At 61.2% G+C, this 55,126-nt stretch carries 55 protein-coding genes and 1 riboswitch (2 of these 56 only partly in view); of the genes, 19 read left to right on the top strand and 36 right to left on the bottom strand.

Going from position 1 to position 55,126, the window contains the following annotated elements:
* The 4 genes from yegQ to HHJ17_RS00480 form a co-directional block, all read left to right on the top strand.
* On the top strand, nucleotides 1–552 hold the final stretch of the coding sequence (gene yegQ / locus HHJ17_RS00495) for a tRNA 5-hydroxyuridine modification protein YegQ (RefSeq protein ID WP_296500028.1). It extends 804 nt beyond the left edge of the window; 552 of the gene's 1,356 nt are visible here — the last part of the coding sequence; its start codon lies off the left edge, out of view; the stop codon is at nucleotides 550–552.
* 23 nt (nucleotides 553–575) lie between these two features.
* Entirely contained in the window at nucleotides 576–995 is a 420-nt protein-coding gene (gene arfB, locus HHJ17_RS00490; RefSeq protein ID WP_296504616.1) for an alternative ribosome rescue aminoacyl-tRNA hydrolase ArfB, read from the top strand.
* An 89-nt stretch (nucleotides 996–1,084) separates the two neighbouring features.
* Nucleotides 1,085–1,675 (top strand): NAD(P)H-dependent oxidoreductase, encoded by a 591-nt coding sequence (locus tag HHJ17_RS00485; protein ID WP_296500026.1) that lies wholly within the window; start codon nucleotides 1,085–1,087, stop codon nucleotides 1,673–1,675.
* 67 nt (nucleotides 1,676–1,742) lie between these two features.
* Nucleotides 1,743–3,335: an alkaline phosphatase D family protein gene (locus HHJ17_RS00480; RefSeq protein ID WP_296504613.1), complete on the top strand. Its 1,593-nt coding sequence runs from the start codon at nucleotides 1,743–1,745 to the stop codon at nucleotides 3,333–3,335.
* Between the two features lie 22 nt (nucleotides 3,336–3,357).
* On the opposite strand, the gene HHJ17_RS00475 is transcribed toward HHJ17_RS00480, so the two are convergent.
* Nucleotides 3,358–4,956 carry a GGDEF domain-containing protein gene (locus HHJ17_RS00475; RefSeq protein WP_296504612.1) on the bottom strand — a complete coding sequence of 533 codons (1,599 nt, stop codon included), beginning with the start codon at nucleotides 4,954–4,956 and terminating at the stop codon, nucleotides 3,358–3,360.
* A 213-nt stretch (nucleotides 4,957–5,169) separates the two neighbouring features.
* Nucleotides 5,170–5,263, bottom strand: a riboswitch (cyclic di-GMP riboswitch).
* Between the two features lie 185 nt (nucleotides 5,264–5,448).
* Between HHJ17_RS00475 and ylqF the strand changes: the two genes are divergently transcribed.
* Entirely contained in the window at nucleotides 5,449–6,408 is a 960-nt protein-coding gene (ylqF, locus tag HHJ17_RS00470) for a ribosome biogenesis GTPase YlqF (RefSeq protein WP_296504609.1), read from the top strand.
* Between the two features lie 3 nt (nucleotides 6,409–6,411).
* On the opposite strand, the gene HHJ17_RS00465 is transcribed toward ylqF, so the two are convergent.
* The gene (locus HHJ17_RS00465) at nucleotides 6,412–6,705 is read right to left on the bottom strand and encodes a 2Fe-2S iron-sulfur cluster binding domain-containing protein (protein WP_296504608.1); all 294 of its coding nucleotides are present in this window, start codon (nucleotides 6,703–6,705) and stop codon (nucleotides 6,412–6,414) included.
* A 99-nt stretch (nucleotides 6,706–6,804) separates the two neighbouring features.
* Between HHJ17_RS00465 and HHJ17_RS00460 the strand changes: the two genes are divergently transcribed.
* Complete coding sequence (locus HHJ17_RS00460; RefSeq protein ID WP_296504607.1) at nucleotides 6,805–7,740, top strand: DHHA1 domain-containing protein; 936 nt, start codon at nucleotides 6,805–6,807, stop codon at nucleotides 7,738–7,740.
* 3 nt (nucleotides 7,741–7,743) lie between these two features.
* On the opposite strand, the gene HHJ17_RS00455 is transcribed toward HHJ17_RS00460, so the two are convergent.
* Nucleotides 7,744–8,139, bottom strand: a complete 396-nt coding sequence (locus HHJ17_RS00455; protein ID WP_296500014.1) for a VOC family protein — start codon at nucleotides 8,137–8,139, stop codon at nucleotides 7,744–7,746.
* A 152-nt stretch (nucleotides 8,140–8,291) separates the two neighbouring features.
* Here HHJ17_RS00455 and HHJ17_RS00450 point away from each other — a divergent pair, with 152 nt between their 5' ends.
* On the top strand, nucleotides 8,292–10,490 hold the full coding sequence (locus HHJ17_RS00450; RefSeq protein ID WP_296504605.1) for an FUSC family membrane protein: 2,199 nt from the start codon (nucleotides 8,292–8,294) through the stop codon (nucleotides 10,488–10,490).
* A gap of 1 nt (nucleotide 10,491) precedes the next feature.
* On the opposite strand, the gene HHJ17_RS00445 is transcribed toward HHJ17_RS00450, so the two are convergent.
* From HHJ17_RS00445 to HHJ17_RS00390, 12 genes are all read right to left on the bottom strand, one after another.
* Nucleotides 10,492–11,115: a methyltransferase domain-containing protein gene (locus tag HHJ17_RS00445; protein ID WP_296500011.1), complete on the bottom strand. Its 624-nt coding sequence runs from the start codon at nucleotides 11,113–11,115 to the stop codon at nucleotides 10,492–10,494.
* Complete coding sequence (locus HHJ17_RS00440) at nucleotides 11,112–11,390, bottom strand: DUF427 domain-containing protein (RefSeq protein ID WP_296504603.1); 279 nt, start codon at nucleotides 11,388–11,390, stop codon at nucleotides 11,112–11,114. Before HHJ17_RS00440 ends, HHJ17_RS00445 begins: the two co-directional genes overlap by 4 nt.
* 114 nt (nucleotides 11,391–11,504) lie before the next feature.
* Nucleotides 11,505–12,827, bottom strand: coding sequence for a cation:proton antiporter (locus HHJ17_RS00435; RefSeq protein WP_296504602.1), 1,323 nt, complete (start codon nucleotides 12,825–12,827; stop codon nucleotides 11,505–11,507).
* 60 nt (nucleotides 12,828–12,887) lie between these two features.
* Nucleotides 12,888–14,720 carry a long-chain fatty acid--CoA ligase gene (locus tag HHJ17_RS00430; RefSeq protein WP_296504601.1) on the bottom strand — a complete coding sequence of 611 codons (1,833 nt, stop codon included), beginning with the start codon at nucleotides 14,718–14,720 and terminating at the stop codon, nucleotides 12,888–12,890.
* A 201-nt stretch (nucleotides 14,721–14,921) separates the two neighbouring features.
* The gene (locus HHJ17_RS00425; protein ID WP_296500004.1) at nucleotides 14,922–15,404 is read right to left on the bottom strand and encodes a TerB family tellurite resistance protein; all 483 of its coding nucleotides are present in this window, start codon (nucleotides 15,402–15,404) and stop codon (nucleotides 14,922–14,924) included.
* Nucleotides 15,405–15,463: 59 nt separating this feature from the next.
* Nucleotides 15,464–15,655 (bottom strand): 4-oxalocrotonate tautomerase, encoded by a 192-nt coding sequence (locus HHJ17_RS00420; RefSeq protein ID WP_296500002.1) that lies wholly within the window; start codon nucleotides 15,653–15,655, stop codon nucleotides 15,464–15,466.
* Nucleotides 15,656–15,739: 84 nt separating this feature from the next.
* Complete coding sequence (locus tag HHJ17_RS00415; RefSeq protein ID WP_296500001.1) at nucleotides 15,740–16,177, bottom strand: RcnB family protein; 438 nt, start codon at nucleotides 16,175–16,177, stop codon at nucleotides 15,740–15,742.
* A 181-nt stretch (nucleotides 16,178–16,358) separates the two neighbouring features.
* Entirely contained in the window at nucleotides 16,359–16,709 is a 351-nt protein-coding gene (locus HHJ17_RS00410) for a DUF86 domain-containing protein (RefSeq protein ID WP_296499999.1), read from the bottom strand.
* A complete protein-coding gene (locus HHJ17_RS00405; protein ID WP_296499997.1) occupies nucleotides 16,706–16,996 on the bottom strand; it encodes a nucleotidyltransferase family protein in 291 nt (96 codons plus the stop codon). Before HHJ17_RS00405 ends, HHJ17_RS00410 begins: the two co-directional genes overlap by 4 nt.
* Before the next feature lie 164 nt (nucleotides 16,997–17,160).
* Nucleotides 17,161–17,583, bottom strand: coding sequence for a DUF6691 family protein (locus HHJ17_RS00400; RefSeq protein ID WP_296499128.1), 423 nt, complete (start codon nucleotides 17,581–17,583; stop codon nucleotides 17,161–17,163).
* The gene (locus tag HHJ17_RS00395) at nucleotides 17,580–18,053 is read right to left on the bottom strand and encodes a YeeE/YedE thiosulfate transporter family protein (protein ID WP_296499130.1); all 474 of its coding nucleotides are present in this window, start codon (nucleotides 18,051–18,053) and stop codon (nucleotides 17,580–17,582) included. The genes HHJ17_RS00400 and HHJ17_RS00395 overlap by 4 nt, the downstream gene beginning before the upstream one ends.
* 82 nt (nucleotides 18,054–18,135) lie before the next feature.
* A complete protein-coding gene (locus HHJ17_RS00390) occupies nucleotides 18,136–19,002 on the bottom strand; it encodes a DMT family transporter (protein WP_296499132.1) in 867 nt (288 codons plus the stop codon).
* A 286-nt stretch (nucleotides 19,003–19,288) separates the two neighbouring features.
* Here HHJ17_RS00390 and HHJ17_RS00385 point away from each other — a divergent pair, with 286 nt between their 5' ends.
* From HHJ17_RS00385 to HHJ17_RS00375, 3 genes are all read left to right on the top strand, one after another.
* Nucleotides 19,289–20,233, top strand: coding sequence for a DUF533 domain-containing protein (locus tag HHJ17_RS00385; RefSeq protein WP_296499134.1), 945 nt, complete (start codon nucleotides 19,289–19,291; stop codon nucleotides 20,231–20,233).
* Nucleotides 20,234–20,277: 44 nt separating this feature from the next.
* Nucleotides 20,278–21,474 (top strand): sodium/glutamate symporter, encoded by a 1,197-nt coding sequence (gene gltS, locus HHJ17_RS00380; protein WP_296499136.1) that lies wholly within the window; start codon nucleotides 20,278–20,280, stop codon nucleotides 21,472–21,474.
* A 333-nt stretch (nucleotides 21,475–21,807) separates the two neighbouring features.
* Nucleotides 21,808–22,239, top strand: a complete 432-nt coding sequence (locus tag HHJ17_RS00375) for a cold-shock protein (protein WP_296499138.1) — start codon at nucleotides 21,808–21,810, stop codon at nucleotides 22,237–22,239.
* Here the strand turns inward: HHJ17_RS00375 and HHJ17_RS00370 are convergent.
* The 12 genes from HHJ17_RS00370 to HHJ17_RS00315 all read right to left on the bottom strand — a co-directional run bounded on the left by HHJ17_RS00370 (nucleotide 22,232) and on the right by HHJ17_RS00315 (nucleotide 32,049).
* Nucleotides 22,232–22,495 (bottom strand): oxidoreductase-like domain-containing protein, encoded by a 264-nt coding sequence (locus HHJ17_RS00370; RefSeq protein ID WP_296499146.1) that lies wholly within the window; start codon nucleotides 22,493–22,495, stop codon nucleotides 22,232–22,234. The genes HHJ17_RS00375 and HHJ17_RS00370 overlap by 8 nt on opposite strands.
* A gap of 48 nt (nucleotides 22,496–22,543) precedes the next feature.
* Nucleotides 22,544–22,792, bottom strand: coding sequence for a hypothetical protein (locus HHJ17_RS00365; protein WP_296499141.1), 249 nt, complete (start codon nucleotides 22,790–22,792; stop codon nucleotides 22,544–22,546).
* Nucleotides 22,793–22,802: 10 nt separating this feature from the next.
* The gene (locus HHJ17_RS00360; protein ID WP_296499143.1) at nucleotides 22,803–24,317 is read right to left on the bottom strand and encodes a hypothetical protein; all 1,515 of its coding nucleotides are present in this window, start codon (nucleotides 24,315–24,317) and stop codon (nucleotides 22,803–22,805) included.
* 191 nt (nucleotides 24,318–24,508) lie between these two features.
* Entirely contained in the window at nucleotides 24,509–24,760 is a 252-nt protein-coding gene (locus tag HHJ17_RS00355) for a type II toxin-antitoxin system RelE/ParE family toxin (protein ID WP_296502450.1), read from the bottom strand.
* Nucleotides 24,757–24,987: an addiction module protein gene (locus HHJ17_RS00350; protein WP_296502453.1), complete on the bottom strand. Its 231-nt coding sequence runs from the start codon at nucleotides 24,985–24,987 to the stop codon at nucleotides 24,757–24,759. The genes HHJ17_RS00355 and HHJ17_RS00350 overlap by 4 nt, the downstream gene beginning before the upstream one ends.
* A 196-nt stretch (nucleotides 24,988–25,183) precedes the next feature.
* Entirely contained in the window at nucleotides 25,184–25,417 is a 234-nt protein-coding gene (locus HHJ17_RS00345; RefSeq protein WP_296502456.1) for a nucleotidyltransferase domain-containing protein, read from the bottom strand.
* Nucleotides 25,418–25,558: 141 nt separating this feature from the next.
* A complete protein-coding gene (locus HHJ17_RS00340) occupies nucleotides 25,559–25,810 on the bottom strand; it encodes a DUF2442 domain-containing protein (protein ID WP_296504599.1) in 252 nt (83 codons plus the stop codon).
* A complete protein-coding gene (locus tag HHJ17_RS00335) occupies nucleotides 25,794–26,333 on the bottom strand; it encodes a DUF4160 domain-containing protein (RefSeq protein WP_296504597.1) in 540 nt (179 codons plus the stop codon). Before HHJ17_RS00335 ends, HHJ17_RS00340 begins: the two co-directional genes overlap by 17 nt.
* Before the next feature lie 69 nt (nucleotides 26,334–26,402).
* Nucleotides 26,403–29,237 (bottom strand): DNA methyltransferase, encoded by a 2,835-nt coding sequence (locus HHJ17_RS00330; RefSeq protein WP_296504595.1) that lies wholly within the window; start codon nucleotides 29,235–29,237, stop codon nucleotides 26,403–26,405.
* Between the two features lie 231 nt (nucleotides 29,238–29,468).
* Nucleotides 29,469–29,630, bottom strand: a complete 162-nt coding sequence (locus HHJ17_RS00325; protein ID WP_296504594.1) for a hypothetical protein — start codon at nucleotides 29,628–29,630, stop codon at nucleotides 29,469–29,471.
* Nucleotides 29,627–30,226: a zeta toxin family protein gene (locus HHJ17_RS00320; protein WP_296502473.1), complete on the bottom strand. Its 600-nt coding sequence runs from the start codon at nucleotides 30,224–30,226 to the stop codon at nucleotides 29,627–29,629. Before HHJ17_RS00320 ends, HHJ17_RS00325 begins: the two co-directional genes overlap by 4 nt.
* A complete protein-coding gene (locus tag HHJ17_RS00315; RefSeq protein ID WP_296504592.1) occupies nucleotides 30,223–32,049 on the bottom strand; it encodes a glutamine--tRNA ligase/YqeY domain fusion protein in 1,827 nt (608 codons plus the stop codon). Before HHJ17_RS00315 ends, HHJ17_RS00320 begins: the two co-directional genes overlap by 4 nt.
* 72 nt (nucleotides 32,050–32,121) lie before the next feature.
* On the opposite strand from HHJ17_RS00315, the gene HHJ17_RS00310 reads away from it, so the two are divergent.
* Nucleotides 32,122–33,207: a DUF2157 domain-containing protein gene (locus HHJ17_RS00310; RefSeq protein ID WP_296504590.1), complete on the top strand. Its 1,086-nt coding sequence runs from the start codon at nucleotides 32,122–32,124 to the stop codon at nucleotides 33,205–33,207.
* 17 nt (nucleotides 33,208–33,224) lie between these two features.
* Here HHJ17_RS00310 and HHJ17_RS00305 read toward each other — a convergent pair whose 3' ends face one another.
* The 4 genes from HHJ17_RS00305 to HHJ17_RS00290 are packed head-to-tail and all read right to left on the bottom strand — an operon-like array spanning nucleotide 33,225 to nucleotide 35,712.
* Nucleotides 33,225–34,088: a DUF296 domain-containing protein gene (locus tag HHJ17_RS00305; RefSeq protein ID WP_296504588.1), complete on the bottom strand. Its 864-nt coding sequence runs from the start codon at nucleotides 34,086–34,088 to the stop codon at nucleotides 33,225–33,227.
* Between the two features lie 8 nt (nucleotides 34,089–34,096).
* Complete coding sequence (locus tag HHJ17_RS00300) at nucleotides 34,097–34,888, bottom strand: SDR family NAD(P)-dependent oxidoreductase (protein WP_296504587.1); 792 nt, start codon at nucleotides 34,886–34,888, stop codon at nucleotides 34,097–34,099.
* 31 nt (nucleotides 34,889–34,919) lie between these two features.
* A complete protein-coding gene (locus tag HHJ17_RS00295; RefSeq protein ID WP_296504585.1) occupies nucleotides 34,920–35,318 on the bottom strand; it encodes a PPC domain-containing DNA-binding protein in 399 nt (132 codons plus the stop codon).
* Nucleotides 35,311–35,712: a hypothetical protein gene (locus HHJ17_RS00290; RefSeq protein ID WP_296504583.1), complete on the bottom strand. Its 402-nt coding sequence runs from the start codon at nucleotides 35,710–35,712 to the stop codon at nucleotides 35,311–35,313. Before HHJ17_RS00290 ends, HHJ17_RS00295 begins: the two co-directional genes overlap by 8 nt.
* Before the next feature lie 300 nt (nucleotides 35,713–36,012).
* Here HHJ17_RS00290 and HHJ17_RS00285 point away from each other — a divergent pair, with 300 nt between their 5' ends.
* Nucleotides 36,013–36,891, top strand: a complete 879-nt coding sequence (locus tag HHJ17_RS00285) for a LysR family transcriptional regulator (RefSeq protein WP_296502486.1) — start codon at nucleotides 36,013–36,015, stop codon at nucleotides 36,889–36,891.
* Nucleotides 36,892–36,902: 11 nt separating this feature from the next.
* Here the strand turns inward: HHJ17_RS00285 and HHJ17_RS00280 are convergent, their stop codons facing one another.
* On the bottom strand, nucleotides 36,903–37,715 hold the full coding sequence (locus tag HHJ17_RS00280) for an IclR family transcriptional regulator (protein WP_296502487.1): 813 nt from the start codon (nucleotides 37,713–37,715) through the stop codon (nucleotides 36,903–36,905).
* 198 nt (nucleotides 37,716–37,913) lie between these two features.
* On the opposite strand from HHJ17_RS00280, the gene HHJ17_RS00275 reads away from it, so the two are divergent.
* The 5 genes from HHJ17_RS00275 to HHJ17_RS00255 all read left to right on the top strand — a co-directional run bounded on the left by HHJ17_RS00275 (nucleotide 37,914) and on the right by HHJ17_RS00255 (nucleotide 44,263).
* Nucleotides 37,914–39,080 (top strand): acetyl-CoA acetyltransferase, encoded by a 1,167-nt coding sequence (locus tag HHJ17_RS00275; RefSeq protein WP_296502488.1) that lies wholly within the window; start codon nucleotides 37,914–37,916, stop codon nucleotides 39,078–39,080.
* Nucleotides 39,077–40,684, top strand: a complete 1,608-nt coding sequence (locus tag HHJ17_RS00270; RefSeq protein ID WP_296502490.1) for an acyl-CoA synthetase — start codon at nucleotides 39,077–39,079, stop codon at nucleotides 40,682–40,684. Before HHJ17_RS00275 ends, HHJ17_RS00270 begins: the two co-directional genes overlap by 4 nt.
* Before the next feature lie 79 nt (nucleotides 40,685–40,763).
* Nucleotides 40,764–41,774, top strand: a complete 1,011-nt coding sequence (locus HHJ17_RS00265) for a TRAP transporter substrate-binding protein (protein ID WP_296502492.1) — start codon at nucleotides 40,764–40,766, stop codon at nucleotides 41,772–41,774.
* A gap of 51 nt (nucleotides 41,775–41,825) precedes the next feature.
* A complete protein-coding gene (locus HHJ17_RS00260; protein WP_296502493.1) occupies nucleotides 41,826–43,682 on the top strand; it encodes a TRAP transporter large permease subunit in 1,857 nt (618 codons plus the stop codon).
* Between the two features lie 173 nt (nucleotides 43,683–43,855).
* Nucleotides 43,856–44,263, top strand: a complete 408-nt coding sequence (locus HHJ17_RS00255; RefSeq protein WP_296502495.1) for a hypothetical protein — start codon at nucleotides 43,856–43,858, stop codon at nucleotides 44,261–44,263.
* 32 nt (nucleotides 44,264–44,295) lie between these two features.
* Here HHJ17_RS00255 and HHJ17_RS00250 read toward each other — a convergent pair whose 3' ends face one another.
* The 4 genes from HHJ17_RS00250 to HHJ17_RS00235 are packed head-to-tail and all read right to left on the bottom strand — an operon-like array spanning nucleotide 44,296 to nucleotide 53,286.
* The gene (locus HHJ17_RS00250) at nucleotides 44,296–45,696 is read right to left on the bottom strand and encodes an efflux transporter outer membrane subunit (protein WP_296502498.1); all 1,401 of its coding nucleotides are present in this window, start codon (nucleotides 45,694–45,696) and stop codon (nucleotides 44,296–44,298) included.
* Between the two features lie 17 nt (nucleotides 45,697–45,713).
* A complete protein-coding gene (locus HHJ17_RS00245) occupies nucleotides 45,714–48,908 on the bottom strand; it encodes an efflux RND transporter permease subunit (protein ID WP_296502500.1) in 3,195 nt (1,064 codons plus the stop codon).
* Nucleotides 48,905–51,991: an efflux RND transporter permease subunit gene (locus HHJ17_RS00240; RefSeq protein ID WP_296504582.1), complete on the bottom strand. Its 3,087-nt coding sequence runs from the start codon at nucleotides 51,989–51,991 to the stop codon at nucleotides 48,905–48,907. The genes HHJ17_RS00245 and HHJ17_RS00240 overlap by 4 nt, the downstream gene beginning before the upstream one ends.
* Nucleotides 51,988–53,286, bottom strand: a complete 1,299-nt coding sequence (locus HHJ17_RS00235) for an efflux RND transporter periplasmic adaptor subunit (protein ID WP_296504885.1) — start codon at nucleotides 53,284–53,286, stop codon at nucleotides 51,988–51,990. The genes HHJ17_RS00240 and HHJ17_RS00235 overlap by 4 nt, the downstream gene beginning before the upstream one ends.
* 253 nt (nucleotides 53,287–53,539) lie before the next feature.
* On the opposite strand from HHJ17_RS00235, the gene HHJ17_RS00230 reads away from it, so the two are divergent.
* Complete coding sequence (locus HHJ17_RS00230; RefSeq protein WP_296502505.1) at nucleotides 53,540–54,373, top strand: undecaprenyl-diphosphate phosphatase; 834 nt, start codon at nucleotides 53,540–53,542, stop codon at nucleotides 54,371–54,373.
* A 41-nt stretch (nucleotides 54,374–54,414) separates the two neighbouring features.
* A protein-coding gene (locus HHJ17_RS00225) for an HD-GYP domain-containing protein (protein ID WP_296502508.1) crosses the window boundary here: on the top strand, nucleotides 54,415–55,126 show its 5' portion. The gene runs 584 nt beyond the window's last position; only the first 712 of its 1,296 coding nucleotides appear in the window; it begins with the start codon at nucleotides 54,415–54,417; its stop codon lies beyond the right edge, outside the window.

The following is a 55,126-nucleotide window of genomic DNA, read 5'->3' as shown; positions in this document are numbered from 1 at the left end:
GAGCACGTCCAGCGCCTGGTGGAAATCGGTGTCGATTCGCTCAAAATCGAGGGCCGCACCAAGAGCCCGTATTACGTGGCGCGCACGGCGCAGACCTACCGCCAGGCGATTGACGATGCCGTGGCCGGGCGTGAACTGGACCCGGCCTTGCTGGGGCAGTTGGAAGGCCTGGCCAACCGGGGCTACACCTCCGGCTTCTTCCAGCGCCATACTCCAGAGTCCACCCAAAATTACCTGCGCGGCTATTCCGAGTCCGGGCGCAGTCTGTATGTGGGCGATGTGCTGTCATTTGACGCCGCGCGTGGGTTGGCGGAAGTCAACGTCAGAAACAAATTTGCGGTGGGCGACTGGCTGGAAATCATCCACCCCCAAGGCAACCATAACGTGCAGCTCACGAGCATGGAAAACGGAGATGCCGCGCCGATGGATGTGGCGCCCGGCAGTGGCCATGTCGTCTGGTTGCCGCTGCCCGCCAGTGCGGTGGGCGCTTTTGTGGCGCGTTACGTGACGGACAAAGAGTTTGAAGGTACGCCCAATCAGGTTACCGCTTGAAGGCCTGAACGAGCGACTGTTCCATGGCTGAAGCCGCTGCACTGCCCCTGTTGGAAATCCGCGAGGAGGAGGTCGAGATCACGGCCATCCGGGCGCAGGGGGCGGGCGGGCAAAACGTCAACAAAGTGTCCAGCGCGATTCATTTGCGCTTTGACATTCCTGCTTCTTCGCTGCCAGACGATGTGAAAGAGCGCCTGTTGGCGCTGCATGACAGCCGCATTACCAAGGATGGCGTGCTGGTCATCAAGGCGCAGCAGCATCGCACACAGGAGATGAACAAACTGGACGCCTTTGTCCGTTTGCACGAACTGGTCAATAGCGTGGCGCGGCCCCCGAAGACCCGGCGTGCCACCAAGCCCAGCTATGGCTCGAAGCAAAGAGCGCGCGTGGCCAAAAGCCAGCGCTCCGAGACCAAGGCCTTGCGCGGCCGGGTCAAGGAGTGATCGGACGCGATCCGGTCGTTGAGCCACGTCAAAGCGACCGTTTGCTTGGGGCGTCAGTATTCAAGGTTTTGACCGAAGGAAAATGAATCATGGCTGCGCAACGTATTGTCCTCATTCAAGGTCACCCCGATGTGGTGAGCCGTCATCTGGGTCATGCGCTGGAAGATGCCTATGCGCAGGGCGCCGAGGCGGCCGGGCATGAGGTGCGGCGTATTCCCGTTGCGGAGCTTGATTTCCCGTTGCTGCGCAGCCAGCAAGCCTGGGAGGAGGGCACTCTGCCTGCCTCGCTGGTGCAGGCGCAGGCAGACATTGCCTGGGCCCAACATCTGGTACTGTTTTTTCCGCTGTGGCTGGGCGACATGCCCGCCTTGCTCAAAGGTTTTCTGGAGCAGGTGGCCCGTCCCGGCTTTGCATTCAAGGCAGACGCGAACAACACGTTTGGGAAAAAAGGGCTAACCGGGCGTTCGGCCCGGGTGGTGGTCACCATGGGGATGCCAGCGTTGATCTACCGCTGGTACTTTCGCGCCCACAGTGTGAAAAATCTGGAGCGCAACATCCTCGGCTTTGTCGGTATCTCACCGGTCAACGAAACCCTCATCGGCATGGTGGACAAGCTGGACGACGTTGGCGTCAAAAAGTGGACAGACAAGCTGCACAAGCTAGGCGCCGCTGCGCAATAGGGGGGTCATGAACCTGACATGTTGACTCCCAACAATGGGGCGATCCTTTACCTACTGGAGCGTCTTGATGGATCGTCGCAATTTTTTGAATTCAACTGCGGTGTTGGGCGGTGTCGCCGTTGCCGTGCCCGGGCTCGCGCTGGCGCAAACCGCGCCTGCGGTGATCACGCGCGACGCCATGCGGCCGCAGATGGCCCATGGCATCCAGAGCGGCGACCCCACCTCGGATGGCGCTGTCATCTGGACGCGCAGCGACCGGCCTGCGCGTCTTTGGCTGGAGTGGGCCACCACCGCCAGTTTTGCCAATGCCACCCGCGTGCGGGGCCCGTATTTGATGGAAGACAGCGACTTCACCGGGCGTGTGGATTTGACGGGCTTGCCCGCCGGGCAGGAGATTTTTTATCGCGTGGTGCTGCAGGACCTGCATAACGAACGCGTCTTGTCGGAGGCCATGCCGGGCCACTTGCGGCTGCCGGCTGCCGCGGGCAGCAGGGCGGTGCGCGATGTGCGTTTTACCTGGAGCGGCGACACCGCCGGCCAAGGCTGGGGCATCAATGAAGCCTGGGGCGGCATGAAAATCTATGAGCAGATGCGCCGCGTCAATCCCGATTTCTTTTTGCACAGCGGTGACACCATTTATGCCGACGGTCCAATTCAGGCGCAAGTCAAGCTGCCCGATGGCTCGATCTGGAACAACCTGGTGACGGAAGAAGTGAGCAAGGTCGCGGAGACGCTCAACGAATACCGCGGCCGCTATCGCTACAACCTGATGGACGCCAATGTGCGCCGCATGGCGGCGGACGTGCCGCAAATCTGGCAGTGGGATGACCACGAGGTGTGCAACAACTGGTCCGATGCCAAGGATCTGAGCGCCGACAAACGCTATACCGAAAAGAATGTGCCGTTGCTGGTGGCGCGCGCCACCAAGTCGTTTCTGGAATATGCGCCACTGCGCCGCACCGCCGATGTGGAGAGCGAGCGGGTCTATCGCCATCTGCCGCAGGGCCCGTTGCTGGACCTGTTTGTAGTGGACATGCGCAGCTACCGTGGCCCCAACAGCCACAACCTGCAAACCAGCGAGACCGAAGAAAGTGCCTTCATGGGTCGGCCGCAAATTGCCTGGCTGCTCGACGGCCTCAAACGCTCCAAATCGGTGTGGAAAGTAATCGCCGCGGACATGCCGATCAGCCTGCAGGTGGCCGACGGTCAGGATGGTGAGGGGCGCAACAAATGGGAAGCGGTGGCCAATGGCGACGATGGCGCGCCCCTGGGTCGCGAGCTTGAAATGGCCCGGCTGCTGCGCGAAATCAAACGTGCCGGCATCAAAAACGTGGTGTGGCTGACGGCCGATGTGCATTACACCGCCGCGCATTACTTTGACCCGGCCAAAGCCAAGTTCAGCGACTTTTCTCCGTTCTGGGAATTCGTGTCCGGCCCCTTGAATGCCGGCAGCTTTGGCCCCAATAAAACCGATGCCACCTTTGGTATGCAGGTGGTGTACCAAAAAGCGCCGCAGGAGCAGAACACCGCGCCCACGGCCGGCCTGCAGTTTTTTGGTCAGGTCGACATTGATGCCAAGAGCAAGGCCATGACGGTCACGCTCAAGGACCTCACGGGCGCTTCGCTCTACGCCAAGACGCTGGCGCCACAGCGGGCCTGAGTGGCCAAGAGGTCGGGGTGCGCTACTCGACCTCTTTTTTAGCTGAATACATGGCCAAGTCAGCGCGGTGCGTCAGGGTTTCAACGGAGTCTCCGGGCTGCGCCTGGGCAAAGCCGACGCTGATCGTCACCTGCAACCCGTCTTGAATGTCGGCCCAGTCGAAGTTTTGCACCGCCGCCCGGATCCGTTCGCAGACCTGTTCCACGTCCAATGCGTCGGCGTGTCCGAACGCCAGCACAAACTCGTCGCCGGCCAGGCGCGCCGGCATGTCCCCCTCGCGCAGGTGCGATTTGAGAATCTGCGCAATGCACTGAAGCACCTGATCCCCGATTTGATGTGAAAACCGGTCGTTGATCTGCTTGAACTGGTCAATGTCAATCAAGGCCACAAAGGGTGGCCGTCCCCGCGCCAAACCTTGGCTCAGCAATCCGGGGACAATCTCCGTGAAGCGGCGGCGGTTGGCCAGACCCGTCAACGGGTCTTCAAACGAGAGTTTCTCAAGGGTCTTGGAGGTCGCCTCGATGCGCTGGATCTCCTCGTGATTTTTGCGCACCTTGAGTTGCCAGGCGACCACTGCCGTGCGGCTCTTGAGGAAATCATTGCGCAGGCTCTGCTCGCGCATCCGCAGTGCGGTGAGTTCCTCCCGCGCCGCCTTCTCGTGTCCCTGCTCGGCCAGGATCTGGGAGGCGAGCAAGTGCCCAATGGCGACCATGGGTTCGTGCTCGGTTTCAATCGCCATTTCAAGCATCTTGCGGATGCGCTGCTCTGCACCAAGCCAGTCTTTGCGGGCCCAGGCGATCTCGGCGCGCAACCAGAACTCCAGAATGGCAAGCGAGGTGTTCCAGGGGAATCTGGCGGCCCAGGCCGCACAGATTTCGGCCTCGGCCTCGGCCGCTTCCAACTGTCCCCGCCAGCAGCTTTCAATGCCCGCCAGCAGCAGCCACATTGCTTGACTGACTATGTAGACCCCATGCAGGATGCCGGTTGACTTTTCCGCATCCAGCGGGTTTGTATTGACTTCTCGCAGTGCCTGCAAACGGTCCAGCACGGGGAGTTGTCCTGTGTAATAGCGCTCATAAAAGAGCCGGATAACTTCGGTGTTGCGCTGATTCAGCCAGGGTAGCAAAGCGTCTGAACCCAGTCCCTGGCGCTCCAGGATCGAGATGGCGGTGCTGAAGGCTTCATCCGCCTTGTCGTAGCTGCGGCCATAGGCATAGGCGAGGCCCAGGTAGTTGCAGGACAGCGCCAGCGCAGGTCCGGCTGGCAACAATTCACTCAAGTGCCGGCTTAACAACGCGGTTTCTACCGCTTCTTCGCTTCGGCCCAGCACGCTGTAGGTGTACGACACGATCGTGAGCGCTTCGGATTCGCCGGCCGCATCGCCGATCAACTGAAACAGATAGGCCGCACGTCGGCTGGACTGGTTGGCGCGCCTGAAGCGCGAAACCATGCGGTCACCATTGGCCAGACACAAGAGCGCCTGGGCTTCCAGCTGCAGGTTTTGTCTTTCCCGGGCCGCCGCGACAACGGACTTGGCCAATGCCTGGCAGGCGAGTGCATCGCCGACCCGAAGCTTTGCGTGCGCTTCGTCCAGCAAGGACTCAAAATTGTCCCTCGGCATTTCATGGACCTCGTTTCCCATAAACCCATTCTGATTGCCCGGCATACCTTCTTTGAGGTATTGACACCGAGATTTGTAATTGACAAACCAACGCCGCTCGACGAAACAAGCGCTGACAAAGCCACCAAAGTTGGATATTTGTCGCCCGCTTAATGTGCCCAATCAAAATGGCAACGCGAGGACTTCAGAGCCGGTCGTGATCTGAGTCATTACCGGTGCAACCCAGCCACCCTTCCAGTCACAAGGTGCCGGGATAGGGTCCGAAGCTTTGCGTCTGCAGCTTCCGCTGCATTTGCCAATGCAAAAAAGTGTAACAGTTTGTATTGAATCTGTGGAGGATTTTTGCCAACGGATTTTCGGCAGATCCAGCGGCAAGGCGCCATGGCAGGGGACAATACGACTGTTCACCACTGTATGGACCGCGTTGGCTTCGGCCAGGAGGGGTCGGCATGGGTGGACACCGTTTTGTCGGCACAAGGATCAATTTAAAACATGGCTATTCAGTGGTTCCCGGGTCATATGCATTTGACCAAAAAAGCCATCAGTGACCGCATCAAGAACATTGATGTCGTGATTGAGTTGCTCGACGCACGCCTGCCAGGGTCAAGTGCCAACCCCATGCTGGCTGAACTGACCCAGGGCCGGCCCACCTTGAAGGTGCTGAACAAACAGGATTTGGCCGACCCGGCCATCACGACACAGTGGCTGGCGCATTACAACAGCCAGCCCGGCACCCGGGCACTGGGACTGGATGCCAGCGTCTCCGCCCCCGCCAAGGCCCTGATCAAGGAGTGCTTTGCGCTGGCGCCCCATCGCGGCGGCAATGTCAAGCCGATGCGCGTGCTGATTTGCGGTATTCCCAATGTGGGCAAATCCACGCTGATCAACACCCTCACCGGTAAACGCGCAACCAAAACCGGCGATGAAGCCGGCATCACCAAGCTGGAACAGCGCATCTCGCTGGCGGACGATTTTTACCTTTACGACACGCCCGGCATGCTGTGGCCGCGCATCATCGTGGCCAAAAGCGGCTACAACCTGGCCGCCAGCGGTGCCATTGGCCGCAACGCCTTTAACGAAGAAGAGGTGGCGCTGGAACTGCTGGAGTACCTGAAAACCCATTACGCCCATCTGGTGGAAGCGCGCTTCAAGCTAGTCGCGGTGGCCGCCATGACCGACGAGGAGCTGCTGACTGCCATTGGCCGCAAACGGGGCGCCCTGCAGGGGGGCAATCGCGTCAACATGCAAAAAGCCGCCGAAATTGCCATTTACGACTTTCGGGCCGCCGTGATGGGGCGGATGACGTTGGAAACTCCGGAAGAATTTGCCCTGTGGCTGGTTGCCGGGCAAAAGCTGGATGCCGAGCGTCAGGTCAAGAAAGATGCGATTGAACTCGACCGCAAGATCCGGTTCAAGCAAATTCCACGTCCCAATTCACGCGATGTTTCTTGAGGGTTAAGTGCCGCGGCGCAGTACCAGGTCTGAACATGGAAAGGCAACACATGGCAGCGCGTAGCCCTCGGCTTTTTCTTCGGCACTCAGGCCCGGCCATTCGATGTCGTAACGGACCTCGCCGCGCACCAGTTGCGCAATGCAGGTGCGGCAGGTTCCGTTGCGGCAGGAGCTCGGCCAATCGATGCCGCCTTGCTCCAGCGAGACCAGCAGGGGCTGATGGGTCCAGGCATCAACCTGCTGACCATCAGCCTCCAGGCTGGCGATGAAAAATGGCGGGGCTTGCGTGATATCCATCCCTTTATTGTATGAGTCATTAAATCAGCCTATAGCGCTTGTCAGCGCTGTATTCATCGCTATAAAATAAATAGCATATTGCAGCAACTAACGTCCAACATGAAAACCATTCTTCCCCTGAGCTTGCTGATCAAGCCGGCTCAAAACGATCCGCAACCGCTTATTCTTTACCACGGTCGAAATTGTCCGGACGGCTTTGCGGCGGCCCTGGCGGCTTGGCTTTTTTACGAGGGCAAGGCGGAGTTTCTGGGGCTGGACCATGGCGACATCAAGTCGGTGGCCGACCTGCCCGCGCTGGACGGGCGTGCGGTCTACATTCTTGATTTCTCTTTTTCGCCGGAAATCATGCACGGCATTGAGGAACGTGCCGCCAAGCTGGTCATGCTCGACCACCACAAAAGCGCGGCCGACAAGCTGACCGGTTTTGCCTGTCGCTGTGGCGTGGTGCATTTCGACATGAAAAAGTCAGGCGCCCGGTTGGCCTGGGAATTTTTTCAATCCGAGCACCCCGTACCCGATCTGGTGCGCTTTGTGGAAGACCGCGACATCTGGGTCTGGCAATACCCCGAGAGTGCCGGTTTTCTGGCGGCGCTGGACATGGAGCCGTTCGAGTTTGCGCGCTGGCATCAGATCGCTACCTTTGATGCCCTGCAACTGGCCAGTTACGTGGAGCGGGGCCGGGCCATGGACGAGAAGTTCCGCAAGCTGGCCAGCGGCATTGCCGAGGGCGCGCAGCCCATTCTCTTCAATGGTGTGAGCGGGCTGATGGTCAATGCGCCGGGCGTCTTTCACAGCCTGATCGGCGAAACCCTCTGCAAAAAGAGTGGCACTTTTGCGCTGATGTGGAGCGTTGACAAGAGCGCCGTCGTCAAGGCGGGCCTGCGCTCGGAGAAGGGTTTTAATTGCATTCCGCTGGCCGAAAGCATGGGCGGTGGCGGCCACGCCCAAGCGTGTGGTTTCAAGATGGGCCTGGAGCGCCTGCCTGAACTGCTGCGCGGGCGCCTGGACGCCGCGCCAGCAGCGGTGCCAGCTTAACGCCTACTGCATGGAGTGCAGGCCGATGGTGTTGCCCTCGGTATCCTGCACAATGGCAATAAAACCATAGTGACCAATGCCCATTTTGGGCTGGCAAACGGTGCCGCCGTTGGCGGCGACCCGCGCGGCTTCCACCGCACAGTCGACGCATGAAAAATACACCAGCGTGCCGCCGCTCCCCGGCTTGGTGTGCGGGCTTTTGACCAGCGCCCCGGCCGCACCGGTGCCCTCCGTGCTCATGCTGAACATGCACATTTGCATGTCACCGCCCGGCGGGGTCGCCAAGTCTTCCATCGGGCGTTGCAACACCGCCTGGTAAAACGCCTTGGCCCGTGCCAAGTCGTCGACATAGAGTTCAAACCAGCCCACGGCGTTGGGCTGGACTGCGGTAGTTGCCATGATGAGCTCCTTCACTTGCCTGGCGCAGCGGTGCGCCAGCGTTCAACCAGTCTAGTCATCGATGTTGAACACGGCAAGGCCATTTGTTGCGTGCTATCGCGCTACGATGGGGCGCTGCTACGCTGTCCAACGCTTCAACCCACTGACCCACCATGCCGCTATTGAGTTCTTCCGAACGTCGTACCCGGGCCGCCTTGCGTGTCGCGCTCAGCCATTACGTGGCCAATGGTCTGTCAGCCGCCTTGGGCCTGCTGCTGATTTCGGGCGGGGTGCACCTGTTTTTTGGCGCGTTTGCGGCGGCCGCCGCCTCGGTCGGCATCATTGTTTGTATTCCGCCGGACCAGCCCGCGCCCAAGCGCGGCAAGTTCTGGCAACTGTTGCCGGCGGCGCTGATCGGCCTGCCGATTTTCTTTGGCGTGCAGATGCTGCACGCTGCGCCCATCAGCCTCGGTCTGCTGCTGGTGCCGGCAACTTTCATCGCTTTTCTGGCGGCGGCGTGGGGCAAGCGCGGCTTGCCGATCTCGATTTCGGTCATGTTCGCCATGATCTTCTCGATGGCGGTGCCGCAGCACGCGAACGGCGCCACCGTCCTGTCCACCTGCCTGTATTTCGCCCTCGGCGCGAGCTTGTACCTGCTCTGGGCCACGCTCGCCAACGCCGTGCTGAACGCGCGCTATCGGGAACAAATGCTGGCCGACACGCTGCTGTCGCTGGCCAGCCTCATGCGCACGCAGGCACAGCAGTTCTCCTCGGCGGCAAACGAGCCGGGTGGCCCGATGCCCCTGATTGGCCAGTTGCTGCGGCAGCAGGCCGCATTGGCCGACCAGTTGCAGGCGGCCCGCGACATCCTGCTGGAGTCGCCGCGCACGCCGCGCCGGCAGCGGCTGGCCGGCATGCTGATGCAAGTGCTGGAGATGCGGGACCATCTGCTGGCCTGCGAACTCGACCTTGATACGCTGAAGGCCCACCCCGGCCACGCGCCCGTGCTGGGCGCTTTGCGCGAGGTGCTGGAGGTGCTGGCCGACGAACTCGTGCAGTTGGCCGATGCCCTGCTGCGCGGTCGCATCCCAGCGCCGACGGTGAGCCACCGGCCGCAACTCGCCCGTCTGCAATGGGCCGACGACGGGACGACGACGCTGGACAACCTGGGCCCATCGCCGGCCTTGCTGGCGCGCGGGCTGGCCAGCCGCGTCGGTCACATCAATGACGAAACCTTGCACCTGATTGCGCTGGCGCGCGGGGAGGCCGAGCCGGACGTCGCCCTGGTGCGTACCACCTGGCAGATGTTTGTGAGCCCCACCGCGTGGTCATGGCGGCCCTTCGTCGCCATGTGGCAGTGGGACGCGCCGCCGTTGCGCCACGCCATTCGCGCCGCACTCGCCATTGGCACCGCCTATGCCATCTCACTCTGGCTGCCCTGGGGCACGCATGACTACTGGATTTTGCTGACCATCGTGGTGGTGCTGCGCGGCAGCCTGGCCCAGACGCTGGAGCGGCGCAATCACCGGGTTGCCGGCACGCTGATGGGCTGCATTTTGGCCGGCGCCCTGTTGTCGGCCCATGCCCCGCTCCTGGTGCTGCTGGTGACCTTGACGCTGGCGCAGGCCGTGGCCCATGCCTTTGCCATCAAGCGCTACCTGGTGACGGCGGTGGCCGCCACGGTGCTCGGGCTGCTGCAGGCGCACTTGCTCAAGGCCGGCGTCAGTCCCGCCTTCGATGTGCTGGAGCGGATGGCCGACACGCTGCTTGGCGTGGCCATTGCCTGGGCTTTCAGCTACGTGCTGCCGTCATGGGAGCGCACCCAGATTCCGGCGCTGGTGGCGCGCACCTTGGCGGCGCAGGCGCGCCATGCCCGCGTTGCGCTGGGCTTGGGTCAGTTGCAGGCGGTGGATAACGAGCCTGAACTGGAGTGGCGTCTGGCCCGCCGTGAGGCCTACGACAGTCTCTCGGCGCTGGTACAGGCGACGCAGCGATCCTTGTCGGAGCCGCGCGCCGTGCGCCCGCCGCTGGTGCCTTTGGGCCGGCTGCTGGCGCACAGTTACCAGTTGCTGGCACAACTGACGGCGGTCAAAACCATGTTGTTGTCACGTCGCGGTCGCCTGACGCCGGCGCAGATTCAAACGCCGTTGAGGGAAGCGGCCGCGACGATCGAAGCCACGCTAAGCGGCCGTCCGCCAGACATGGCCCCGGTTCTCCCTGATAGCGCCGATGGGCTGGGTCCGGTGGCGCTGCTCGATCCTTTTGAACACGACCTCAGTCCCTGGGTGCTGCGCCGGCTCGATCTGGCCGCCGGTATTGCCGTGCAATTGCGCGACGATGCCGACCAGGTGCTGCTGCCACCCGTTGCTTAACTCAAGCGGCGCGGGCCACGCCCCAGTAGTGAAAAGTCATGGGCCGCGGCCCGGGCAGGTAGCCGGTGTGCAGGTCGGGCAATTGAAAGCCGGCCGCCTGCAGCAGCGCCGGAATGTCGCGCCCCAGGTGGCAGCCGCCGGCCAGTTTGCCCCACAGCGGCTGCAGCCGCTCTTGCCAGCGCTGCACCGACGCATCCGGCGCGCGGCCATGTTCGCAATACAGCAACTGCCCGCCGGGCGCCAGCACGCGGCGCATCTCCCGGAGCGCGGCCAGCGGGTCGGGGATGGTGCACAGCGTGTAGGTGATCAGCACCGTGTCAAAGCTGGCGTCGGGCAGCGGAATATTTTCGGCCGACAGGCCGAGCAGCTCAACCTCCAGTCCGGCCTGCGCGATGCGTTCCCGCGCCAGCGGGTGCAATTCCAGCGCCGGGTCCAAGCCGACAATTTTCGTGACACGGCTCTTGTCGTAGTAGCGCATGTTCAGCCCGGTGCCAATGCCCACCTCCAGCACGCGGCCCTGCGCCAGCGGCACGATCAGCTGACGCTGCCGGCCCACCATCGGCAGGCCACAGGCAAAGTCCAGCGCGACGGGCAGGATGTGGCGGTCGTACCAGGAGCTGCTCATTCGATCGTCACACCTTTCCAGAAGGCCACCCGGCCGCGCACCATCTCGGCCTCGGTCTTGGGGTCGGGGTAATACCAGACGGCGTCCGTGTTGAGGTCGCCATTGACCATCAGCGAGTAATAGCTGGCCTGGCCCTTCCAGGCACAAGAACTCTTGTGGTTGCTGAAGGTGATGTACTCGCGCTTGAGGGCGCTTTCGGGAAAGTAGCGGTTACCTTCGACCAGCACGGTGTCGTCACTCTCGGCAATAACGGTGTTGTTCCAGATGGCTTTCATGAGGTGCTTTCAAAGTGAAATGGGTGGTGGTCCCCGTTTGTTAGGAATTTTAGGTATTTTAGGCTTCCAGCCCCCGTCTGGTCTGGAGGTATAGCTATAAAAAATATAGCTGTATCAGGGTATTGTTACCTGCTTGCTGCGCCGCCAGAAATACCGCATTAACGGTTTGACGCTGATGCCGTGCAGCACAATGGAGAGCGTCACCACGATCAGCGTCAGTTGTATCAATTGCATCGCCAGCGTGTCGGGCAGCCCGTGCTGGATGGCGTACATCAGGTAGTAAAGCGAGCCAATCCCGCGCACGCCGAACCAGCCGGTCATGCCACGTATCCGCCATGCGGTGGGCGTGCCCAGCAGGGCGACCAGGACACTGATCGGGCGCGCAATCAGGAACAAAAACAGGGCCAGCCCCACGGCCTCCCAGCTCCACGAGCTGAGAAACAGGGTGCCACCGACCAGCAGCACCAGGGTCAATTCCGACAGCCGCTCCAGATGTTCCTTGAAGACCAGCGATCCTTCGCTGACCGTTGGCACGGGCTCGGGAACCGGCTTGGCCTTTGCCGTTGTCGCGGTGCGGACGGTTTCCGGGAGCGTGCGTGCGTTAAGGGCCTCGCGCGCCGCCTGGGCCAGTTTCAACTCGGTTTGGCGAAGTGCGACGGCGGCGAAAAAAACGGCCAGAAACCCCCAGGCGTGCACCAACACCGCCAACCCATAAACGACGCCAATCAGCCCGAGGCCGAGGAAATCGTCCATCAGTTCATGTTGGTGCGGCGCGCGACGCAGCTTCCAGCCCAGCCGTGCCAGCGCCACCCCTGCGCCGCCGCCGATGGCAATGCCGGCCCCGGTGGCCCACAGCACATCCAGCGCGAGCCAGCGCAGGCCGCCATCGCCGAGTTCATGCAGACCCAGCAAGCCCATTCCCAGCATCACAAACGGGAAAGCGCTGCCGTCGTTCATGCCGGCCTCGCTGGTCAAGGTAAAGCGCAGCTGGTCAAGATCGCCGGGATGGCGACTTTGCACGTCGGTGGCCAGCACCGGGTCGGTCGGTGCCAGGATCGCGCCCAGCAGCACGCCAGCCCCCAGCGGCAGGCCCAGCACGTAATAGGCGAAGGCCGCGACCAGCGCCACGGTGAGGGTCATGGCAACGGTCGCCAGCAGGATCGGCGTGCGCCAGCGGCCATAGTTGAACGGGACCGGCATTTTGACGCCGGCCGCAAACAGGGAAATCAAGACGGCGACTTCCGTCAGCGTTTCCAGCAGCGCTGATTCCTTGAGCGGATTGAACTGAAATAGATTGAGCACGCTGGGGCCCACCAGCAGCCCCGCCGCCAGATAAACAATGGCGGCTGTGACCGGCAAGCGCTTGAGGAGGGTGGCGGTCAGGCCCCTGACCAGCATCAGCCCCCCGACGAGCAAAAACCATTGTGCGTTATTCATCGGTAAGGTTCGGATGCAGCGGTGTCCGTTTAGTTCAGGGTTATCGCGTGACGTGCCCCGCTAGCGCTGGTACAGCGCCGCCATCTGCGCGGCAAAGTGCGCCGCCAGGTTGTTGCGCTTGATTTTGAGCGTGGGCGTCATCAGGGTATTTTCCGGGGTCCAGGCCTCTCGCGTCAACCACACCGCCCGCGGCTGGGCATAGTACGGAAAACTGTGGGTCAGCGACTTGATGCGCGCCAGGGCGGCCTCGCGGGCGGTGCTGTCGGCCAGACTGGCCGGCAAGGCGGCGTCCAGCTGCAGGCTCTGTGCCAGCCGCTCCCATTCCGCGCGGTTCAGCACCACGATGCAGGCAATAAAGGGCCGGTTGTCGCCAAAGACATAAGCCTGTTCAAACAGCGGGTCGGCGGAAATCGCCAGTTCCAGGTCCGCCGGCGCAATCTTCTCGCCGGTGGAGGTGACGATGATTTCTTTGAGGCGACCGAGAATGCGGATGCGGCCGTTCTCGATGGCGGCCTGGTCGCCGGTGCAAAACCAGCCGTCCCGAAAAGCCCGCGCGGTTTCTTCCTCGCGCTTCCAGTAGCCGCGCATCACATTCGGCCCGCGCACCTGCAGCTCCAGGTTGTCGCCAATGCGCACTTCCACGCCCGCCAGGGGACGGCCGACGGTGGCCGGGTCGTTGTCCTGCGGCGCATTGGCCGCCACGATGGGCGAGGTTTCGGTCATGCCGTAGCCCTGCACAATCGGCAGCCCCAGCCCGAGAAAACAATGCGCGACCGGTTGTGACAAAGGCGCACCGCCGCTCACCGCCACCCGCAGCCGGCCGCCAAACCGCGCCAGCATCGGTCGCGCAACCAGCGGCTCCAGCAGCCGCCACGCTAGTCTGTCCAGCAGCTGCAGCCCGCCATGTTCGATTGGCAGGCCTTGCTGACGACAGAAACGCCGCCAGCCCACCGCCTCGGCCCAGGCGAACAGCTGCGATTTCAGCTTGGAGGTTGCCAGCATCTCCTGCAGTTTGCTGTGGACGCGCTCGTAAACGCGCGGCACCGAGATCAGGATCGTCGGGCGCACGGTTTTGAGGTCTTCCGCCAGCAAGGCCACCGAGCGCGCAAAAGCCACGCAGCAACCGGCCGCAATCGGCAGGTAGTAGCCGGCGGTGCGCTCGAAGGTGTGCGACAAGGGCAGGAACGACAACAGCACGTCATGCGCCGATGGCGCCACGCGGGCCAACGTGGCCGTCACGTTCGACATCACATTGGCGTGCGTCAGCATGACGCCCTTGGGTTTGCCGGTGGTGCCCGAGGTGTAGACCAAACCGGCGAGGTCTTGCTCTGCCGGTGCCGCGTGCCGCATGGCGTCGGTCGTTTGGGCCGTGTCCGCGGCCGGCAGCCACTCGTGCAAGGCCCGTACTGGCGGTGTGCTGCTCTCGGGGGCTGTGCTGGGCGCCGGCTGCGTGACCACCACCAGACGCAACGCTGGCAGCGGCAGCTGGACTGACGCAATGGCCTGCCACTGCGTGTCGGAGGTTGTGACCAGCAGCACGGCGTCGCTGTCGCTCAGGATGTAGGCAATGCTCGCCGGGTTGTCGAGGGCGTGCAGCGGCACCGGCACGCAGGCCAGCGCCAACGTGGCCTGATCGATGCAGACGGCATCCAGGCCGTTTGGCAGCAAGATGGCAATGCGTGCACCGCGCGGCAAGTCGAGCCGGGCCAGCGCCTCGGTCCAGCGTGCGACCCGCTCACCCGCTTCGGCCCAGCTGGTGCTGACCCAGCTGCTGGTCTCCAGGTTGAACTGTCGGTAAGCCTCGGCACGCGGCGTTGTGGCCACGCGCCAGGCAAAGAGCTGCGGCAGCGTGCGAACGCTGGCCGGCAAGGTGCGTTGGGGAGCGGTGTTCATGGCTCATGATAGCGGCTGGTCCCGGCAGGTGACCCGAACACACGCCTATGTCATTTTCAAACGTCGGAATTTATACGTTTTAGACCTCTAGCCCCCGTACCGCCTGCGCAAGTAGCTATAAAAATAATAGCGATTATTCACGCTTGACAGCGTAGTCTTGACTTGGGTCACCGACGTTAATGCGCCGAAAAAACCTCGCCGCTAGTGCAGGGTCGGATGGCTTGGACTTGAGTTTTCTTTGGCCCGCATCTTGGCCCCGATGTACTCGCCATGCGTCACATGCAGCAGGCCGGCAATCTTGCTGATCAGGTGGTTTTCGTTGGCATCCAGATGTGCATCGGCGTAGGCCACTTGCCACATGGATTCAACAATGAGGATTTTCTGCGCCTGCGTGAAGTGGTCATTGAGGATCGACGTAAAGGCATGGTAGTCAGAGGCACTGGAGGCGGTCTGCTCGGCCAGTGCCACCAGTCGGATCAGTTCGACCTCGTCAAGGGCAAACTTCTGGCGCAGCGCCGTGACCACCGCGTTGCGTTCGACCACCTCAATCGCGGGGTCGGCCCGCATGACCTCCACCAGCAAGACGGCCGTCGCCAGTTGGAGCGCGTTTTCAAGTTCAAGCGGTGAGGGGCTGGCAGCAGCCGCGGTGAAAGTATTGAACAGGTCTTTGAGGGTTCTCAGCATGGGCGGTTTCCGTGGATCAGAGGTCTTGATGGAGCTGTGCGCTGAGCATTAGTTCCCGCCTAGGCGCGGGGTTCGGTCCACAGCACGCCACCGGTGGCCCAGTTTTCGCGCTTGACGTCGGTGATCAAGATATCAACTGCATCGGGGCTCCCGCCCAGCACTTCGACCGTGACACGGGTGATTTCAGCCACCAGTTTTTTCTTCTGTTCCAGGGTGCGGCCTTCGAGCATTTCAATATGGTAGGTGGGCATGATGTTCTTGGGAAAGTGTTGTGGAGAAAGCCCAACATCATAGAGCCACCCCCGCAGAGCGGCGGGGGGTGGTGCGTCGCCGCGTTAGTGATTCAGCACGATGCTGGCGATCAGGCCGGTGGCAATCGCGACCATCACATAGTCCGACCCGACCTGCACCCATTGCTGGCCGCGCGGCGGGGCGCTCAGCCGGTAGGCGCGGTAGTCCGACACCACATACTGGCGGTTGCGGAATTCGCGCGGGATATGGCCACCACGCCGGAATTCCGGGCCGCGGGCGTTGTAGAAGCCCTGACGGTCATTGCGACGCATTTCAGCGCGGTCGAAGCGGCGATCTTCGCGCCGGTCCATGCGGCGCTCAAAACGCTGCAGGTCACGTTGGTCAATCTGGCGGGGACCGTGTTGCTGCATGCGCTGGGGTTCCTGGCCCTGACCGTGCCGGTCATAGCCCTGGGCGAACGAGAGGGTGCTGAACCCGAGGCTGGCGGCGGCAATGGCGCAAATAATGGCGGTGGATTTCATGGTGTGACTCCTTGTCATAAGTGAGCCTTCATGGTGTGCCCCCCATGTGTCGCGGCGGTAAACGGGGCGGGCATTTGTGCAAAGAAGCGTAGCGGGGTGTAGCAGCGGCGCCAGCCGGTTATGCCCAAAGCGCAGCCACCTTGCTTCTGGAGATGCGCTATCTAAACAGAATAAATTTGTTTCAAACCAAGGCCAGGATTTGACTTTTTAGCTTTGGCAGGTCTTGCTGGACAGTCTGCCAAACGATGGCATGGTCGACCGTGAAATAGCCGTGCGACAGTGCATTACGCATTTCGTAGGCAAAGCCCCAAGGCACGTTGGAGTGCTCAGCGGCGAAGATGGAGTGGTTTTTTGCAACGTTGTTGCACGCCTCGCCGATCACTTCCAAGTTGCGGATCACGGCATCGCGGGTTTTGCGGTCCGCCATGAAGGCATCCAAATCCATGCCCGCGGTGTAATCCTGAATGTTGTCGATGGCTTCAAGAATGTGTTGCAGGTAGTCGGCAATGCGCAGCGGGTCTGCGCGACTCATACAGGCCTTGCCTCGCGCAATACCTGGTCCCGAAACTTGGCGGGCAACCCGTTGGGCGTGAGCACATCCACCTCAAGTCCCAGCAGGTTTTTTAATTCAAACCGGATCGCGCCAATGTCCATCAGCGTGGTTTGGGCGGTGGGCTCCACCAGCAGGTCCAAGTCACTGCCCGAAACATCGTCGCCATGAAGCGCCGAACCAAACACCCGCACGCCGCTGACGTGGTGGCTTAGCGCAATCTCGCGAATGCGCGTGCGGTGCAAGGTAAGGGCTTCAGAAGGACGCATGGGGCCGAGTGTACTGTGAGCGGCTGTTCCCACCTACTACCGTGCCAAGTCGATATATTCTCTTGAATTTTAAGAATAAAGTGCCTCTAGCCCCCGTGAAATAAGCGCAAGAAGCTATAGAAAAAGTAGTATCTATCAGTCCGCCACTGTCACTGACGATCGCTTTACTTCGCCCGCAGTCCCTGTGCCAATGCGCCCAGCGCAATGCCGACCAGTGCCCACAGCAGGCTCCAGTTGCCTGCGCCCAGGCCGGCAATGGCCGGGCCGGGACACACGCCGCACAGGCCCCAGCCGACGCCGAACAGGGCGGCACCGACGAGGGTGTCGCGGTTCCAGACGCTAGGATGTACGTGGAAGTGGTCGTCCAGCAGGGGCCGGGCCAGCAGGCGCGGCGTCAGCTTGTAGGCCAGCACCACCACCAGCACCGCGCCGCCCATCACCAGCATCAGGCCAAAGTCCTGAAAGCGCAGAAAACTCAACACCACCTCGGGCCGGATCATGGTGGCGTACGACAGACCAAAGCCGAACAGCGCGCCCGCCAGCAGGGTGGCGAGCATCTTCGGCAACGCCATTTGTGCCGCCCTCATGCCAGCCACCTCGCCGCCAGATTGGCCGTCAGAAACGCGGTCGCCATGAAGGTCAGCACCGCCATCAGCGACGGCCATTGCAGCGAGCCCAGTCCGCAAATGCCGTGGCCCGACGTGCAGCCGTTGCCCAGGCGTGCGCCGTAGCCGACAAAAAATCCGCCTACCAGCAACTGCCAGACCGGCACCGCCGTGGCTTCGGGCTTGCCGCCGGCAAAGCCCAGCCACCACACCAGCGCGCCCAGGATCAAGCCCAACGCATACACCAGCCGCCAACTGCGCGAATCGACAAAGCGCGCCTGTTGAAAAAACGGCCGCTGCACCACGTAAGACCAGGTGCTGGAGAACACGGTGCTCATGCCGCCGATGCGGCCCGTCAGCACAAACAGCAAAGCCGCCCCCGCACCGATGAAGACCCCGCCCAACAGATAGTGCTGCCAGCCATGGGGAAAGAGAGAAAGAGAAAGGTTCATGGGGGTAGATTATCCGTGAATGGCCTTTTCACGGTTTAAGCGGAACGGGCTGGGCTGGGCGCGCTCTGCCGATCTGCCCGCGCTATTTCTTTTGCAAAATCACCAGCGCGATGCCGCCCAAAATGGCGCTCGACGCCAGCAACATGGCCGCGCTGACCGCTTCACCAATGAAGACGACACCGCCCAGCGCAGCCAGCACCGGCACGCTCAACTGCACCGTGGCCGCCTGGGTGGCTTTGAGTGCGGGCAACGCCCGGTACCAGATGGCATAACCCAATCCAGAAGCCAGCGCGCCCGACAAGACCGCCAGCCCGAGGCCGGTGCGGTCCAACGACAGGTGTTGGAGCGTGAGCAAACTCAAGCCCAGCGCCATCGGCACCGCCCGCATGAAGTTGCCGGCCGTCACCTGGGTCGGGTCGCTCACGCCCCGGTTTGTTTCTTGTTTGCCGCGCAGCGAATAAACGCCCCAGGCCACACCCGCGCTCAACATAAGCAGTGAGCTGCGCAAGCTGGGTGCCGCCAGCCCCGGCAGCATCAATGCCACCAGCCCCGCCAACGCGAGCGCCAACCCGACGATCTGCAGCGCGTGCATCCGTTCGCCCTGGACCACGCCATAGCCAATCATCGTGGCCTGCACCGCCCCAAACAGCAGCAGCGCGCCCGTGGCCGCCGGCATGCTGACATAGGCAAATGAAAACCCGGTCGCGTAGACGAACAGCGCACAGGCCGACAGCCAGTTGCCGCCAGCCCGTTCCCCTGCGGCTGAACCCGTGCCACGTCTTAGCCGCACGACCAACCACAGCATGCAGGCGCCAGACAACAGACGCACGGTGGTGAAACTGGCCGCGTCAATGCTGGTGTGCTTGAGCGCCATGCGGCACAGCAGCGAATTGCCGGCAAATGCCAGCATCGCCAGTGTGACCAAAATGACTAAACGGAGTGGGGACATGGGGCGGGCGGTGAAAGAAGGGGTGCTTTGGCGGGAGTTCTGCATGCGTTATACGCCAAAAGTGGCCTGAGCCCCCGCAGCATAAGCGCAAGAAGCTATACAAAACATAGCAAATATCAAGCCGCCGTCAGTTAAATCCACATCGCATCAAATGAGAACTGCACGGGTTTTTACGGGGTGTGTCCTGTGCAGTTTTATCATGACCGCGCCCCTCCCGCGTGGCGATGCACCGCGCTCGTTGACCGCGTCAAATTTTGTAATGCCTCCGCTTGAAAGAAAACCCCTCATGACCCCTGAACAGCAAGAAGCCCTCCTTTGCATCGCCCTGTTGGCGGCCTTTGCCGATGGCAGCAAAGCCGATGCGGAGCGCGAAGAAATCCGCCGTATTGCAGAGTCCCTGTCCAACGAATCCGGCGCTCCCAACCTGTCGCGGCTTTACCAGGACGTGCTGCTCAAGCGCGTCGGGCTGGAGGCGGCGGTGCACAAGCTGGCCGACCCCAGCCACCGCCAGCTGGCCTACGAAATGGCGGTATGCGTCTGCGATGCCGACGGCCAGCAGACCGATGCCGAGCGCCGTTTTCTGACCGACTTGCGGCGCCAACTGGCGATTGACCCGGCGCAGGCCCAGACCTTTGATGCGCAAGCCCAAGCCCTGGCCGTGATCAACCTGCCCGATGTTGCATTGCCAACGCCTGCCGCCACCCCGCCGGCCGCGAACGACGCGGAGCTGGACCGCTCCATCCTGAACCACGCCCTGGTCAACGGCGCGCTTGAATTGCTGCCGCAGTCGTGGGCTTCCATGGCCATCATTCCGCTGCAGGTCAAAATGGTTTACAGCATCGGCAAGGCCCACGGCGTCACGCTCGATCAGGGGCATGTGCGGGAATTTATCGCCGCCGCCGGTGTTGGCCTGACCTCGCAGTACCTGGAGCAATTTGGCCGCAAGCTGCTGGGTGGCCTGCTCGGCAAACTGGCAGGCAAAACCATCGGCCATGTCGGGAGCGCGGGCACCGGCATGGCGTTTTCGTTTGCCACCACCTATGCGCTGGGGCAAGTGGCCAAGCGCTACTACGCGGGCGACCGGGTCATGAGCACGGCGCTGCTGCGCGAAACCTTTCAGAGCCTGCTGGCCCCGGCCAAGCAACTGCAAACGCAGTACCTGCCCCAGATTCAGCAAAAGGCCTCCACACTGGATGCGGCCCAGGTCATGGCACTGGTGCGCGGCGGCTGAGGCGACGGCTTCCGCGTCAATAAAAGAATAAAGGAACCGTCGTTGTGATCACCATCCAGCTCGATATCGCCCAGACCGTCGGCATTGCCGCCGTGCTGCTGGTGGTGGGCGAATTCATTAAAAAACACGTCAGCCTGCTGGCGCGCTACTTCATCCCCGGCCCCATCATCGGCGGGATACTGTTTTCGCTGATCGCGCTGGTGGGTCACCAGACCGGCGTCTTCACGTTCCAGTTCTACGACAACATGCGCGCCTTTTTGCTGCTGGTGTTCTTCACCACCATCGGCTTTTCGGCCAGCTTTGAGTTGCTGAAAAAGGGTGGCGTGGGCGTGGCGCTGTTTCTGGCGGCGGCCGTCGGGCTGGTGCTGATCCAGAACACGCTGGGTGCGGCATTGGCCGTCGCCTTGGGCGTGCATCCGCTCATCGGGTTGGCGGCCGGGTCGATCGCGCTGACGGGCGGGCACGGCACTTCGGCCGCGTTCGGCCCGCTGCTGGAGCAGGCCGGCGCGGTCGGCGCGTTACCGGCCGCCATCGCCGCCGCCACCTATGGGCTGGTGGCGGGCTGCGTGATTGGCGGGCCCGTTGCCTCCCTGCTGATGCGGCGCAACGGCCTGCGCGGGCCTGGCGACAAGGCCGTCGGCGAGGTAACGCACATCCAGACCGCCCCGGAAACCGGCGAGACCAACAACCAGACCGTGATGTACGCCACCATCCTCGTCACCGTCGCCATTGGCGTCGGCACGCTGCTGGTGGACTGGCTCAAGAGCATGGGCATCACCCTGCCAGCGTATCTGGGCCCGATGCTGGTGGCGGCGCTGATTCGCAACCTGATCGACTGGCGCAACTGGCAGCTGCCGATGCGCCAGTTTGACGTGGTCGGCCATGTGTCACTGGCCTTCTTTCTGGCCATGGCGCTGATGTCGATGAAGCTCTGGGAGCTGGCGCAAGTGGCCGGCCCCTTGCTCATCATCCTGCTGGTGCAGACGGCGGTGATGTTCGCCTACGCCTACTGGGTCACTTTTCGCATCATGGGCCGTGACTACGACGCTGCCGTCATGGCGGCGGGCCACTGCGGCTTTGGCATGGGCGCAACGCCCAACGCCATGGCCAATATGCAGGCCTTTAGCAGCGTCAATGGCCCGTCGTTGAAAGCGTTTTTTGTCATCCCGATCGTGGGCTCGCTGTTCATCGACTTCTTTAACGCCGTCATCATCACGACCTACATGAATTACCTGAAGTAAGTCGCCCCCGCCGATGGGCGTACTGCCTTGTTGCCGCCTACCGCGAACTCACCCAGCTGGCAGAACTGGGTTTGCTGGAGAAAACCGGGCAGGGGCGGGGGACACGCTATCAGCTGGTGATTCAGATGATTTAGGCCTCTGGCCCCCGCAGAATATGCGCAGACAGCTATTAAATTAATAGCGATAGTCTGATGCCCATAAATGGCTGCCTGGCTGGGAAATTAGAATCCGACAACACCAAGAAACGGCACCCATGCCGGACACTAAATCGAGAGTCAACCATGACACAACACACTAACCAAATCAGTCACAAAACGGCCGTCGCCGCGCACCATGCAATTTAACGGCACGCTCAAAAAATGGAACGCCGAACGTGGTTTCGGCTTCATTGCCTTCACTGAAGGTGGCCCAGATGTCTTTGTTCACATTTCCGCGTTCCCGCGCGATGGGCGCCTGCCTGCTGCAGGGGATGAACTTTCATTCGAGATCGAGCCGGATCGCGACGGCCGAAAGCGGGCCGTGCGGGTGCAAAGCCAGGGTGACGCAGCGCCGCTTCGTGCCAACGCCGCTAAACCCGTGACACTGTCACGCACCCCGGCACCGCGCAAGTCAGGTCTTCGCGGTGGCTTGATTACGCTTTGCATCGTGGCCGCAGTAGGGTGGTTGGTGTACACCCGCTACGCCAGCAAATTGGTCCATGTCCCTGTGGCTCAAGAGCGCACTCCAGCCGCCATGGCGCCTGCCGATTTGCCGACGGCTAAGTAAGCCAGGTGAGGGCCATGGTTTTGGCGTCTTGCGCCCCATGGCCGCTCACTGGGGTGTGCCGCTGGCCCTGAATGGCAAGCAGCGCATCTTCCTGCCAGTAGGTTGCCGCGGCAAAAAAGCCCTCCCACACACAACCGTTGCAGCCCCGTCCACAGCAGGTGGTGGGTTCGGGTGGCGCAGGGCGAAGGGTCAAACCCAATTCTTGCGCGCGCTGCGTCAGCGTGACAAAGATTTGGGTGGCCGACTCACTGCTGATGACCGCTTGTGCCGGCAGGGGGAGTTCCAAGGGACAGCCCGTTAAAGCCTAGTGCTTGGTGAACTCGTAGGCGACATCTTCGCTCTCGACCATGTCCAAAATGTCGTTCAGCACATCATCGTCCTCGGTGCTGGCCCAGGTTTCTTCGGGGTCGGTGGCAAACAGGGGCTCGATGGCAATGTCCATGAATTGATTGTTCGGCAGCTTCAACACTTGCCCGCCTTCCGAGGTTTGGACCAGTTCCCAATCATCGGGGACGGACAGTTCGAGCTTGATGGTGACGTTGAGTTTTTTCATGGGATTCCTTTTAAGTGAGGCGAGAGGTTAACCGAAGCACGCCGCTATTTTTCGCCGCGATGATCGGCGCCATGCCGGTTTCACTGTTGCGGGTCAGCGGATGAACACCATCCGTCGTGTTGACTTCCTGGCAGCTCGTGCCGGCGAGATAGGCCGTGCCGGTTACATAGTTGCGCAACTGCACGGTGTACGGACCCGCGCCGGTTACCGATTCGACCACGCCAAAGTTTTTGTAATTAGCAGTGCCCGCCGCCAAAACCAGCGTTGCATGCACCGGTGGCGCGGCCTTCAGACTCAGGACCTTGGAGCCGCTTACAAAATCGGCCGCAAGCAGCGTCGCAAAGCTGGGAACCGCCCACAGACCCGAGTCATTGGCCGACTCAAATTGGCCGACCATGTCAATGTAATGATCTAAATTGGCATCGGACTTGGCCCGAATCCATTGGTTGTACGCAGCAAAATCAATCCGCACCTGATTGTCCAGCGTGGTCCAGCCGAGATTGGCGACCTTGGCCGTTGATTTGGCCAGCATTGTGGTCTGGATGATGGGCTTGTTGCCCATCGTTTTCAGGAACGCACCAAACGGCGGCCAGCCCGCGATGGCCGAGACCGCGCCGCCCGCGTTCGTCCCCATCGCGCTGATGATGGCGGTGAACGGGTAGCCCACATCCGCCATCATCTGCTTTCGAATGGCGAAGGTGCCCGCGGCGACCGCTGAATACGACACGCCATGAATCGCCAGATTGCAGTACGGCAACCGGGTCGAACTGCCGTTATCGGTCAAGCCACGCGCCAGGTAGCCCCACACGCCGTTGGCCGGCACGCCATATTGCGTGTCGTTGTTGCCGGCGGCGATGGAGTCGCCAATGATCAGTGGCACCGGCGGCTTGCCGGCCGTCGCCCAACCCTGCGCCACAATCATCTGTGGGGCCATACAGGTCGTGCCGGTGCTGGCCAAAAACGTGCCCGCACCCCGAAGGTAGGCGCTTTGATCCGTGGCCCCTTGGCGAACGCCATCGAGCGCCATCGTCGGATTGACGCGCATCGGAGAATTGCGCAAGAGTCCAGCGGCGACGTTGGTGGCGGTGATGATGCGGAATGTCGTGTTGGCCGGGATCACAAGGTTATTGGCATCCGTCCACACATAGCGGCCATTCGCCACCGTCCACGATGGGGCGCCGTCCACCGTGAGTGGCGTGCGAACGCCCGCGATTTCAATGCTGACGCCCTGGAACGGGAGGTCGTTGCCTAACGCGTGTTCGATGGTCGTGTTTTTGTCGGCGTAGACCGCCGCAAAGGCAAGCCGTGGCGAATGCACGGCATAGCCCGGCGAATAGTAGGTGACCGCGTCGCAGCAATAAACGCGGCCTGCATCGGACGCGACCGGGCTGCCAAATGACCCTTGCCGATGCGCGGCGAACATGTAGGGATCGGCATTGCCAGCCGACAAGGCCGATGGCCTGGCCGATGCAAGCCCAGGCCCCAAAGCGGCAGAAGCTATCAAGATATGACGGCGTGTGATCATGGCCCATTTTGGCCACTTCAGTCATTCCCTTGAGGTTGCGGGGAGACACGGTCACTTTTGTGCGTGGGGGCGACGCAGGTGTGTGGCTCACCTGAATCCTGCACGATCGGAAGAAGATCGAAGCCATTTAGGCCTCTAGCCCGCATGCAATAAGCGCAAGAAGCTATATAAATAGTAGCAATTCGCTAATTTTATTTACCTAAGGCATCGGCAACTGCCTGTGTGGCAGTGAGGCCCATGATCTTGAGCACCAGCCCGCGCAACTCTGCAGTAATCGATGCATCCGTGAGCGGGTGCCACGCTTGCGGAAACTGGGTGATCAGCTTGAATGTCTTGAGGGTTTCAACCAGAAGTGCTTCGCCTAAACCGGGTGCCTGATTCGCGTACCACTCTATGGCTTCGTCCAGTTCCTGCTGCGCTGCCTCCAGCAGCAGGATATTCATGTGGCGCTGGACGATTTGTACTTGGCCAACACTTCAGACAACGGCACGGCGCGAATTTCGCCGCGACGATAGGCCGCCAGACGGTCATCCGCTTCCTGTGCCCAAAGTGCATCCATGGCTGGATCGGGCTCGTCCAGGCTGTCCAGAATGTGCTCCACCAGCGCCATGCGCTCTACCGGTGGAAGTTGAACAGCTTGTTCAATCAAGGCTTTGGCGGATTGCGACATGACTGGCTCCAATGAAAAAAACGATTGCGACTGTTTGGAAATATACCGCCATGAGTGACTTGGGGTGATAAATGTCTGAGTCTATAAGCGTTTCAGGCCTCTAGCCCCCGTGCAATAAGCGCAAGAAGCTATCGTAACTATAGCGACTTCTTATCGCATCGCCGCCGCCATCGCCAAGCGCGACTTGCAGCGCGGATCACGCTGCATAGACTGCTTCGCGGTTGCGGTTGATGCTGGCCAGCACGTAGGGGTTGCGCACGGCACCTGGTTCTACCAAATCAACGCCACGGCCCAACAACTGTTCCAAATCGGCTTTGGCGCCGAAGAATGCTTCCAGACTGGGCGGCGCGTCGGGCGCGAACTCCACTAAAAAATCGGCGTCGCTGCTGGCGGCTATGCCTGAGCGGTGTTGGGCGATGGCAGGGTGCATGGGGAAATTTTAGGAGAGATTGGGCGGAACACGCCCATCGCATATGCCAAATTAGTCTCTAGCCCCGGTAGAACGTACGCAAGAAGCTATAAAAAATATAGCAACTATCAGTCAACTCAGTGATTTGCCCTGAGTGTTTTTTTAGGCCGGCAGATGCACGCCCCGCTTCGACAAGTCAGGCTGCCCGGCCAGCAGCCCGGCTACCGAAATGTCCTCATCCAACGCATCCCAATGCAAGCCGTTTTTGCTCAATTCCACTTGGGCCCGCTGTTCCGGTGCAGCCTCCAGCAAGCGGGGGAACCAGGCCAGCGGTGCGGCGATGGTGCGGCCATCTGACAGGCTTACCCACAGGGTGTCGTCGTCGAAGCGAACTGCTTTAGGCGAAGTGTTCATTCCAAGTCCTTTCAATAAGCTCTTTGTTGGCGGTGATTACATCCCGCAGTTCCCGCAAGGTGCGGGCATCGAATCCGTCGCTGTCACCCAAGTACACCGTAGGCATTAACCAAAATTTTGCCTCACCCTCAGCGCTTCGAACATGAATATGCATTGCCTCACGCGGGTTACCTTCGTTGGAATAGAAGAAGAACCGAAACGACTTGTAGCGGAATACGACTGGCATGGCTCGAAGTTTACAGCGGACAGCTATTTTTAGGTTGAAATGGCCTCTAGCCCCCGTGCAATATGCGCAAGCAGCTATCGTAACTGTAGCAACTTCTTGACGCATCGCCGCCGCCATCGGCAAGCGGGACTTGCAGCGTGGGTAGTTGCTGCAGCCCCAAAACGCGGCGCCGCCCTTGGTGGGTGTGCGCTCCAGCAGCTTGATGCCACAGCTCGCGCAGGTGGGGCGCCAGTACTCGCCTTCATGCGCCACGGCCAATAGCGCCTGCTGTTGCTCCGGCGTGCGCTTGGCAATCAAGGCCAGCAGGGCAGGGCCGTCCAGGGCGCTGATGCCATTGGCTTTGGCGAACTGCCGTGTTTAGCGCTGTCATGCTTTGGCCCTGCGCTTGGTTTTAACCGGTGCAGGGGGCAGCAGGCTGGTGTACTGCTGGTACAGCTCAAACAGAAACGCCACCCGCTCGGCGTCGCTTTTGTAGCTCCTTTTGCCGCCGCTGGCTTCATAGGCTTTGTCCACGGCGGCGTCCAGCTTTTGATGCGCTTTGAGCAGTTCGGGCGGCATGGTCAACGGGTCATACAGGTCGGCCAGCGTGGCGGGCTTGTCACCAGACTGGAACTTGACGCGCACGTCGAGCACCGTTTGTGCTGCAGTTTCGATAGCTGCTTGCGCTTTATCCACGGGGGCTGGAGGCTGATTTAGCTTGGAAGTCTGCGAGAGCTCAGGCCAGGGGAAATTGTTGTAGACGATCTGAGCAGAGTATTGATAGTCACTTTTCATGCGCCCGGCAGTTGCACGCATCCAAGCCATATGCATGACGGATTGAAGAACACCCAGTTCGAGTAATCCGGCTTGCGGCACGACCAGTACAGATGGATTGATGATGACGTTTGGCTCGAAAAATCCCAGGGGTACGTAGTCCCGACTCTCAGAACTGACTTTGGGAATCAGTAAGTAGGGCGTGGATGGTTGCCGATCTTCGCCAAACTCGGCGGGGGTTTTTGCCAGTGCTCGCGTAGGTGCTTTGACGCTTTTAAGGCGTTCCTGTTTGACCGCTTCAACCCGTTTGAGTACTTCGGGCATAGCGCGTAATTGAGCAGGTGCAATACCCTTGAGCCACAGGCAGAAGCGTTTGGAACCGTTCAAAAATTCTTCACCACCAATGTATTCGCGGATGTAGGGCCTGGCCTGCGGCTCCTTTGTGAGGAAGCCGGGAAGTTCAGTCTCATCTAGAACAAAGTGACCAAAATCGACGGCCTTGCTGCCAAACACGATCTCTGGCACAGGGCTGATGGGTCCTGAACGCTTGGTAATCAATACGGATGCCGTATCAGTCAGGTAAGGGGAAATGTTGGCCACAGGCATCGCATGTGGATCGCCCTTGATGTCGTCGTACTCATAAATCACCTTGCCGGGCCGGTCTTCCAGTCCGAAGCCAATGATGACGCAATGCACGGCAGCCTTGCCGCGCGCTTCGTTGGTCCAACTGAAAGTGCGATGGGCAAAGTGAATGTGAATGCCCTGCGCCAGCAACCAACCCCACAGCACGCCGACCTGTTCCCCTTGCGTGATGCTGTTGGTAGAGACAAAGGCGCAGCGGGTGTTCGTTGCGCTTGCCGCTGCCCCGCCATGAAGGTAATGCGCTGCCTTCACATACCAAGCCGCCACCAAGTCCAGAACCCCGGAGCCGTTGATGGGGGCGAAGACCGGCGCCAAGTCAGCTTTTTGAGCCGCCGATTGCTCCTTCTTTCCAACAAACGGCGGATTCCCCAGCACATAGCTGCACTGCTCTGCTGGCAAAACCTCATTCCAGTCCAGCTTGAGCGCATTGTCGTGCGCAATGTATGAACTGGTACGCAAGGGAATTCGGGCAAAGTAAAAGCCGAACTCTTCGCTCAAGCGCAAATTCATCTGGTGGTCCATCAGCCACAACGCCACCTGCGCGATCTGCGCGGGAAACTCCTCGATCTCAATGCCATAAAACTGATCAACGTCAACGTGGATAAGCCCGTGCACATCAACACCCATCTGCCCGTCCTTGATGCTGGCCCGCAGAACAGCCAGCTCCAGTTCGCGCATTTCCCGGTAACTGATCACCAAAAAATTGCCACATCCGCAGGCTGGGTCAAAAAACGTCAGCGTGCGCAGCTTTTTGTGAAACTCAAACAGCCGGTTCTTGTTGCTTTTGACTTTCTCGAATTCGGCCCACAGCTCGTCCAGAAACAGCGGTTTGATGAGCTTGAGTATGTTTTCCTCAGACGTGTAATGCGCGCCCAGGTTGCGGCGGGCTTTCTCGTCCATGATGCTCTGAAACAGACTGCCGAAAATGGCTGGGCTGATGGCCGACCAGTCCAGCGCGCAGGCATCCAACAAGGCCTCGCGCATGGCGCTGGTGAAATCGGCCATGGGCAGTGGCTCGGAAAACAGCTTGCCGTTGATATAGGGAAAGGCCGCGACTTGCTCGTCTAACGCTTTGCTGCGTTTGGCCTCATCGGTGTTGAGCACCTGAAACAGCTGGCCCAGCCGTGAACCCAAGTCGGTGCCGTCTTTGGCGGTGCGTTCCTCAATGAAGGTACGAAACGACTGTGCGGGCTGAAAAATGCCGGTGTCGTCGGCAAACAGACAAAACAGCAGGCGCACCAACAGCACCTCCAGCGGGTGCTCGGTGTAACCGCTGGCCTTCAAGGCATCGTGCAGTCGCCCCATGCGCTCGGCGGCCTTGATGTTGACGGGGTCTTGCGGCTTGATTTCCAGCGCTTTGTAACCCGCCACAAAACCAAACAGCCGAATGTGTTTGTGCAGGTCTTTGATGGCAAATTCAATCGTCTCGCCAGTGGTGAGCCGGTGGACCCGAAAGCGGGCAAAGTCGCACACGATGATGATCTGCGGCAAATCGCGCTCAAGGATGCCGGGAAAGTAAGACAGCGCCTGCGTCAGCGCGGCATCGAGATTTTTGCCGCGCGACTTTTGCTCCACCAGCAGCATGCCGGGCCAGAACAGATCAACAAAGCCGTCCGTTTTCGCTTTGAGCCCCGGCAGCTTTTTGACCGCGTGTTCAAAAGTGGCGACGCGTTTGTCGGTGATACCGAAGATTTCAAAGAAGTCAATCCAGAACGGTTTGCCCTGGCTGTCTTCATTGGCGGCGTCAGCCCAGGTGCGGCTGAAGGTCAACGCGCGGGATTTGATTTCGTTCCAGGATAGGGGCATGGGGGCAAGGTTTCTTGTGTTGGCGTCAGTCAGAACGGCTGACTGCCACTTCTATTTATACGTTTTAGGCCTCTAGCCCCCGTGGAATATGCGTAGATAGCTATATAAAAAATAGCGTTTATCCTGCTCTTGGCTGGTTCAGTCAATTCGATCCAGCCTCTGTTCACCACGAGTTAGACCGGGTTTGAGGCAGTGATCGTTCCCGGATGAGCTTTGCTTGGTAGCGAGCGTTCAGGCAACCGGGTTGCGCACAGCCGACCCTGCCCAGTTTTGGGTAGGCAACTTCAACCCTTGCGCAGCCAGTTGTTTTTTGGCCTGGCTGGACGCAAGCTTCAAGGCTTGAGTAATCTTGTCCTGCGTCGTTGCCGGGCGGGTAGCTGCGGCGCGTTTCATTGGGCGAGTTGTTTTAGATTCAGCCATTTTTCTGGTTCCTCCACATAAGTGCGATGTGCCGTGCCGTGGGCAATGGGCTTGAGTGTGCCTGAAGCATTGTCCAGAACTGTCCAGCGATCAGCCAGCGGCAGGTACAGTTCATATAGATTGTGCAGGCTCCGCTGAAAGCGACGTTCCACGTCGGCTTGCGGTATGTTGTGTCCGCCGAGTTTGACGCGGAGTGCCACCCGATTGACGGCCAGTTCTGCGCTGGGCAGGGCGACATAGAAAATCTGGACCAGATACCCCTGTGCTTTGCAGCGGCTTAAAAATAGGGCGAACGTTCGGCTGGACAGGGTGGACTCAAAAGCAAAGCTCATGCCGCTTTCCGCCAGTTCATGCAAACGCTTGAGCATGACTCGCCCCGCTTCAAACGAGACGGTTTCAGGCGAGTAGGCCGATAAACCTACCGCAATCTGGTCGGCATTTACAAATTCAAGAATACCCAGCGCTTGCTTGAGCAGGTACGGCGCGGCAGTTGATTTGCCCGCGCCATTGGGGCCGGCAATCACCACAACTGTGGGTTGCTTGGGCTTGCTGGCACGAGCGGGCTTCATTTGCCCCAACTATCCTTCAACCCCACCGCCAAATTAAACACCGGCTTCCCTGCCGCGTGATCCACCCGGTCCGCCACAAAATACCCGTGCCGTTCAAACTGGAACTTGTCATCCGTCTTCGCGCTGGCCAGTGACGGCTCCACAATCGCGGTCACCACTTTCAGGCTGTTCGGGTTCAAACATTCCAAGAAGTCTTTGCCGCCCGCGTCGGGCTGGGCGTCGCTGAACAGGCGGTCGTAGATGCGCACTTCAGCACTCACTCCGTCGGCCACGGCGACCCAGGTGATCACGCCTTTGACCTTGACGGCATCGCTGCCGGGCGTGCCGCTCTTGGTGTCGGGGATCAGGGTGGCGTGTACTTCGGTCACGCGGCCGTCGGCATCCTTCACCGCGCCGATGGTTTCAATGACGTGGCCGTATTTCAGGCGCACCTTGCTCGCCGCAATGGCTTGGCCGCTGGCGTTCACATGCGCGGGGAACAGGCGGAAGAAGCCTTTGGGTGGCGTCTCTTCATAGTCGGTGCGGTCAATCCACACTTCTTTGCCGATTTTGAAATGACGCGTGCCCAGCTCGGGGTGGTGCGGGTGAAGCGGGGCGCTGCAGTCGTCCAGCATGCCGGCGCCCATCACTTCGTCCCAATTGGTCAGCACCAGTTTCACCGGGTCCAGCACGGCCATGGCGCGGGTAGCGGATACGTCCAGCGTTTCGCGCAGGCAGCCTTCCAGCGTGCTGTAGTCAATCCAGCTGTCGCTCTTGGTGACGCCAATGCGTTCGGCAAACAGGTGAATCGCCTCCGGCGTGTAGCCCCGGCGGCGCAGGCCGACGAGGGTGGGCAGGCGCGGGTCGTCCCAGCCGCTCACCTTGTGGTCGTACACCAGTTGCGCCAGCTTGCGTTTGCTGGTGACGACATAGGTGAGGTTGAGGCGGGCAAACTCGTATTGGTGTGGCGGCGGGCTGGCGAGCAGGCCGCCTTCCGTCAGGCGCTCCATCAGCCAGTCATAAAACGGGCGCTGGTCTTCAAATTCGAGCGTGCAGATGCTGTGGGTGATGTTCTCCAGCGCGTCCTCAATCGGGTGGGCAAAGGTGTACATCGGGTAGATGCACCATTTGTCGCCGGTGTTGTGGTGCGTGGCGCGGCGAATGCGGTAGATGGCGGGGTCGCGCAGGTTGATGTTGGCCGAGGCCATGTCGATCCTGGCGCGCAGCACCATGGCGCCGTCGGCGTGTTGGCCGTCGCGCATTTCGCGGAAACGGGCCAGGTTCTCGGCCGGCGTGCGGCTGCGAAACGGGCTGTCGACACCGGGCTTGCTGAAGTCGCCGCGGTTGATGCGCATTTGCTCGGGCGTTTGTTCGTCCACGTAGGCGTGGCCGGCTTCGATCAAATGTTCGGCGGCGCGGTACATAAAGTCGAAGTAGTCGCTGGCCTGGTAGGGCGTGGCGTCCGGTGCGCCATTCCACTCAAAGCCGAGCCAGCGCACGGCGTCAATGATGCTGTTGACGTATTCGGTGTCTTCTTTTTCGGGGTTGGTGTCGTCAAAGCGCAGGTGGCAGACGCCGCCAAAGTCGCGCGCCAGGCCAAAGTTCAGGCAAATGCTTTTGGCGTGGCCGATGTGCAGGTAGCCATTGGGCTCAGGCGGAAAACGGGTGCGGATTTTGGCCGGGTCGGGCTCACCTTGGGCTTGGTGGGTCGCATCGCCCGGACTGCCCGCCCAGCGTCGCTGGGCATAGGTGCCAGCGGCCAGATCGTGCTCGATGATCTGGCGCAAAAAGTTGCTGGGCTTGTGGTCGGGGGTGGTGGCGTTGGTGGGTGTGGGTGAGCTCATGCGCTGGATTTTAGACGCCGAAGTGGGCTGAAGTACCATGGTCTCCCTTGGAGCCTACCCCTGGCACGCAACATGAACACAAACGATTTACCTGACAGTTCTCCCGCCACCGTCCCGGTGCAATGGGCTGATCTGGACACGGCGGTGCAGGCCGGCATTATTTCTACCGCGCAGGCGCAGCAACTGTGGTCACGCTGGGCGGCAGCGGGCTCGCGGGCGGTACACGGGCCGAGTTTTAGCTTCACCAACACCTTGTATTACTTTGGCGGCATGGTGGCGATTGGCGCCATGACGCTGTTCATGACGCTGGGCTGGCAGGCCTTTGGCGCCTGGGGCCTGTTGGCGATCTGCCTTGGGTATCTGGTGGCCTGCCTGAAGGTGGCCGACCAGCTGAAAGCCCGCCAATTGCCCATTCCGGCCGGCATTCTGGCCACGCTGGCGGTGTGCCTGGTGCCGCTGATCGTGTGGTGCGTGCAGCAGGGGCTGGGCCTGTGGCCACCGGGCGGGCCGGAGCGCTATTCGGGCTACCACTCGCACATCAACTGGCGCTGGATGACGCTCGAATTCACCACGCTGGCCGCCGGGGTGGTGATGCTGTGGCGCTACCGCCTGCCGTTTATGGTGATGCCGATTGCGGTGACGCTGTGGTACATGAGCATGGATGTGGCCAACGCTTTGATGCAGCGCGAGGGTTTTGACTGGAAGTTCACGCGCGATGTGTCTCTGATATTTGGCTTGGCCACTTGTGCCGTGGCGGTGTGGGTGGATGTGCGCAGCCGGCGGGCGTTGCTGGCATCAATGCGGCAGGACTATGCGTTTTGGCTGTACCTGTTTGGCGCCATCATGTTCTGGTTTGGTTTGAGCATGCGCGATTCCAGTTCGGAGTTGAACAAGTTTCTGTATGCGCTGATCAACGTCTTTTTGGTGTTGCTGGGCGCTGTGATTGCGCGGCGCGTGTTCACGGTGCTGGGGGCTCTGGGGGTGGCCGGGTATTTGGGCTATCTGTCGCACCGGGTGTTTCAGGACAGTTTGATGTTTCCGTTTGTCCTGACGCTGCTCGGGCTGGGCGTGGTGGCCTTGGGTATTTGGTGGCAGCGCCACGAGGTTGAAATCAACCAGCGCTTGCGCGCCTGGGTGCCGGCGGGGCTGCGCGCTTAACGGTCGGTTGCGCGGGCTTATGGGGCGGGCAGCAGCACCAGCTCAAACGTGACAAGCACCGGGTTGGCGCCGCGCCGCAGCCGGCCGGCTGACCTCTGGTCCGTGAAGTCCACCATGGCCACGTCCACCTCTGCACGCAGTGCGCCGTGCGGGGCGGCACGCACCCGGCCCGCTTGGATCAGGACCTCGGTCACGAACGGTTCGACGCTCCGGCCATCGTCGAACGCCGCACCCACAAGGCTGCCGACGCCGCCCTGGATGGTTGCGTTGGAGATGCCGTGTTCCCGGCAAATGTCTTCAAGGGCGGTGCAAACGTCAATATTCGGACTCAGGCGGACCACCAGGGCTTCCTGGGTTGACGGTGCGTCCATTCGCCGTGCTGTCGCTTCGGGTTTGAACAGAGAGAAATTGGTTTCGGCATCGGGGCGGACGTGGAATTCAGCGCCGTCCAGAATGCACACCGAGGCCCGCAGCGGCGCGGTAATGATGGCATCGGCGGGCAGCACATGGCCGCAGCGGCGGCTTCCCTCGGCGTCGATCCACGTCGCATGGCAATGCAGCCAGGGCTGGCCGTCGCGCTGCCCATAAGTGACCGTCGCGAATTCGAGGCGGACCGGCCCCACGGCGTCAAATCGTTCGCTGTAGTAGACCGCGTGATCGGGCGTTTTGGAGGTGGCAGGCATCACGTACGCAAACGGAAAGAACGCACCGCCCGCCAGACTCAGCACCGCACTGCTGGCGCCATACGGCGCCAGCGCATCGGCCAGTGTCGCCAGCAGTGAATGCCCCGGTGCCAGCGTGAGTTCAACCTGCTTCACCGCCGCCGGCAGCACCTGCACGCGCTCGGCGGCGACGTCGCCCGGGTGAAGAATGCTACGCATGCAGTCGCTCAGGCCGCATCGCGTTTGCGAAGCGTAGGCAGGCCGACGCCAGCGGCATCAAAGCCACCGTCCACCGCCAAGACCTGGCCGGTGACAAAGCTCGCCGCAGCGCTGCAGAGAAAGCCGGCAACCGAGGCAATTTCGTCGGTGGTGCCGTAGCGGTTCAGGGGGATGGCATCGTAGTAGTCGGAGCGAATGGCCACGCTGTGAACCAGCTTGGCCATCTCGGTATCAACCGGGCCCGGGGCGATGGCGTTCACGCGGATGCCGACATGGCCCAGTTCTACCGCTTGTTGCTTGGTGAGGTGGATGAGGGCGGCCTTGCTGGTGCCGTAGGCCACGCGCAGCGTGCTGGCGCGCAGGCCCGAGATGGATGCGATATTGACAATGCTGCCGCCACCGGTCTTGCGCATGATGGGTGCGCAGGCCTGGGTGCAGAGAAAGGCACCGTCAAGATTCGTACCCATGACCTGGCGCCATTCCTCAAAAGAGGTTTCAGCAATCGGTTTGAATACGGCCACGCCGGCATTGTTGACCAAGGCGTCGATCCGGCCGAAAGCGGCCGTTACTTTCTCCACGGCAGTTTGGACCTGCTGCGGATCGGACACGTCGCACAACACGGCCAGCACGTTTTCGGGATCATTGAGCGTGCTGGCTGTTTTGCTTAGCGTGTCGCCATCATTGTCGAGCAAGACGACGCGGTGCCCGTGGGCCAGGAACCACTGGCCAATCGCCAGGCCGATGCCGCGCGCGCCGCCGGTAACCACGGCCACGGGTGTTGATGAATTAGTTGATGTCATGTGTTGCTCCATAAAAAAGTTTGATTGATATTTACAGTTTGTTGGCTGGCAGCCATTCTTCCAGCGTGACTTCAAAAGTCATGCAGATCAGGTTGAAGCCAGCCACAAAGGGTCCGCCATAGACGTTGCCTTGGGTGTCGGCCACCACGCCTGTGAGTGTTGCTTTTAGTTGGCCATCTTCTTGCGAACGGACTTCGCCAGCGAGGCTGACGATCTCAACTGCCGGCCCTGAAATTTGTTGGTAGCTTCCATCCCGATTGCCCATGCAGGCATCGACCAGGCTGCCCAGGGCGCCTCGTACAAAAGCATTCTTGAAGCCTTCCGCCAGGCACAGCTTTTCGACGCTCTGGACCAAATCTTCATTCGGTGCAATACGACCATAGGCCACCCGACCCATCACGCCGTTTTCGACGAGGTAGGCGTTATTCATCGCGGCGCGCCTGATGGGGTTGCAACAAAGAAATATTGGTCTCCGGGTCAAAGGTCACCCGCAGCTCGAAGTCGTCGAGCGAGGTCACCAGCACCGAAATAGGCTCGGGTCCGATGATGCTCAGCTCGGTGAGGATGTGGCCGCCTTTGATCTGCCCGCTCTCGGTGCGGATCGCTGCATGGCAATGCAGCAGCGGTGCGCCAAGTATGTTTTTCCCCAGCATGGCGTTGCCAAAAATCATGCAGGCACTGCCGGCATTGATCGGCCGGGTATAGGCAATCACCGCCTGCCCCGATGGGTCGGGTGGCGCAACGCAATATTGAAGTTGGCTAAAGAACCCGCCGAGGATGGTGGTCGACGCGTTCTTTACGCCCATCTCGTACAGTGGTTTCATGAGGGCGTCGAATAAGGTTAAACCGGGCTGCAGCTTCAAGCGGAAGTGTCTTCCCCCCTTGGATTGCATGCTGCGAATACGCACGGGGTCAAACGGTCCGGGATGAACCAGTGTGCGAGAACGGGGTCGCTCTAACGTTGTTTGTGGCATGGTGAAAAGTCTCCTGCATGCTTGTGGCACGAAATACCGATTTGAAGCGAGGATCACTCGCTTGATCAGTTGGTTTTTCGCAAAGTGTAGGCAATGTGATAGATTTGCAAAAGACTTATTTTTGTATCGATCAATTTAAAATTCAGATCAATGGAACTACGACACCTTCGCTGCCTGATCGCCGTTGCGGAAGAGCTGCACTTCGGCCGTGCGGCAAAACGATTGAACCTGTCACAGCCGCCCGTCAGTCTGGCGATCAAGGAGCTTGAAACAGAACTCGGCCTGCGTCTGTTTGAGCGGACGTCCCGCCGCATTACCTTGACGCGAGGCGGTGAGGAGGTTTTGCGTGATGCGCGCGCTGTGCTCGCCCGCACGGAATCCTTGCGCCAGCACGCGCATGGCGCGGCACGCGGCCACGGCGGGACGCTGTCCATTGGCTTCATCAGTCTGGCTGCCTACTCGTTTTTGCCGGACGTGTTGCGCCGCTTCACCAGCGACTTTCCGGATGTGCGGCTTTCATTGCATGAGTCAACGACAGACCAGATTCTGGGCGACCTGGAGACCGGGACACTGGATGTCGGTTGTATCTTTGCCTCGCCCATGCTGCCCGCCACCCTGACTTACCAGGCGACCAACCGCGACCCGCTCATCGTTGCGCTACCGGAGAAGCACCCGTTGGCGCACCTGGCCCGTGTGCCGCTGGAGCGCCTTGCGGGCGAGCAGTTCCTGACTTTTGAGCGGCACTTTGGCCCCATGATGTTTGATACCGTGGTGAGCACCTGCATGCGTCATGGCTTCAGTCCCCGAATATTTCCGGCACGACAAATGCACACCATCGTCAGTCTGGTTTCCGGCGGTATCGGTGTCGCGCTGGTCCCCGCCTGCGTGCAGGTTCTGCATCGTGAGGGCGTGGTTTACCGGCCGCTGCGGGGCGACCGCACGCCGGTAGAGACCGGCGCCGCTTGGCGCACTGAGGACGATTCATCCATCGTCCGCGAATTTGTTCGCTACTTGCCCCGCATCCGTTGATCGGTCAGTTGTTAATCAACGCTTTTTCCGGCTTCGGTCTGCAGCAAGGCCAAGGCCTGGCTTGCCAGCATCAGGCGGTTGCCGAGGAAAGCATTGCGCGCCGCGCCCATCCGGGATTTGATTGCCGCAATGCTGATGGAGGCCACGGGGCTGTTGCTGGCATCGCAGACCACAACGCCGATCGCCCAGCTGTCATCAATGACCAGTCCTGGTTGCACGCAGTAGCCCAGACTCCGCGTCTCCTGAATCAGGCGCTTGATGGCGGCATCTGTGCAGCGCGGGAATCGCTGGGCCCGCAAGGGCGCGTTGCGTCTTAAGGCATCCTCAATCTCGTCGTCCAGCAGGGCGGCCAGCAGGGCGCAACTTCCGGCGCCAACGCCCAGTGGCAAGCGGTCCCCGGCCTTGATGAGCTGGTTGCGAATCGGAAAGTCGCCCTCGTCACGCGACAGGCAAATGCTCTCGTAGCCGTGCAACACACTGAAGAAAACGGTGTCACCCGATTCAATCGCCAGCGTGCGCAGGGTCGGCGCGGCCAGCCGCTGCAGTTCATAACTTGGCTCGGCGGCCAGTCCGACGGCGAAGGCCTCCGGGCCCAGGCGATAGCGGCCTGATCCACGGTCGTGCAAAACAAAGCCTTCGTCCACCAGGGTGCGAGTCAGGCGAATAGCGGTTGCCTTGTTGAGCTCGAGGCGACGGCCAATCTCGCTCATTCGCAGACCACCGGGTCCGATGCGGGTGAGAAGGCGCAAGACCGACAGGCCTCGGCGCAGCGTCTGTGCCCCGGCCATTTCTGTTTTTTCAGCGGGTTTGGTTAGCATGGTCATGCGGATATTGATTCATTTTTTGGACTTTTTGCTCAGTAAAAACCCGAACTCGGTTGATCACATAGTGGACCACTATCTTCCATTTCACCCTGAAATTCTAGTGGCGTAGTCAATCATCGCCCCTAGAATTTAACGACGAGGACGTAAGCGTAAATAACAAACAGGTTCACATATCAAACCTGCAACACCACTGACACCATGAACACACCACACATCATCGGCTGGGGCCACACCCCGTTTGGCAAACTCGACAACCTGGATCTCGAACAGCTCCTTCGTGACGCCGCACTGCCCGCCATTGCCAGCGCGGGGTTGGAGCCTGCGGACATCGACGGCATCTTTATTGGCCACTTCAACGGCGGTTTCGTGCGCCAGGATTTCAGCGCCTCGCTCGCGGCAGTGGCCATTCCCGAGTTTCGCCACACCCCGGCGGTCCGGATGGAAAATGCGTGCGCGACCGGCTCGGCCGCTATCTGGGCCGCGCTGGATGCGCTTGCCAGTGGCCGGGTCAAGCGGGCGTTGGTGGTGGGGATGGAGAAGATGAATACCCTGCCTAACGTGCAGATCGGCGAAACGCTGCTGAAGTGTTCGTATGTCAAAGAAGAAGGTGACACGCCCGGTGGCTTCGCCGGTGTGTTTGGCAAGATTGCCGCCGGCTACTTTGAGCGCTTCGGGGACCAATCCGACGCCCTGGCCGCCATCTCTGCAAAGAACCATGCCAACGGGGTGCATAACCCTTATGCCCACATGCGGCGCGACTTGGGCTTTGACTTTTGTCGTCAGCCCTCGGACAAAAATCCGTTCGTCGCCGGCCCACTCAAGCGTTCAGACTGTTCGCTGGTGTCCGACGGCGCGGCCGCACTGGTGTTGTCGCTGGAGCCCGTGTCGGGAGCCGCGGTACCTGCCGTGCGCTGGCGCTCGCGCACGCAGGTCAACGAATTCCTGCCGCTGTCGCGTCGTGATCCGACCCGTTTCGAAGGCGCCGCGCTGGCCTGGAGCAAGGGTTTGAACGTCGCTGGTGTATCACTGGCTGACTTGCACTTTGTCGAGACACACGACTGTTTCACGATCGCCGAGCTGCTCGAATACGAGGCCATGGGCCTGGCGCCACACGGCCAGGGCGCGCGTGTGATCCTCGACGGCGTGACACGCAAAGACGGCAAGCTGCCCGTCAACCCGTCCGGCGGCCTCAAGTCGCGTGGCCATCCGATCGGCGCCACGGGGGTGTCGCAACACGTGATGGCGGCGATGCAGTTGTCGGGGCAGGCGGGTGCGATGCAAATCGAGGGCGCCCGTTTGGGTGCCGTGTTCAACATGGGTGGGGCGGCAGTGGCCAATTACCTCAGCGTGCTGGAAGCAGCATGAACAACGCGCCGGTGATGAATCTCGGGCGGCTGCTCACCCATACCGCACGCCTGTATCCGCAACATGTCGCGCTTATCCAGGGGGAGCAGCAGTGGACTTGGAGCGAGATTGACCTCCGTGTCGATGCCATGGTCAGTGCCATGCGGCAACTCGGTATGCAAAAGGGCGACCGGATTCTTGTGCAGTCGCGCAACAACCTGCAGATGTTTGAGAGTTGCTGGGTGGCGTTTCGCCTTGGTTGCGTCTGGGTGCCGACCAACTTCCGGCTGACGCCCCCTGAAGTCGCCTACCTTGGCGAAGCGAGCGGCGCGGTGATGATGATTGTCGAAGCGGACTTTGCTGCGCATACCGATGCGGTGCGCGCCGCGTCGCCGCAACTGCAGCACGTCATTTGTATCGGCGCGCCGCGTGCCGGCGAGTACGCGTATGACCTGCTGGTCGAGCAGCACCTGGGCCAGGTGTCCATTGAGCGGCCACCTGAAGAGACCGTGCGCTATGACGACCCGCTGTGGTTCTTCTACACGTCGGGCACGACCGGTCGGCCGAAGGCCGCTGTGCTCACGCATGGGCAGATCGCCTTCATTGTGAATAACCATCTGGCCGACCTGATCCCCGGCACGAGGGAGCAGGACTGCTCCATCGCCGTGGCGCCGTTGTCGCATGGTGCCGGCATTCATGCGCTGATGAACGTTGCGCGTGGCGCCGCCACGGTATTGCTGCCGAGCGAGAAGTTGGACCCCGAAGTGTTTTGGCAGCTCGTCGAGCGGCACCGCGTCAGCAACCTGTTTACCGTGCCGACCATCGTGAAAATGCTGGTCGAGCATCCGGCTGTTGACCGCTATGACCACAGCTCATTGCGCTACATGATTTATGCCGGTGCGCCGATGTACCGTGCCGACCAGAAACTCGCGCTGCAGAAGCTCGGCAAAGTGCTGGTGCAGTACTTCGGCCTGGGAGAGGTGACCGGTTGCATCACGGTACTGCCAGCTGAAATGCACTCTGCCGATGACAATGACCTGAATGCCAACATTGGCTCCTGCGGACGCCCACGCACCGGCATGGAGGTCGCCATTCTCGACGCCAACCTGCAACCGGTGAAAACCGGGGAGGTCGGCGAGATCTGCTGTCGCGGCCCCGCCGTGTTCAACGGCTACCACGCCAACCCCGAGGCCACCGAAAAAGCGATGCGCGGCGGCTGGTTTCACACCAATGATCTGGGCCGAATGGACGAGCGGGGGCTGCTCTACATCACCGGACGCGAGTCCGATATGTACATCTCGGGCGGCTCCAACGTTTATCCGCGCGAGGTCGAAGAGGTGCTGTTAATGCACCCCGGCGTGGCCGAGGTCGCGATCCTGGGGGTGGCCGATGCAAAGTGGGGCGAGATCGGTGTGGCGGTGGTCGTGCTGCGCGAAGGCGCCGCAGGGGTTGACGAAGCCGCGCTCCTGGCCCATCTGGAAGGCCGTTGTGCCCGTTACCGCTGGCCCCGGCAGGTATTTTTTTGGGACGAACTGCCGAAGTCGGGCTACGGCAAGATCACAAAAAAAGACATCAAGCGCCTGCTCATTGAGCGTGGCGAAGTAAACGAACTGACGCCATCTTGATGGCCGCTGATCAGCACCTCGTTCATACAGTAAAGTCCGAAGAATAATAAATTTTTAACCACTGCAACGGAGACAAACCATGCAAATAACTCGACGTACCCTTCTCGCCGGCGCTGGCGCCACTGCACTCACACTGCCCATGGGCAATGCGTTCGCCCAAAAAGCGGAATTCACCTACAAGTATGCGAACAATCTTCCGGTGATGCACCCGATGAACATCCGCGCCAAAGAGATGGCAGATGCGATTCGCGTGGAAACCAAAGGCCGCGTCGATATCCAGATCTTTCCGAACAGCCAGCTCGGCTCGGACACCGATATGCTGAGCCAGGTGCGCTCTGGCGGCGTCGAGTTCTTTACGCTCTCCGGGCTGATCCTCTCGACATTGGTGCCGGCCGCCGCGATTACCGGCATCGGCTTCGCGTTTCCTGACTATGCCACGGTGTGGAAAGCGCTGGATGGCGATCTTGGTGCCCATGTACGGGCGCAGATTGCCAAGTCCGGTCTGGTTGCGATGGACAAAATCTGGGACAACGGCTTCCGGCAGATCACTTCGTCGACCAAGCCAATCGTGACCGGAGACGACTTGAAGGGGATGAAGATTCGCGTACCGCCGTCTCCACTGTGGACGTCGATGTTCAAGGCGTTCGACGCCGCACCCACATCGATCAACTTCAGCGAGGTGTATTCCGCGCTGCAGACCAAGGTCGTCGAAGGACAAGAGAACCCGCTGGCGATCATCGCCACCGCCAAGTTGTACGAGGTGCAGAAATACTGCTCGCTCACCAACCACATGTGGGACGGTTTTTGGTTCCTGGCCAACAAGAAGGCTTGGGAGCGGCTGCCGGAAGACTTGCGCACGATTGTTGCCAAACATATCAATGCCGCGGGCATGAACGAACGTGTTGACGTTGCTGCGCTGAATGCCACGGTGCAGAAAGATCTCACCAGCAAGGGTCTGGTGTTCAACCAGCCCAAGACTGACAGCTTCCGCGAGCGCCTGCGCAAGTCCGGTTTCTATGCCGAATGGAAAGCCAAGTTTGGCGACGAAGCCTGGGCACTCCTCGAACGCAGCACTGGCAAGTTGGGATGATGGTCGCCACTCATCCAAGGTCCGGGATTCGATCCACGCCATGGGGTACTTATGCATGACGCGCCTGACATAACGGCACCTGGGCGGCCGTGGCTGGCCCGTCTCGATGCAACACTTGGCCGGCTGGTCGAAGTGTCAGCCGCGCTGCTGGTGGTGGCGGATATCTGTGTGCTGTTCTGGGGCGTCGTCGCGCGCTTCATGCTGCACCGCCCGCTGGTGTGGTCGGACGAACTGGCGTCGCTTTTGTTCCTGTGGCTGGCGATGATGGGTGCCGTGGTCGCCTTGCGGCGCGGCGAACACATGCGCATGACCGCGCTGGTCAGCAAGGCCAACCCGCGGCAGCGGGTTCTGCTGGAGGCGGTGGCCACGAGCGCCTGCCTGGCGTTCTTGAGCCTGGTGGCTTGGCCGGCTTGGGAGTACGCGGCGGATGAGCGGGCCATCACCACGTCTGCGCTCGAGATATCCAATGTATGGCGTGCCGCAGCGTTGCCTGTGGGGATTGCGTTGATGGCCGTTTTTGCCACGCTGCGATTACTGCGGGTGTCGAACCTCATGCAGTCTCTGCAAGCGGTCCTCCTGGTGGGGACCATCGTCGGCGCGTTCTGGGTTGCGGGCCCGTTGTTTGAGAATCTCGGTCGCCTGAACCTGCTGATCTTCTTTGTTGGCGTGGTGGCCAGTTGCGTGTTTGCCGGCATTCCGATTGCCTTCGCCTTTGGCTTGGGTACTTTCGGCTATCTGGCGCTCACCACCGGTACGCCGTTGCCGGTGATCGTTGGTCGCATGGATGAAGGCATGTCGCACCTGATTCTGCTGGCGGTGCCACTGTTTGTTTTTCTTGGCTTGCTGATCGAGATGACAGGCATGGCGCGTGCCATGGTGGCCTTTTTGGCGGGCTTGCTCGGCCATGTAAAAGGCGGTCTGTCGTATGTGCTGATCGGGGCGATGTACCTGGTTTCGGGGATCTCCGGCTCCAAAGCGGCCGACATGGCGGCCGTTGCGCCGGCACTGTTTCCCGAAATGAAGAAGCGCGGGGCGAAGGAGGGCGATCTGGTTGCCTTGCTCGCGGCCACCGGCGCGCAGACCGAGACCGTGCCACCCAGTTTGGTACTGATCACGATCGGTTCGGTCACCGGCGTGTCGATCGCCGCCCTGTTCACGGGTGGCCTGCTGCCGGCGGTGGTGCTCGGACTGGTGTTGTGCGTCGTGGTTCGCTATCGCTATCGCCATGAAGACCTGAGCCTGGTGCAGCGCACTCCCTGGAAGGAAGTCGGCCGGTTGCTGTTGATTGCCTTGCCCGCGCTGGCGCTGCCGTTCGTCATCCGGGCGGCCGTGGTGGAGGGCGTGGCTACCGCAACCGAGGTGTCAACCATCGGCATCGCTTACGCCATACTCGCGGGTCTGTTCGTTTACCGTCAGTTTGACTGGAAACGCCTCGGCCCGATGCTGGTAAACACTGCAGCGCTGTCGGGTGCGATCCTGCTGATTATCGGCACCGCCACGGCCATGGCCTGGGGGCTGACGCAATCTGGCTTTTCACGCTGGCTGGCCGAAATGATGGGGTCTTTGCCTGGCGGGGCACCGATGTTCCTCGCGGTTTCGATCGTGGCCTTCGTGGTGCTCGGTTCGGTGCTTGAGGGGATTCCGGCCATCGTGCTGTTTGGCCCGCTGTTGTTCCCGATTGCGCGCCAGCTCGGCGTGCACGATGTGCACTACGCGATGGTGGTGGTGCTTTCGATGGGCTTGGGGCTGTTCGCACCGCCGCTCGGCGTTGGTTACTACGCGGCCTGTGCCATTGGACGCGTGAATCCCGATGCGGGCATCCGCCCGATCATCGGCTACATGGTGGCATTGCTCATTGGTACCATTGTGGTGGCGGCAGTGCCTTGGATCTCAATCGGATTTCTCTGAGATCGTCAGGCTGGCCAACAAAAATCAGGGCATCCCCCTGAGTTTGTTAGCTGGGCCTGTTACGTCTTGCAATCTTTGTCACACAAATCGGGCCATCCTGGCGCGGGCTAGCCGCGTTAGAAGCACAGAGCTACATGTTTGCTCTGTGTGCTTTTCTTTCCAGGAGAATTCTTATGAAGATCAACCGTTCAGTGTCTTCCCTCGTTGCAGCTGCCAGTGTGGCCCTTGCTGCTTTGGGAATGACCGGTGCCGCTCAGGCCCAAAACGTGAACTGGTCGGTGGGCGTGTCCTCACCCGGTGTGCAAGTGGGCGTGACCAATGCACAGCCCATCTATTATCAGGAGCCGGTGTACCAACAGGTCTACCAACCGGTGTACCGGGCACCGCGACGCGTGGTCTATGTGCAACCACAGCCCGTGTTTGTGGCCCCACCCCAGTACGTTCAGGCGGGCTGGCAATATCCAGGCTATGGCGGTGGCTGGCGCCACGGGCGTGGCCGGCATGACGGCGACCGCTTTGACGGGGATCGTTTTGAAGGTGGCCGCTCAGGCCACGGCCACGGCGGCCACGACCGGGACTGACCGCCATCGGCTAGCCGTGCAACATAACAGCCTTACCAGCCACCCCCGAGTGACTGGATAAGGGCGACGGCGGTGGTTTGCCGGTCGGCTTGCACTTGCACCAGCGCCCGACGGGCGCTCAAAGCGCTGGCTTGTGCGGTAACCACTTCGGTGTAGCTCACCTGGCCTTCGCGGTAGCGATTCAGCATTTGTGTTTCTGCCTCGTCGGCCGCCTGCGAGGCTTGACCACGCAGCGCCTGCTGTTGTACCAGTACGCGCGTTGCCGCCAGCTGGTCTTCAACATTCTGAAATGCCGTCAGCACGGTTTGCCGATAGCGGGCGACGGCAGCGTCATGCGCCGCCTGCGCCCCGCTGACCCGTTCGCGCGTGGCGCCCGCATTGAATAGCACTTGCGCCGCCGACAAGCCGAGTGACCACAGGCTGTTGGAGGCACTGAACAGGTCCGACACGGCGCTGGCGCTGAAGCCGTAAGACGCATTCAAGTTCACGCTGGGGTAGAAGGCAGACTGTGCAATCCCAATCTGTTCATTTGCCACCGCCACCCGGCGCTCGGCGGCCGCAATGTCGGGCCGCCGTTCCAGCAGTGTCGATGGCACGCCGAGCGGCACCTCCGGCACCGAAGCTGTCCACTGGATTGAGGCCAAGGTGAAATCTGCCGGGGCCCGGCCCAGCAGTACCGCAATCGCATGTTCGAGTTGTGCCCGTTGCCGAGACAGCCCCAACGCTTCGGCCTGTGCGTTGGCCAGTTGCGTCTGTGCCTGCAGCACGTCGGTTTTGGCTGCAATGCCGGCCGCGTAGCGATTCTGCGTGATCTGCAGCGTGCGCTGGTAGCCGGCAATGGTGCTCGCCAGCAGCGCTTGCTGGGCATCGGTCTGGCGGATGGAGAAGTAGTTGGTCGCCAGCTCGCCCTGCGCAGACAGTCGGGCCGAAGCCAGATCAGCGGCGCTGGCCTGAGAGCTGGCGCTGGCGCTGTCCACACCACGGCTCAGCCGGCCCCACACATCGGGCTCCCAACTGCCGCCGATGTTGGCCTGGTAGGTGTTGCCCGTGCGCGAGCTGCTGGCGCCACCACCCGACTTGGTCGCGCCGCCGTTCAAGGTAATCACCGGAAACAGGGCAGCACGCTGCTCCCGGACCAGTGCGCGGGCCTGGGCGTAGTTGGCGCTGGCGACGGCAATATTCTGGTTGGAGACCTCAATGCCGGAGGCCAACTCATTGAGGACCGGATCGTTGAACAACGTCCACCAGGGCCCCCGCTCCAGTGCATCGGCGGGCGCTGCTGGCACCCAGTTGTTGGCTTCTTTGTAGGCCGCTGGCGTAACCGCCGACGGGCGCTGATAGTCGGGGCCGACGGCGCAACCGCTCGCCAGCAATGAGAAGGCCGCCATGGCCAGAATGTGACGTTTAAAGAACGGGGACTGGGATGGGCGCATGGAGGTTCTCGTTGTGGTCATGGCGTCGCGTCAGCGGGCAAGTCGCCGTGGGTACGGCTGAGTTGGCGCTCGGCCGGACTGCGATGACGCAGCTTGTCGAGCAAAATATAGACCACTGGGGTGGTCAGCAAGGTCAGCACCTGGCTCACGAGCAGGCCACCAATGATGGCAACCCCGAGGGGCCGCCGCAGTTCGGCGCCTTCCCCAAATCCAATGGCCAGCGGCAAGGCGCCGAGTGCCGCCGCCAGGGTGGTCATCAGGATCGGGCGGAAGCGCAGCAGGCAGGCTTCGCGCACCGCCTCCACGGCCGACAATCCGCGCGAGCGCTCCGCTTCCAGCGCGAAGTCAATGATCAAAATGGCATTCTTCTTGACGATGCCGAGCAGCAGAAAGACGCCAATCAATGCAATGATTGAAAACTCCATGTTGAACAGCAACAGCGCCAGCACCGCCCCCACGCCGGCCGATGGCAGTGTTGAGATGACGGTGATCGGGTGCACCAGACTTTCATACAGGATACCCAGCACGATGTAGATCACGACCAGTGCTGCCGCAATCAGCAGCGGCTGCTGGTCTTGCGATTCCTGCGCGCTGCGTGCGGTTCCCTGAAAGCTGCCGCGCACGTTATTGGGCATGCCGATGTCGGCCTCCGCCTGGCGCACCGCCTCCTGACCCTCGCTCAAGGTGCTGCCTTCGGCCAGATTGAAAGAGACGGTGGTGGCCAGCTCGGCATCCTGGTGGCTGATGGAAGTGGCCGCCGAACTTTCGGAAAAGCTGGCAAAAGCGGACAAGGGCACCATGCGGCTGGGTGCGGCGCTCAAGGCTTGTCCGCTGGAGGGGTCACGCAAAGCCGGGTTGATGCTGGTGCCGGAGGTGCTGGCTTTCGCCGGTACATAGACATCTTTCAGTGCCTCGGGACTGCGGGCAAAGCGCGGTGCCACTTCCATGACGACGTGGTACTGGTTGAGTTCACCGTACAGGGTGGCCACTTGGCGTTGGCCAAAACCGTTGTACAGCGCGTTGTCCACATCGCGCGCCGTCAACCCCAGCTTGGCCGCGCTGTCGCGGTCGATATTCACGAAGGTTTCGACGCCGTTTTCTTCCTGGTCGGTATCGACATCGATCAGTGCCGCTTGCCCCTTCATCGCATCGGCCAGCTTGGTAGCCCACAGGCGCAAATCATTGAGGTTGTCGCTCTTCAGCGTGTATTGGTAGGTCGAATTGGCTTGGCGTCCGCCCATGCGCACGTCTTGCACCGGACTGAGAAACAGGCGCACGCCGGTGACCTTTGCCAATTGGGGCCGCAAGCGGGCAATCACCGCCTGACCGGCGTCGGTGCGCTCGTTCGCCGGCTTCAGATTGACGAACATAAAGCCGCCACCAGCGCGCGAGCCGCCCGTGAAGCCGACCACGGTGGCCACCGCCGGGTCACGCTTGATGATGTCCACCAACTCCCGCAACTTGCCCTGCATCGCTTGAAAAGAAATGCTTTGATCGGCCCGCATGCCGCCACGGATTTGCCCGGTGTCTTGCTGGGGGAAGAATCCTTTTGGCGCTGCGCTAAAGAGGTAAACATTCAGGCCGATCACCGCCACCAGAATCAGCATCACCAGCTTCGCACTGCCAATGGCCCAGTCCAGGCTGACCTCGTAGCCGCGGTGTAGGCGGGTAAAACCGCGCTCAAAGGCGCGCGCCAGCCGGCCGGGCGGACGGTCATCTGATTTCGGTTTGAGCAACCAGGCGCACATCATCGGTGTGGTGGTCAGCGAGATGACCAGCGAGATCAGCACCGCCGCCGACAGCGTGACCGCGAACTCGCGGAACAGCCGGCCCACTTGTCCGCCCATGAACAGGAGCGGGATGAACACGGCCACCAGCGAGAGACTGATGGACAACACAGTAAAGCCCACTTCGCGCGCGCCGAGCAAGGCGGCCTGCATCCGGTCCATGCCGTTTTCAATATGGCGGCTGGTGTTTTCCAGCACCACAATGGCATCGTCGACCACAAAACCGGTGGCCACTGTGAGCGCCATCAGGCTCAAATTATTCAGGCTGAATCCGAGCAGGTACATGACGCCAAAAGTGCCCAGCAGCGAGACCACGGTCGCCACAGCGGGAATGATGGTGGCGCGTGCGCTGCGCAGGAAGGCACTGACCACCAGCACCACCAGTACGATCGAGATCAACAGCGTGACTTCGATCTCACGCAGCGAGGAACGGATCGAGTTGGTGCTGTCGGAGGCCACCTGCAACTGCACGTCCTGCGGCAATTGCGCCTGGAGCTCTGGCAGTAGCGCACGGATGCCGTCCACTACCTCGATCACATTGGCGCCGGGCTGGCGCGTCACCAGCACAATGACAGCGGGCACGCCATTGAACAGACCGAGCGTGTTGGCGTTCTCGACGCCGTCCAGCACCTCGGCGACGTCCGACAGTCGGATGGCGGCGTTGTTGCGCCAGGCCACCACCAGCCCCCGGTAGTCGGCGGCGGTGCGACCGCCGGTGGCGGTGCTGGCCTGCGAATAAATCTGCAGTCGGCGTTCATCGCCCTCAATCGCGCCTTTGGGCCGGTTGGCCGAACTGGCCTGAATCGCGGCCCGCACATCTTCCATGCTGACGCCGTAGCGGTTCAGCGCGAAGGGCAACAGTTCAACCCGCACCGCCGGCAAGGAACCGCCGCCAAGTTCAACGTCGCCGACGCCCGGCACCTGAGCCAGTTTTTGCTGCACCAGGTTGGAGACTGCGTCGTACACCTGGCCGGGGGAGCGGGTCTTGGAGGTCAGCGCAAGAATCACGATCGGCGCATCGGACGGATTCGCCTTGCGGTACGTCGGGTTGCTGCGCAAGGTGGCGGGCAGGTCGGCCCGCGAGGCGTTGATGGCGGCTTGCACTTCGCGCGCCGCTGCATCGATCTTGCGATTGAGGTCGAACTGCAAACTGATGCGGGTCGAGCCATTGCCGCTCGACGAGGTCATTTCATTGACGCCGGCAATCACCCCCAAGCGCCGTTCCAGTGGGGTGGCGACGCTGGTCGCCATGGTCTCGGGGCTGGCGCCCGGCAGCGACGCACTGACCGAGATGGTGGGGTAATCCACCTGCGGCAGTGGCGACACCGGCAGCACAAAAAAAGCGCCAATGCCGGTGAGCGCCAGGCCGATGGTCAGCAGGACGGTGGCGACCGGTCGCCGAACAAACGGCTCGGACAGATTCACGAAGCGCTCCGGGCGGACCAGCGCTGCGCCAGCCGGTCAAAGCCCAGGTAAATGACCGGCGTGGTAAAGAGCGTCAGCAGCTGGCTGACGATGAGACCGCCAAAAATGGCCAGCCCCAGCGGATGGCGCAACTCGGCGCCTTCCCCCGACCCGAGCATCAGCGGCACGGCAGCGAACAAGGCGGCCAGTGTCGTCATCAGGATCGGACGAAAACGCAGCATGGCCGCCTGGTGAATGGCCTCGCGCGGCGACTTGCCCTCGTTGCGTTCGGCGTCAATCGCGAAGTCGATCATCATGATGGCATTCTTCTTCACAATGCCGATCAGCAGGATGATGCCAATGATGCCGATCACGCCCAGATCCTGGCCGCTGATCATGAGGGCCAGCAATGCGCCAACCCCGGCCGACGGCAGCGTCGACAGGATGGTCAGTGGATGGATGTAGCTTTCGTACAGCACGCCCAGCACGATGTAGACGCAGATGACCGCCGCCAGAATCAGCCACAACTGGCTGCTCAGTGACGATTGGTAGGCACCGGCCGCACCCAGGAACGTCATCGTCACACTGCCTGGCAAGCCAATGTCGAGCGCCGCCTGGCGGATCGCATCAACCGACGCCCCGAGCGAAACCCCGGGGGCCGTGTCGAAGCCCATGGTGGTGGCCGGGTACTGGGCGACGTGCGTGATCTGCAGTGGCGCCGGCCGCTCCGTGATGGTGGCTATGGCCGACAGTGGCGTGGCTTTGCCGGAGCTGGTGCGCAGTTGCAACTGGCCGAGCGACTCCGGCGTGGTTAACAGGTTTTGCTGCGCTTCAAGAATCACCCGGTACTGGTTGGTCTCGGTAAAGATGGTGGACACGATGCGCTGGCCAAAGGCACTGTACAGCGCATCGTCAATCGCCGCCGCGCTGATGCCGAGCCGCGAGGCGCTGTCGCGGTCAATGTCGACAAACACGGCGACCCCGGTGGCAGTGGCGTCGGAGACGACATTGCGCACCTGCACGACACCCTGCAAGCGCTGCGACAACTTGGTCGCCCATTGCACCACGATGGCGTTGTCGGAACCTTCCAGCGACACCCGGTACTGCGTTGGTCCGGTTTCGGCATCAATGGTCAGATCCTGGGTCGGCTGCAAATAAATGGTGACGCCGGCCACCTGGCCAACGCGCTGGCGCAGCCGGTCCATGGTCTGCTGTTGCGTGCCACTGCGCACCGGCTTCAGATTGATCAGCATGCGACCGGTGTGCAGCATCGTGTTGTTAGCCGCATCGACACCAATCAGCGAACTGAGCGTGGCGACGTCGGGGTCTTCGAGGATGGCCTTGGCGGCGGCTTGCTGCAACTGCGCCATGCGGGCATAGGAGACCGATTGCGCGGTCTCGATGCGTGCTTGCAGCTGGCCGGTGTCTTGCGTTGGAAACAAGCCTTTGGGAATCACCACATAGAGCAAGACCGTCAGCACAAACGTGGCCAGCGCCACCAGCAAGGTAGCGGTTTGGTGCTCCAGCACCCAGGTCAGCGAATGGTCATAACGGACCATCACGCTGGAGAAAAATTGCTGCAGTTTGCCCGCCGGTTTGTTCTCTTTTTCGCTCTCCTTCGGATCGTGGCGCTTTAGCCAGCGCGCCGACATCATCGGGACCAGGGTGAGCGAGACCACCGCCGAGATCAGGATCGTGATGGCCAGCGTGATGGCAAATTCCCGAAACAGGCGGCCCACCACGTCGCTCATGAAGACCAGCGGGATCAGCACCGCAATCAGCGAGGCGGTCAGCGAGATGATCGTGAAGCCGATCTGTGCCGCACCTTTAAAGGCGGCCTCCATCGGCGGCTCGCCTTCTTCGATATAGCGCGAGATGTTTTCGATCATCACGATCGCATCATCGACGACGAAGCCGGTGGCAATCGTCAGGGCCATCAGGGTCAGGTTGTTCAGGCTGTAGCCCAAGAGGTACATCGCACCACAAGTCCCTATCAGCGAGATGGGCACGGCCACGCTGGCGATGAAGGTAGCGCGCAGGTTGCCCAGGAAGGCAAAAATGACGAGCACCACCATCAAGACAGCCAGCGCGAGTTCGATTTCCACTTGCTCGACCGAGGCCCGAATGCCGGTGGTGCGGTCGCTTAGCACCTCGATCTTCAGGGCGGCGGGCAACCCGGCCTGCAGTTCGGGCAGACGCGCCTTGATGGCATCGACGGTGGCGATCACGTTCGCGCCGGGCTGGCGCTGCACGTTCAGGATGATGGCCGGCTTCAACCCCGCCCAGGCGCCCAGCTTGACGTTCTCCGCGCTGTCAACGACTTGTGCTACCTCCGACAGCCGCACGGGCGCGCCATTCTTAAAGGCCACGATCAGGCTCTTGTAGTCGACCGCTGCCAGCAGTTGATCGTTGGCGTTGATGGTGTAGGCGCGGGTTGGCCCATCGAAACTGCCTTTGGCGCTGTTGGCGTTGGCTGCGGTGATGGCCGTCCGCAGCGTGTCGAGCCCGAGGCCATAAGACGCCAGCGCCTGGGTGTCGGCCTGAATCCGCACGGCCGGCCGTTGACCACCCGACAGCGATACCAGCCCGACGCCGGAAACCTGGCTGATCTTCAAGGCCAGCCGCGTGTTGACGATGTTTTGGACTTCCGTCAGCGGCACGGTGTCGGAGGTGACGGCCAGGGTCAAAACCGGCGCATCGGCCGGATTGATTTTGGCGTACACCGGAGGCGCTGGCAGATCGGCCGGCAGCAGGGAGCCGCCGGCGTTGATGGCGGCTTGCACTTCTTGTTCCGCGACATCGAGCGTTTGCCCCAGACCGAACTGCAAGGTGATGAGCGACACCCCGGCCGCACTGGTGGAGCTCATGCGCTGCAGGCCGGACATCTGGCCAAACTGGCGTTCCAGCGGCGCGGTGACAGTCTGACCCATGACCTCCGGACTGGCGCCCGGATAGAGGGTCTGCACCTGGATGGTGGGGAAGTCGACTTGCGGCAGCGCCGACAGTGGCAAGAACTTGAAGCCGACGATGCCGGCGAGCACGATCGCCACCATCAGCAGGGCGGTGGCAACCGGCCGCAGGATGAACGGGCGGGATGGACTCATGACGCCGCTGAAGCAGCCGAAGCCGGCGCAGTTGGGCTTGCACCGGGCTTGCCTTTCCGCTTGCCGCCAGCACCGGCTGCGCCAGCCGGCTTGTCGCCGGCGAGCGTTACTTTGGCACCATCATTGAGTCGGTCGGCACCTTCGGTGATGACTTTTTCGCCGATTTGCAAACCAGAAGTGATTTCGATCTTGTCAACCGTCGCCTGGCCGCGGGTGACTGGCCGCAACGCCACCGTCCGCTCAGCGGTATTGAGCACATACACAAAGTCGCCTTTGCTACCGTGACGCAGTGCCGTCACGGGCACCATCACGCCGCCCTGGATCGTGCGCAGCAACAGCCGCACATTAACGAACTGATTGGGGAACAAGGCGAACTTCGTATTGTCGAACCGCGCCTTGGCACGCACCGTACCGGTCTGGGTATCAACCTGGTTGTCGAGCGTTGAGAAGCGGCCTGTGTCCAGCGTGTTGGTCCGCGTGCGGTCAAGCGCCGTCACCGGCAATACGGCGCCTTCGTTGACGCGCGCCTGCACTTCGGGCAATTGGTCCTGCGGGACGGCAAACAGAACGTCGATCGGGGACACCTGGGTAATCACGACAATGCCGTTGACATCATTGGCACCGACGACGTTGCCGACGTCCACCACCCGCAAGCCGACGCGACCCCCAATGGGCGCCACGATGCGGCTGTAGCCCAGATTCAGACGCGCCGTGCCTTCCGCCGCCCGGTCGCCAACCACGGTGCCTTCCAGTTGCTTGACCAATGCGGCCTGCGTATCCACTTCCTGACGCGCAATCGAGTCTTGCTCCAGCAAGGTACGAAAGCGCTGCAGAGTGACCTTGGCGCTGTCCAGTTGGGCTTCGTCACGTTGGCGCTGACCGGACGCCTGCATCAGCGACATTTCAAATTGACGCGGATCGATGGTTGCCAGCAACTGGCCGGCCCGTACCATTTGCCCTTCACGAAACAGCACCTGCTTTAAAACGCCGGAGACTTGGGGTCGCACGGTCACGGTGGCCGCTGGGATCACCGTACCAAGCGCATCCAGTACCACGGGGATATCAGCCCGTTCGGCTGTCGCAACACCCACGGTGGTTGTGATGGGGGCGCGGCCCCCGCGCGAATTCGCGGCGCCGGAAGCGGCATCAGGATGGGTCAAGCTCCAGGCCAGCCAGCCCAGTCCACCCAGGAGAATCAGTGCAACCCCACTGCCAATGAGGGAGGTGCGGCGACTTGGCCGCCGATGCGGTTTAGACGGTGATCCGTGCGAGGTGGTTTCGATTTGCGGATCCATCATTTTCCTATTTATGCCGGTTGGTCCCGGTTCTTTGTCCATATTGTCACCAGTCGATGGTGTGCCAATGTACGTCGCCGGGTACAGGTGTCGCATGTGGCGGACGTAAATTAAAGTAAATCCCGCGCTGACTGGCTGAATTCGCCGGTGGGGCGTGGTTTGCGGGCTGAACATTCAGTCACTATTGTGCTGGAGTCGATGCCGTTGCCTCTCGCGTCAGCATTGATAATCAGCTGTTTTTAAAGGAATACTCTTGGATACTGCATTGCTGATCAAAGCCGCCATCATGGGCATTGTTGAGGGACTGACGGAGTTCTTGCCCATTTCTTCAACCGGTCACCTGATCCTGGCCGGGGCCCTGCTGGGCTTTGATGACGACAAGGCCAAAGTGTTTGACATCGCGATCCAGACTGGCGCCATCTTTGCCGTGATTCTGGTGTATTGGCAAAAAATTCGCGACACGCTGGTGGCCTTGCCATCGGAGAAACAGGCGCAGCGCTTTGCCCTGAATGTGTTCATTGCCTTTGTACCCGCCGTCATTCTGGGTCTGCTGTTTGGCAAAGCCATCAAGGCGCATCTTTTTACCCCAGTGGTCGTGGCCAGCACCTTCATCATTGGTGGTTTCATCATTTTGTGGGCCGAGCGGCGCCAGCAAAAAAACCCGTCAGTGGCGCGCATTCACGACGTCGAGTCGATGACGCCAATGGACGCCCTGAAGGTCGGCCTGGCGCAATGCCTGGCCATGATTCCGGGCACCAGCCGCAGTGGTGCCACCATCATTGGCGGCATGTTGCTGGGGCTGTCGCGCAAGGCAGCGACTGATTTCTCTTTCTACCTGGCGATTCCTACCCTGATTGGCGCAGGCGCCTACAGCCTGTTCAAGGAGCGGGCACTGTTGTCGATGGCCGATGTACCGCTGTTTGGTGTGGGGCTGGTGTTTTCTTTCCTCAGCGCCTGGTTGTGCATCCGCTGGCTGCTCCGCTATATTGCCACCCACAGCTTTGTCGGGTTTGCGTATTACCGCATCGTCTTTGGCGTGGTGGTGCTGGCCACGGCCTGGAGCGGCCAGGTGATCTGGGCCGCGTAAGTCGGACTTGAGATACTTCTTTTAGGAGGCGTTGAGCCAAAATGCCGGAAAACCACTATATTTCGCCGGACCAGCTCCAAATTGGGCTGCACGTTCACATCGATTTGAAGTGGTTTGAACATCCCTTTGCGTTCAGCCATTTCAAGATCAAGTCGGAGGAGCAGATCAGGATCATTCGCAGCCTGGGTCTGAAGACGGTTCGCTTCAGCCCGGAGTTGAGTGAGGGCAGTCCGCCGCCCCAGGTGGCGGCGCCGCCAACGCCCGAGCCCAGCGCTGCGGCGGTGCTGGCTGCCAATACTGAATCAGAGTTGTCACCCGTCATGCTCGCCAAGCGGGCCATGATGGCGCAGATGCAGCTGCGCCGCAAGGATGCAGAGCGCATTGAAAAGGCGTTCATCAACACCGCCAACACCATTCGCGACTTCGAGAAAAACCTGTACAGCAGGCCGGTCGAAACCGTGCAGCAGGTGACGAAACTCATTGGGCAGATCGCCGAATCGATGCTGAGTGCCCCGGAGCTCGTGATTCATGTGATGGGCGACAAGATGGGGGGCGAGGAGCTGTACTTTCATACGCTTAACGTCACCATGCTGTCGATGATGATGGCACGGGACCTCAAACTGCCGGTCGAGGTGGTGGGCGTGCTGGGTATCGGGGCGCTGCTGCACGATATCGGGCGCAAGGAAGTGCCCGACAAGATTTTGCGCAAAACCGACGCGCTGACGCAGGTCGAGCGCAACTTCTATGAAATGC

The sequence above is a fragment of the Rhodoferax sp. genome (genome assembly GCF_012927445.1).
GTDB lineage: Bacteria > Pseudomonadota > Gammaproteobacteria > Burkholderiales > Burkholderiaceae_C > Rhodoferax.
This window is presented reverse-complemented; position numbering and strand designations above follow the sequence as displayed.

What these genes read in the sequence shown, in the direction of transcription:
- arfB (WP_296504616.1), top strand. Translation starts at nt 576, where the DNA reads ATGGCTGAAGCCGCTGCACTGCCCCTGTTGGAAATCCGCGAGGAGGAG.
- HHJ17_RS00485 (WP_296500026.1), top strand. Translation starts at nt 1,085, where the DNA reads ATGGCTGCGCAACGTATTGTCCTCATTCAAGGTCACCCCGATGTGGTG.
- HHJ17_RS00480 (WP_296504613.1), top strand. Translation starts at nt 1,743, where the DNA reads ATGGATCGTCGCAATTTTTTGAATTCAACTGCGGTGTTGGGCGGTGTC.
- HHJ17_RS00475 (WP_296504612.1), bottom strand. Translation starts at nt 4,956, where the DNA reads ATGCCGAGGGACAATTTTGAGTCCTTGCTGGACGAAGCGCACGCAAAG.
- ylqF (WP_296504609.1), top strand. Translation starts at nt 5,449, where the DNA reads ATGGCTATTCAGTGGTTCCCGGGTCATATGCATTTGACCAAAAAAGCC.
- HHJ17_RS00465 (WP_296504608.1), bottom strand. Translation starts at nt 6,705, where the DNA reads ATGGATATCACGCAAGCCCCGCCATTTTTCATCGCCAGCCTGGAGGCT.
- HHJ17_RS00460 (WP_296504607.1), top strand. Translation starts at nt 6,805, where the DNA reads ATGAAAACCATTCTTCCCCTGAGCTTGCTGATCAAGCCGGCTCAAAAC.
- HHJ17_RS00455 (WP_296500014.1), bottom strand. Translation starts at nt 8,139, where the DNA reads ATGGCAACTACCGCAGTCCAGCCCAACGCCGTGGGCTGGTTTGAACTC.
- HHJ17_RS00450 (WP_296504605.1), top strand. Translation starts at nt 8,292, where the DNA reads ATGCCGCTATTGAGTTCTTCCGAACGTCGTACCCGGGCCGCCTTGCGT.
- HHJ17_RS00445 (WP_296500011.1), bottom strand. Translation starts at nt 11,115, where the DNA reads ATGAGCAGCTCCTGGTACGACCGCCACATCCTGCCCGTCGCGCTGGAC.
- HHJ17_RS00440 (WP_296504603.1), bottom strand. Translation starts at nt 11,390, where the DNA reads ATGAAAGCCATCTGGAACAACACCGTTATTGCCGAGAGTGACGACACC.
- HHJ17_RS00435 (WP_296504602.1), bottom strand. Translation starts at nt 12,827, where the DNA reads ATGAATAACGCACAATGGTTTTTGCTCGTCGGGGGGCTGATGCTGGTC.
- HHJ17_RS00430 (WP_296504601.1), bottom strand. Translation starts at nt 14,720, where the DNA reads ATGAACACCGCTCCCCAACGCACCTTGCCGGCCAGCGTTCGCACGCTG.
- HHJ17_RS00425 (WP_296500004.1), bottom strand. Translation starts at nt 15,404, where the DNA reads ATGCTGAGAACCCTCAAAGACCTGTTCAATACTTTCACCGCGGCTGCT.
- HHJ17_RS00420 (WP_296500002.1), bottom strand. Translation starts at nt 15,655, where the DNA reads ATGCCCACCTACCATATTGAAATGCTCGAAGGCCGCACCCTGGAACAG.
- HHJ17_RS00415 (WP_296500001.1), bottom strand. Translation starts at nt 16,177, where the DNA reads ATGAAATCCACCGCCATTATTTGCGCCATTGCCGCCGCCAGCCTCGGG.
- HHJ17_RS00410 (WP_296499999.1), bottom strand. Translation starts at nt 16,709, where the DNA reads ATGAGTCGCGCAGACCCGCTGCGCATTGCCGACTACCTGCAACACATT.
- HHJ17_RS00405 (WP_296499997.1), bottom strand. Translation starts at nt 16,996, where the DNA reads ATGCGTCCTTCTGAAGCCCTTACCTTGCACCGCACGCGCATTCGCGAG.
- HHJ17_RS00400 (WP_296499128.1), bottom strand. Translation starts at nt 17,583, where the DNA reads ATGAGGGCGGCACAAATGGCGTTGCCGAAGATGCTCGCCACCCTGCTG.
- HHJ17_RS00395 (WP_296499130.1), bottom strand. Translation starts at nt 18,053, where the DNA reads ATGAACCTTTCTCTTTCTCTCTTTCCCCATGGCTGGCAGCACTATCTG.
- HHJ17_RS00390 (WP_296499132.1), bottom strand. Translation starts at nt 19,002, where the DNA reads ATGTCCCCACTCCGTTTAGTCATTTTGGTCACACTGGCGATGCTGGCA.
- HHJ17_RS00385 (WP_296499134.1), top strand. Translation starts at nt 19,289, where the DNA reads ATGACCCCTGAACAGCAAGAAGCCCTCCTTTGCATCGCCCTGTTGGCG.
- HHJ17_RS00375 (WP_296499138.1), top strand. Translation starts at nt 21,808, where the DNA reads ATGCAATTTAACGGCACGCTCAAAAAATGGAACGCCGAACGTGGTTTC.
- HHJ17_RS00365 (WP_296499141.1), bottom strand. Translation starts at nt 22,792, where the DNA reads ATGAAAAAACTCAACGTCACCATCAAGCTCGAACTGTCCGTCCCCGAT.
- HHJ17_RS00360 (WP_296499143.1), bottom strand. Translation starts at nt 24,317, where the DNA reads ATGATCACACGCCGTCATATCTTGATAGCTTCTGCCGCTTTGGGGCCT.
- HHJ17_RS00355 (WP_296502450.1), bottom strand. Translation starts at nt 24,760, where the DNA reads ATGAATATCCTGCTGCTGGAGGCAGCGCAGCAGGAACTGGACGAAGCC.
- HHJ17_RS00350 (WP_296502453.1), bottom strand. Translation starts at nt 24,987, where the DNA reads ATGTCGCAATCCGCCAAAGCCTTGATTGAACAAGCTGTTCAACTTCCA.
- HHJ17_RS00345 (WP_296502456.1), bottom strand. Translation starts at nt 25,417, where the DNA reads ATGCACCCTGCCATCGCCCAACACCGCTCAGGCATAGCCGCCAGCAGC.
- HHJ17_RS00340 (WP_296504599.1), bottom strand. Translation starts at nt 25,810, where the DNA reads ATGAACACTTCGCCTAAAGCAGTTCGCTTCGACGACGACACCCTGTGG.
- HHJ17_RS00330 (WP_296504595.1), bottom strand. Translation starts at nt 29,237, where the DNA reads ATGCCCCTATCCTGGAACGAAATCAAATCCCGCGCGTTGACCTTCAGC.
- HHJ17_RS00325 (WP_296504594.1), bottom strand. Translation starts at nt 29,630, where the DNA reads ATGAAACGCGCCGCAGCTACCCGCCCGGCAACGACGCAGGACAAGATT.
- HHJ17_RS00320 (WP_296502473.1), bottom strand. Translation starts at nt 30,226, where the DNA reads ATGAAGCCCGCTCGTGCCAGCAAGCCCAAGCAACCCACAGTTGTGGTG.
- HHJ17_RS00315 (WP_296504592.1), bottom strand. Translation starts at nt 32,049, where the DNA reads ATGAGCTCACCCACACCCACCAACGCCACCACCCCCGACCACAAGCCC.
- HHJ17_RS00310 (WP_296504590.1), top strand. Translation starts at nt 32,122, where the DNA reads ATGAACACAAACGATTTACCTGACAGTTCTCCCGCCACCGTCCCGGTG.
- HHJ17_RS00305 (WP_296504588.1), bottom strand. Translation starts at nt 34,088, where the DNA reads ATGCGTAGCATTCTTCACCCGGGCGACGTCGCCGCCGAGCGCGTGCAG.
- HHJ17_RS00300 (WP_296504587.1), bottom strand. Translation starts at nt 34,888, where the DNA reads ATGACATCAACTAATTCATCAACACCCGTGGCCGTGGTTACCGGCGGC.
- HHJ17_RS00295 (WP_296504585.1), bottom strand. Translation starts at nt 35,318, where the DNA reads ATGAATAACGCCTACCTCGTCGAAAACGGCGTGATGGGTCGGGTGGCC.
- HHJ17_RS00290 (WP_296504583.1), bottom strand. Translation starts at nt 35,712, where the DNA reads ATGAAACCACTGTACGAGATGGGCGTAAAGAACGCGTCGACCACCATC.
- HHJ17_RS00285 (WP_296502486.1), top strand. Translation starts at nt 36,013, where the DNA reads ATGGAACTACGACACCTTCGCTGCCTGATCGCCGTTGCGGAAGAGCTG.
- HHJ17_RS00280 (WP_296502487.1), bottom strand. Translation starts at nt 37,715, where the DNA reads ATGACCATGCTAACCAAACCCGCTGAAAAAACAGAAATGGCCGGGGCA.
- HHJ17_RS00275 (WP_296502488.1), top strand. Translation starts at nt 37,914, where the DNA reads ATGAACACACCACACATCATCGGCTGGGGCCACACCCCGTTTGGCAAA.
- HHJ17_RS00270 (WP_296502490.1), top strand. Translation starts at nt 39,077, where the DNA reads ATGAACAACGCGCCGGTGATGAATCTCGGGCGGCTGCTCACCCATACC.
- HHJ17_RS00265 (WP_296502492.1), top strand. Translation starts at nt 40,764, where the DNA reads ATGCAAATAACTCGACGTACCCTTCTCGCCGGCGCTGGCGCCACTGCA.
- HHJ17_RS00260 (WP_296502493.1), top strand. Translation starts at nt 41,826, where the DNA reads ATGCATGACGCGCCTGACATAACGGCACCTGGGCGGCCGTGGCTGGCC.
- HHJ17_RS00255 (WP_296502495.1), top strand. Translation starts at nt 43,856, where the DNA reads ATGAAGATCAACCGTTCAGTGTCTTCCCTCGTTGCAGCTGCCAGTGTG.
- HHJ17_RS00250 (WP_296502498.1), bottom strand. Translation starts at nt 45,696, where the DNA reads ATGCGCCCATCCCAGTCCCCGTTCTTTAAACGTCACATTCTGGCCATG.
- HHJ17_RS00240 (WP_296504582.1), bottom strand. Translation starts at nt 51,991, where the DNA reads ATGAGTCCATCCCGCCCGTTCATCCTGCGGCCGGTTGCCACCGCCCTG.
- HHJ17_RS00235 (WP_296504885.1), bottom strand. Translation starts at nt 53,286, where the DNA reads ATGGATCCGCAAATCGAAACCACCTCGCACGGATCACCGTCTAAACCG.